The organism is Vibrio sp. YYF0003 (assembly GCF_036350715.1).
GTDB classification, from domain to species: domain Bacteria; phylum Pseudomonadota; class Gammaproteobacteria; order Enterobacterales; family Vibrionaceae; genus Vibrio; species Vibrio natriegens.
This window is the reverse complement of record NZ_JAZDWA010000002.1, coordinates 748,254-805,924: the sequence shown is the minus strand read 5'-3', so window position 1 is coordinate 805,924 and position 57,671 is coordinate 748,254. Positions and strand designations below refer to the sequence as shown.

At 44.2% G+C, this 57,671-nt stretch carries 50 protein-coding genes and 1 riboswitch (2 of these 51 cut by a window edge); of the genes, 23 read left to right on the top strand and 27 right to left on the bottom strand.

Features of this window, described 5'->3' with window-relative positions:
• The 9 genes from V1U08_RS10085 to V1U08_RS10045 all read right to left on the bottom strand — a co-directional run.
• Positions 1 to 265: the 5' end (the start) of a SpoVR family protein gene (locus tag V1U08_RS10085; protein WP_014231292.1), read on the bottom strand. 1,295 nt of this gene lie to the left of the window's left edge; 265 of the gene's 1,560 nt are visible here — the first part of the coding sequence; it begins with the start codon at positions 263 to 265; its stop codon lies off the left edge, out of view.
• Positions 266 to 276: 11 nt separating this feature from the next.
• Complete coding sequence (locus V1U08_RS10080) at positions 277 to 1,548, bottom strand: YeaH/YhbH family protein (protein WP_014231293.1); 1,272 nt, start codon at positions 1,546 to 1,548, stop codon at positions 277 to 279.
• Between the two features lie 49 nt (positions 1,549 to 1,597).
• Positions 1,598 to 3,532, bottom strand: coding sequence for a PrkA family serine protein kinase (locus tag V1U08_RS10075; RefSeq protein WP_014231294.1), 1,935 nt, complete (start codon positions 3,530 to 3,532; stop codon positions 1,598 to 1,600).
• Positions 3,533 to 4,020: 488 nt separating this feature from the next.
• Positions 4,021 to 4,521, bottom strand: a complete 501-nt coding sequence (locus V1U08_RS10070; RefSeq protein ID WP_065296586.1) for a YfbU family protein — start codon at positions 4,519 to 4,521, stop codon at positions 4,021 to 4,023.
• Positions 4,522 to 4,676: 155 nt separating this feature from the next.
• Positions 4,677 to 5,345 carry an energy-coupling factor ABC transporter permease gene (locus V1U08_RS10065; RefSeq protein ID WP_020332853.1) on the bottom strand — a complete coding sequence of 223 codons (669 nt, stop codon included), beginning with the start codon at positions 5,343 to 5,345 and terminating at the stop codon, positions 4,677 to 4,679.
• A gap of 151 nt (positions 5,346 to 5,496) precedes the next feature.
• The gene (pflA, locus tag V1U08_RS10060) at positions 5,497 to 6,237 is read right to left on the bottom strand and encodes a pyruvate formate lyase 1-activating protein (RefSeq protein ID WP_014231297.1); all 741 of its coding nucleotides are present in this window, start codon (positions 6,235 to 6,237) and stop codon (positions 5,497 to 5,499) included.
• Positions 6,238 to 6,379: 142 nt separating this feature from the next.
• Positions 6,380 to 7,357 (bottom strand): lipid A deacylase LpxR family protein, encoded by a 978-nt coding sequence (locus V1U08_RS10055; RefSeq protein ID WP_330470557.1) that lies wholly within the window; start codon positions 7,355 to 7,357, stop codon positions 6,380 to 6,382.
• A 152-nt stretch (positions 7,358 to 7,509) separates the two neighbouring features.
• Positions 7,510 to 9,786, bottom strand: a complete 2,277-nt coding sequence (gene pflB / locus V1U08_RS10050; protein ID WP_020332855.1) for a formate C-acetyltransferase — start codon at positions 9,784 to 9,786, stop codon at positions 7,510 to 7,512.
• 305 nt (positions 9,787 to 10,091) lie between these two features.
• The gene (locus V1U08_RS10045) at positions 10,092 to 11,639 is read right to left on the bottom strand and encodes a DUF3360 family protein (protein ID WP_020332856.1); all 1,548 of its coding nucleotides are present in this window, start codon (positions 11,637 to 11,639) and stop codon (positions 10,092 to 10,094) included.
• Between the two features lie 457 nt (positions 11,640 to 12,096).
• On the opposite strand from V1U08_RS10045, the gene V1U08_RS10040 reads away from it, so the two are divergent.
• From V1U08_RS10040 to V1U08_RS10020, 5 genes are all read left to right on the top strand, one after another.
• The gene (locus V1U08_RS10040; protein ID WP_330470529.1) at positions 12,097 to 13,548 is read left to right on the top strand and encodes a flagellar sheath protein A; all 1,452 of its coding nucleotides are present in this window, start codon (positions 12,097 to 12,099) and stop codon (positions 13,546 to 13,548) included.
• A 232-nt stretch (positions 13,549 to 13,780) separates the two neighbouring features.
• Entirely contained in the window at positions 13,781 to 14,551 is a 771-nt protein-coding gene (locus V1U08_RS10035; protein ID WP_014231302.1) for an ABC transporter ATP-binding protein, read from the top strand.
• Between the two features lie 84 nt (positions 14,552 to 14,635).
• Positions 14,636 to 15,406, top strand: a complete 771-nt coding sequence (locus V1U08_RS10030) for an ABC transporter substrate-binding protein (RefSeq protein ID WP_014231303.1) — start codon at positions 14,636 to 14,638, stop codon at positions 15,404 to 15,406.
• A gap of 81 nt (positions 15,407 to 15,487) precedes the next feature.
• Positions 15,488 to 16,228 carry an ABC transporter permease gene (locus V1U08_RS10025; protein WP_014231304.1) on the top strand — a complete coding sequence of 247 codons (741 nt, stop codon included), beginning with the start codon at positions 15,488 to 15,490 and terminating at the stop codon, positions 16,226 to 16,228.
• A gap of 3 nt (positions 16,229 to 16,231) precedes the next feature.
• Positions 16,232 to 16,912 carry an ABC transporter permease gene (locus tag V1U08_RS10020; RefSeq protein ID WP_014231305.1) on the top strand — a complete coding sequence of 227 codons (681 nt, stop codon included), beginning with the start codon at positions 16,232 to 16,234 and terminating at the stop codon, positions 16,910 to 16,912.
• 65 nt (positions 16,913 to 16,977) lie between these two features.
• On the opposite strand, the gene xthA is transcribed toward V1U08_RS10020, so the two are convergent.
• Positions 16,978 to 17,784: an exodeoxyribonuclease III gene (xthA, locus tag V1U08_RS10015; protein ID WP_330470528.1), complete on the bottom strand. Its 807-nt coding sequence runs from the start codon at positions 17,782 to 17,784 to the stop codon at positions 16,978 to 16,980.
• 284 nt (positions 17,785 to 18,068) lie between these two features.
• Entirely contained in the window at positions 18,069 to 18,956 is an 888-nt protein-coding gene (locus tag V1U08_RS10010; RefSeq protein ID WP_014231308.1) for a LysR family transcriptional regulator, read from the bottom strand.
• Positions 18,957 to 19,082: 126 nt separating this feature from the next.
• Between V1U08_RS10010 and V1U08_RS10005 the strand changes: the two genes are divergently transcribed.
• A complete protein-coding gene (locus V1U08_RS10005; protein WP_065296591.1) occupies positions 19,083 to 19,511 on the top strand; it encodes a CidA/LrgA family protein in 429 nt (142 codons plus the stop codon).
• A gap of 2 nt (positions 19,512 to 19,513) precedes the next feature.
• Positions 19,514 to 20,209 (top strand): LrgB family protein, encoded by a 696-nt coding sequence (locus tag V1U08_RS10000; RefSeq protein WP_020332862.1) that lies wholly within the window; start codon positions 19,514 to 19,516, stop codon positions 20,207 to 20,209.
• 281 nt (positions 20,210 to 20,490) lie between these two features.
• On the opposite strand, the gene rsmS is transcribed toward V1U08_RS10000, so the two are convergent.
• The 4 genes from rsmS to dinG are packed head-to-tail and all read right to left on the bottom strand — an operon-like array spanning position 20,491 to position 24,075.
• Positions 20,491 to 20,658: a pleiotropic regulatory protein RsmS gene (gene rsmS, locus V1U08_RS09995; protein WP_014231311.1), complete on the bottom strand. Its 168-nt coding sequence runs from the start codon at positions 20,656 to 20,658 to the stop codon at positions 20,491 to 20,493.
• Positions 20,658 to 21,203, bottom strand: coding sequence for a primosomal replication protein (locus tag V1U08_RS09990; protein ID WP_014231312.1), 546 nt, complete (start codon positions 21,201 to 21,203; stop codon positions 20,658 to 20,660). Before V1U08_RS09990 ends, rsmS begins: the two co-directional genes overlap by 1 nt.
• Complete coding sequence (locus V1U08_RS09985; protein WP_020332864.1) at positions 21,200 to 21,985, bottom strand: sulfite exporter TauE/SafE family protein; 786 nt, start codon at positions 21,983 to 21,985, stop codon at positions 21,200 to 21,202. Before V1U08_RS09985 ends, V1U08_RS09990 begins: the two co-directional genes overlap by 4 nt.
• Positions 21,986 to 21,999: 14 nt before the next feature.
• Entirely contained in the window at positions 22,000 to 24,075 is a 2,076-nt protein-coding gene (dinG, locus tag V1U08_RS09980; RefSeq protein ID WP_330470527.1) for an ATP-dependent DNA helicase DinG, read from the bottom strand.
• Between the two features lie 516 nt (positions 24,076 to 24,591).
• On the opposite strand from dinG, the gene V1U08_RS09975 reads away from it, so the two are divergent.
• Positions 24,592 to 25,590, top strand: coding sequence for a porin (locus tag V1U08_RS09975; protein WP_330470526.1), 999 nt, complete (start codon positions 24,592 to 24,594; stop codon positions 25,588 to 25,590).
• Positions 25,591 to 25,763: 173 nt separating this feature from the next.
• Positions 25,764 to 26,426, top strand: coding sequence for a DUF2057 family protein (locus V1U08_RS09970; RefSeq protein ID WP_020332866.1), 663 nt, complete (start codon positions 25,764 to 25,766; stop codon positions 26,424 to 26,426).
• A gap of 75 nt (positions 26,427 to 26,501) precedes the next feature.
• On the opposite strand, the gene V1U08_RS09965 is transcribed toward V1U08_RS09970, so the two are convergent.
• Positions 26,502 to 27,203 carry a pseudouridine synthase gene (locus V1U08_RS09965; protein WP_020332867.1) on the bottom strand — a complete coding sequence of 234 codons (702 nt, stop codon included), beginning with the start codon at positions 27,201 to 27,203 and terminating at the stop codon, positions 26,502 to 26,504.
• Positions 27,204 to 27,513: 310 nt separating this feature from the next.
• Here V1U08_RS09965 and V1U08_RS09960 point away from each other — a divergent pair, with 310 nt between their 5' ends.
• Positions 27,514 to 29,739: an NADP-dependent isocitrate dehydrogenase gene (locus V1U08_RS09960; RefSeq protein WP_330470525.1), complete on the top strand. Its 2,226-nt coding sequence runs from the start codon at positions 27,514 to 27,516 to the stop codon at positions 29,737 to 29,739.
• A gap of 144 nt (positions 29,740 to 29,883) precedes the next feature.
• Here the strand turns inward: V1U08_RS09960 and cspD are convergent, their stop codons facing one another.
• Entirely contained in the window at positions 29,884 to 30,102 is a 219-nt protein-coding gene (gene cspD, locus V1U08_RS09955) for a cold shock domain-containing protein CspD (RefSeq protein ID WP_014231319.1), read from the bottom strand.
• A gap of 739 nt (positions 30,103 to 30,841) precedes the next feature.
• Here cspD and clpS point away from each other — a divergent pair.
• Positions 30,842 to 31,162 (top strand): ATP-dependent Clp protease adapter ClpS, encoded by a 321-nt coding sequence (clpS, locus tag V1U08_RS09950; protein WP_014231320.1) that lies wholly within the window; start codon positions 30,842 to 30,844, stop codon positions 31,160 to 31,162.
• 48 nt (positions 31,163 to 31,210) lie between these two features.
• Positions 31,211 to 33,481 carry an ATP-dependent Clp protease ATP-binding subunit ClpA gene (gene clpA, locus V1U08_RS09945; RefSeq protein WP_014231321.1) on the top strand — a complete coding sequence of 757 codons (2,271 nt, stop codon included), beginning with the start codon at positions 31,211 to 31,213 and terminating at the stop codon, positions 33,479 to 33,481.
• A 164-nt stretch (positions 33,482 to 33,645) separates the two neighbouring features.
• Here the strand turns inward: clpA and infA are convergent, their stop codons facing one another.
• From infA to aat, 3 genes are all read right to left on the bottom strand, one after another.
• A complete protein-coding gene (infA, locus tag V1U08_RS09940) occupies positions 33,646 to 33,864 on the bottom strand; it encodes a translation initiation factor IF-1 (RefSeq protein WP_006075347.1) in 219 nt (72 codons plus the stop codon).
• A gap of 82 nt (positions 33,865 to 33,946) precedes the next feature.
• Entirely contained in the window at positions 33,947 to 34,648 is a 702-nt protein-coding gene (locus V1U08_RS09935) for an arginyltransferase (protein WP_330470524.1), read from the bottom strand.
• Complete coding sequence (gene aat, locus V1U08_RS09930; protein WP_065299386.1) at positions 34,645 to 35,355, bottom strand: leucyl/phenylalanyl-tRNA--protein transferase; 711 nt, start codon at positions 35,353 to 35,355, stop codon at positions 34,645 to 34,647. Before aat ends, V1U08_RS09935 begins: the two co-directional genes overlap by 4 nt.
• Before the next feature lie 39 nt (positions 35,356 to 35,394).
• On the opposite strand from aat, the gene V1U08_RS09925 reads away from it, so the two are divergent.
• Both V1U08_RS09925 and aroA read left to right on the top strand, forming a co-directional pair.
• On the top strand, positions 35,395 to 35,871 hold the full coding sequence (locus V1U08_RS09925; protein ID WP_330470556.1) for a glycine zipper 2TM domain-containing protein: 477 nt from the start codon (positions 35,395 to 35,397) through the stop codon (positions 35,869 to 35,871).
• 160 nt (positions 35,872 to 36,031) lie between these two features.
• Positions 36,032 to 37,312 carry a 3-phosphoshikimate 1-carboxyvinyltransferase gene (gene aroA / locus V1U08_RS09920; protein ID WP_065299388.1) on the top strand — a complete coding sequence of 427 codons (1,281 nt, stop codon included), beginning with the start codon at positions 36,032 to 36,034 and terminating at the stop codon, positions 37,310 to 37,312.
• Positions 37,313 to 37,391: 79 nt separating this feature from the next.
• On the opposite strand, the gene V1U08_RS09915 is transcribed toward aroA, so the two are convergent.
• Positions 37,392 to 37,640 carry a YciN family protein gene (locus V1U08_RS09915; protein WP_014231326.1) on the bottom strand — a complete coding sequence of 83 codons (249 nt, stop codon included), beginning with the start codon at positions 37,638 to 37,640 and terminating at the stop codon, positions 37,392 to 37,394.
• 423 nt (positions 37,641 to 38,063) lie between these two features.
• On the opposite strand from V1U08_RS09915, the gene topA reads away from it, so the two are divergent.
• From topA to V1U08_RS09895, 4 genes are all read left to right on the top strand, one after another.
• Positions 38,064 to 40,691 (top strand): type I DNA topoisomerase, encoded by a 2,628-nt coding sequence (topA, locus tag V1U08_RS09910; RefSeq protein ID WP_014231327.1) that lies wholly within the window; start codon positions 38,064 to 38,066, stop codon positions 40,689 to 40,691.
• Positions 40,692 to 41,596: 905 nt separating this feature from the next.
• Positions 41,597 to 42,814 (top strand): glucose-1-phosphate adenylyltransferase, encoded by a 1,218-nt coding sequence (glgC, locus tag V1U08_RS09905; RefSeq protein ID WP_014231328.1) that lies wholly within the window; start codon positions 41,597 to 41,599, stop codon positions 42,812 to 42,814.
• On the top strand, positions 42,804 to 44,276 hold the full coding sequence (glgA, locus tag V1U08_RS09900; RefSeq protein WP_239949002.1) for a glycogen synthase GlgA: 1,473 nt from the start codon (positions 42,804 to 42,806) through the stop codon (positions 44,274 to 44,276). Before glgC ends, glgA begins: the two co-directional genes overlap by 11 nt.
• 106 nt (positions 44,277 to 44,382) lie before the next feature.
• Positions 44,383 to 45,186, top strand: a complete 804-nt coding sequence (locus V1U08_RS09895; protein WP_014231330.1) for an alpha/beta fold hydrolase — start codon at positions 44,383 to 44,385, stop codon at positions 45,184 to 45,186.
• Positions 45,187 to 45,214: 28 nt separating this feature from the next.
• Here V1U08_RS09895 and V1U08_RS09890 read toward each other — a convergent pair whose 3' ends face one another.
• The 5 genes from V1U08_RS09890 to torD form a co-directional block, all read right to left on the bottom strand.
• A complete protein-coding gene (locus tag V1U08_RS09890) occupies positions 45,215 to 45,529 on the bottom strand; it encodes a hypothetical protein (protein ID WP_014231331.1) in 315 nt (104 codons plus the stop codon).
• The gene (locus tag V1U08_RS09885; RefSeq protein WP_065296601.1) at positions 45,529 to 46,221 is read right to left on the bottom strand and encodes a TVP38/TMEM64 family protein; all 693 of its coding nucleotides are present in this window, start codon (positions 46,219 to 46,221) and stop codon (positions 45,529 to 45,531) included. Before V1U08_RS09885 ends, V1U08_RS09890 begins: the two co-directional genes overlap by 1 nt.
• Positions 46,222 to 46,405: 184 nt before the next feature.
• A complete protein-coding gene (locus tag V1U08_RS09880) occupies positions 46,406 to 46,996 on the bottom strand; it encodes a TfoX/Sxy family DNA transformation protein (RefSeq protein WP_020332876.1) in 591 nt (196 codons plus the stop codon).
• Between the two features lie 116 nt (positions 46,997 to 47,112).
• A riboswitch (cyclic di-GMP riboswitch) is annotated at positions 47,113 to 47,201 on the bottom strand.
• Positions 47,202 to 47,468: 267 nt separating this feature from the next.
• A complete protein-coding gene (purR, locus tag V1U08_RS09875; RefSeq protein WP_014231334.1) occupies positions 47,469 to 48,473 on the bottom strand; it encodes an HTH-type transcriptional repressor PurR in 1,005 nt (334 codons plus the stop codon).
• A 433-nt stretch (positions 48,474 to 48,906) separates the two neighbouring features.
• Complete coding sequence (gene torD, locus V1U08_RS09870) at positions 48,907 to 49,554, bottom strand: molecular chaperone TorD (protein WP_330470523.1); 648 nt, start codon at positions 49,552 to 49,554, stop codon at positions 48,907 to 48,909.
• Positions 49,555 to 49,819: 265 nt separating this feature from the next.
• Between torD and torR the strand changes: the two genes are divergently transcribed.
• Positions 49,820 to 50,530 (top strand): two-component system response regulator TorR, encoded by a 711-nt coding sequence (gene torR / locus V1U08_RS09865; protein WP_020332877.1) that lies wholly within the window; start codon positions 49,820 to 49,822, stop codon positions 50,528 to 50,530.
• 97 nt (positions 50,531 to 50,627) lie between these two features.
• On the opposite strand, the gene elyC is transcribed toward torR, so the two are convergent.
• Positions 50,628 to 51,413 (bottom strand): envelope biogenesis factor ElyC, encoded by a 786-nt coding sequence (gene elyC, locus V1U08_RS09860; RefSeq protein ID WP_020332878.1) that lies wholly within the window; start codon positions 51,411 to 51,413, stop codon positions 50,628 to 50,630.
• 114 nt (positions 51,414 to 51,527) lie between these two features.
• On the opposite strand from elyC, the gene cmoM reads away from it, so the two are divergent.
• The 4 genes in view from cmoM to mukB are tightly spaced (at most 2 nt apart) and all read left to right on the top strand, a layout consistent with a single transcriptional unit that may run on beyond the window.
• On the top strand, positions 51,528 to 52,319 hold the full coding sequence (gene cmoM, locus V1U08_RS09855; protein ID WP_014231338.1) for a tRNA uridine 5-oxyacetic acid(34) methyltransferase CmoM: 792 nt from the start codon (positions 51,528 to 51,530) through the stop codon (positions 52,317 to 52,319).
• A 2-nt stretch (positions 52,320 to 52,321) separates the two neighbouring features.
• Entirely contained in the window at positions 52,322 to 53,659 is a 1,338-nt protein-coding gene (gene mukF / locus V1U08_RS09850) for a chromosome partition protein MukF (protein WP_330470522.1), read from the top strand.
• Complete coding sequence (gene mukE / locus V1U08_RS09845; RefSeq protein WP_014231340.1) at positions 53,640 to 54,365, top strand: chromosome partition protein MukE; 726 nt, start codon at positions 53,640 to 53,642, stop codon at positions 54,363 to 54,365. Before mukF ends, mukE begins: the two co-directional genes overlap by 20 nt.
• 2 nt (positions 54,366 to 54,367) lie before the next feature.
• Positions 54,368 to 57,671, top strand: partial view of a chromosome partition protein MukB gene (gene mukB, locus V1U08_RS09840; protein ID WP_330470555.1) — the 5' portion only. The gene runs 1,160 nt beyond the window's last position; the window shows 3,304 of its 4,464 coding nt (coding positions 1–3,304); its start codon is at positions 54,368 to 54,370; its stop codon lies off the right edge, out of view.

Genomic DNA, 57,671 nt, shown 5'->3' with positions numbered 1-57,671 from the left:
CTGTCTGAATGAATTTCTTACCGAACGACCAGTGGTTGTAGTTGATCGGCATCCCAATACTTGAGTATGCATCCATCATTTGTTCTGACGTGATGACCTCAATTTGGTTTGGGTAAGTGTCGAGGCGATAGTGCTCAGCGACACGTTTTATCTCTTTGTGGTATCGCTCCAGCAATTCAAAGGTCCAGTCTGGACCATCAGGTAGCAACTTGCTACTGCGCTTTTTTGGAGCTTTACCAGAGAGGTTTTTCGTTGCGGTACTCATCGCTAGCCTCCTTACGCCGTTTCTTTGTGGAATAGTTCACGGAAGACAGGGAAGATATCCTCAACAGAGCGAATATTTTTCATTGCAAAGTTAGGAAACTCTTCGGTGAGTTTTTCATACTCATGCCACAAAGTTTGGTGAGAACGACGTGTGATCTCAATATATGAGTAGTACTGACAGTTAGGCAGTAACTTATCCACTAATAAGTCACGGCATCTCGGTGAGTCATCCGCCCAGTTGTCACCATCGGATGCTTGGGCTGCATAAATGTTCCACTGTCCGACAGGGTAACGAGCTTTGATTATCTCATCCATGAGTTTTAGAGCGCTGGATACGATCGTACCCCCCGTTTCCTGAGAGTAGAAAAACTCGTGCTCATCCACTTCTTTTGCCTGTGTGTGGTGGCGAATAAACACCACTTCCACGTTTTCATAGGTACGAGTCAGGAATAGGTAAAGCAGTACGTAGAATCGTTTTGCAATATCCTTGGTTGCTTGATCCATTGAGCCTGACACGTCCATTAAGCAGAACATGACGGCCTGGCTGGATGGAACAGGGCGTTTCTCGTAGTTTTTGAAACGTAAGTCGAATGTATCAATGAACGGAACACTGTCGATTTTCTTACGCAGTTCGGTTATTTCCCTCTTCAAACGAGTCTCTTCAAACGGTTGAGCAGGCTCCATATTTTTAATACGTGATAACTCATCCTCAAGTTCTTTGAGAAGTCGCTTTTTACCTGCTGTCATGGCCGTTCTTCGAGCCAGAGATTGTTGGAGTGAACGCACAACGGCAATGTTAGAGGGGATACCCGCAGTCTGGAAGCCAGCACGATGTGTTTTCCACTCGGTAATTTTTGCGATTTGGTTTTTCTCTAAATTCGGCAGCTCGAGATCTTCGAAAAGAATATCTAGGTATTCGTCTTTCGAAATTTGGAATACAAACTCATCCTGACCTTCGCCGTCTGGACTTGCATTACCTTCGCCAGAGCCACTGCCTTGGCCTCCTGATTTTGGACGCTCGATTTTGTCACCAGTAATGAACTGATCGTTACCTGGATGGACACGCTCACGCAGCCCACCTTGACCTTGATGAAAAATCGGTTCGGTTATGTCTTTATGCGGTATCGATACGTCTTCGCCCGTTTCCGTATTCGTGATCGAGCGTCGATTCACTGCGTCTGCCACCGACTCCTTGATTTGCTCTCTATGGCGCTTCAAGAAGCGCTGTCTGTTAACAGCGCTCTTGTTCTTGCCATTGAGCCTTCGGTCTATAAATTGCGCCATGAAATAGCCCTCTTCATGTTTCACACAAGCGACCTAACTCAACACTTGGTTAGGATGACTTACGTACTCGTAGGTACCACTCAGAAAGTAGGCGAACCTGTTTCTCGGTATAGCCTTTTTCCATCATGCGAGCGACAAAGTCGTCATGCTTCCTCTGATCTTCAGAAGAGGTTTTCGCATTAAATGAGATAACCGGAAGAAGTTCTTCAGTGTTAGAGAACATTTTCTTCTCGATAACTGTGCGCAATTTTTCGTAGCTGGTCCAAACCGGGTTCTGACCATTGTTAGTGGCTTTCGCACGAAGCACAAAGTTGACGATTTCGTTTCGGAAATCTTTAGGGTTAGAAATACCGGCTGTTTTCTCGATCTTCTCTAGCTCTAAGTTGAGTGAAGCACGATCAAATAGCTGGCCGGTTTCTGGATCGCGGTACTCTTGGTCCTGAATCCAGAAGTCTGCATAAGTCACGTAACGGTCAAAGATGTTCTGACCATACTCAGAGTATGACTCTAGGTACGCGGTCTGAATTTCTTTACCAATGAACTCGACGTAGCGAGGTACGAGGTATCCTTTCAAGAACTCAAGGTATTTTTCTGCCGTTTCTGTTGGGAACTGTTCACGTTCAACTTGCTGTTCAATGACGTAGAACAGATGAACTGGGTTCGCGGCTACTTCGGTTTGGTCGAAGTTAAATACACGCGACAGAATCTTGAACGCGAAACGAGTAGACAGGCCGTTCATGCCTTCATCAACCCCGGCGTAGTCACGATACTCCTGATAGCTTTTCGCTTTCGGATCGGTGTCTTTCAGGGTTTCACCGTCGTATACCCGCATTTTAGAGAAGATGGACGAGTTTTCAGGCTCTTTCAGGCGTGAAAGAATACTGAATTGCGCCAACGTTTCTAATGTGCTTGGTGAACATGGTGCTTGAGACAGTTCACTGTTTTCGAGAAGTTTTTGGTAAATTTTCACTTCTTCAGAAACACGTAGACAGTACGGCACTTTCACAATGTACACACGGTCAAGGAAAGCTTCGTTGTTTTTGTTGTTACGGAACGTTTGCCATTCTGATTCGTTCGAGTGCGCCAAGATCATGCCATCGAATGGAATCGCAGACAGGCCTTCCGTACCGTTAAAGTTACCTTCCTGAGTCGCAGTTAGTAGCGGGTGAAGTACTTTAATCGGTGCTTTGAACATCTCAACGAATTCCATCAAGCCTTGGTTTGCTTTACATAGCGCACCAGAGTAGCTGTAGGCATCTGGATCGTCTTGAGAGTAATGTTCAAGTTTACGAATATCGACTTTACCTACGAGTGATGAAATGTCTTGGTTGTTTTCATCGCCTGGTTCGGTTTTCGCTACCCCGATTTGGTCGAGGATCGAAGGGCGGACTTTGACGACTTTAAATTTGGTGATATCGCCACCAAACTCATGCAGACGTTTGGCTGCCCAAGGAGACATAATGGAGCGTAGGTAACGCTGTTCAATACCGTATTCTTTTTTAAGAATTTCGCCATCTTCGGAAGCTTTAAAGAGGCAGAAAGGATGGTCATTGACCGGACTGCGCTGACCATTCGCGGTAAGCACATAAATTGGCATTTGTTCCATCAATGCTTTCAGTTTTTCTGCAAGTGATGATTTACCACCACCTACTGGACCGAGTAGGTAAAGAATCTGTTTGCGTTCTTCTAAACCTTGAGCAGCATGTTTTAGATATGAAACAATTTGTTCTATCGCATCTTCCATGCCATAGAAATCTTTAAATGTTGAGTAACGCGCTATAACGCGGTTTGAGAAGATCCGGCTTAGACGTGGATCTTTGGCTGTATCGATTACTTCTGGCTCACCGATGGCCATCAGTAGGCGCTCTGCTGCATTAGCGTATGCGCTTTTGTCATCCTTACACAGGGCTAGAAACTCCTGTAACGACATCTCTTCATCTTTAGAAGCTTCATATCTGGATTGATAGTGGTCGAAAATACTCATGTCGCTTTCCCCTTTAATAGTCAGTCTACCGACGAACGTTGATGAAGGCTTACTCACCTGTTGTCATGCTCTTGGTTGTCTGAATGTATACGTACTGACCTCTGATTTGGTTTGTACAGGACGTAAGTTATGCGACACCAAAGACTTTGCTTTAAGTACAGATTTATCATCACAACGGTGAGCGGTGGATTTGAATCATTCAATCACAGCCTTTCTCTACTTAAGCCTAGTCGGGGATTTGCAATTTTGCTTAACAATTATGAATTTATTGTAAAAGTGGCATATTTATCACTCTTGCATAAATGGCAGGATTGTGTGGTGTGTTCAGTATTGATAAATCAAATGTTTGGCATCAGGTGGCCAATGTTAGTGATTCATCGTTAGCCCTGAAGAAAGATTGAGAAAATTGCTCTGACATGAAAAAGATAATGGGCGATAAGGCAAATAAAAAGGAGAGCCGCAGCTCTCCTATTCAATTGTTTGTATAACTAGGCACTGAAGATTTGTGCCAGCTCGTTAGGACATAGGTGGTATTGACGAGGACAGTTACGCCATGTTTGCAGCATACGACGGTATTTCTCTAGCATTGGCATTTGGCTGTTGAAATGGTGATCTGCTTTGTCAAATTGTGGGTAAAGGCCTTCAGAGTCAACTAGAAAGCGTACGTAATGTACTTGTTGCGCTTCCGAAGCGATATCGAATCCCAAGAACTGTAGGCGACGTTGGTCGACTTTGCTTTTCTCGTCACTGTCGAGCAGGTTGTTAGACTCTTGCATCGCGTGATACATCTCCATAATGTCGATGATTTCACGACATTCTGCTTCTGTAATACGGCCAAAGTCTTTGTTTAATTCGCACATTTGTAGTTCATAACCACGCTCGACGATTGTCTGTAAGCGCTTGTATTTGGACGCATTACTTGGATCGAGTTGAGACATTAGGTTGTACTGGTTTGATAGAATCAAACGTTGAGCGTTTGACATTTCCATGATGACCTCACTAAATAATCTAATACATTTTTAATGTGCTTAGGTTAACGCTTCAGACACGTGTGAAACATGATCTCAACACATATTTAATATGAAAAAATGACAACAAATTCTCAATTTATCTAGCTTTCAGCACCATATCTATCAAGCGGGCTCTATTTTTTGTGATAGTGGTTGTATATGTAATCTCTATCGGAGAAAACTCTCAACCATTCCGGTTTAAACACGGTCAGCACAGCGAGAGACATACCATTGAGCAAGCCCTCGGGAAAGGCCAGGAGAGGAACAAATATAAAGTAGTTGTGCTGAATCGTTTCCCAGTCGTAATGACCGACAGACAAGTGATAGAACGAATTGATCAGCAGATGCAAGCTGCCGGTAATTGCCCCGTTGAAGAAACCCGCAACGAAAATAAAGACAAAGATATTACGAGGCAAATAGTGGTAACTGAGCAGAAATACCAAGTAACTGATCAGAATAGGGAATAGGGCGGAAAGTACCAGTGAGCTTGGCAGCAAAATGAGCGAGGTACCTTGTATCCAGTGATTAACAATCATTGCAGGAATACTGAGCAAAAACGCCATTCGCCACCCATACATCATGGTTAACGTCGTCAAAGCGAGAAAGTGTATTTTCAGTCCTTCCTTCACACCTGCTTGCGCAGACCACAAAATAGTTAACAGAAAAAGAGTGGCAAAAACAATGTGCTGAAATGACTTTTCTTGCTCTAGCTTAGGCCAAACGGCCTTTCTCCAGTCGGGAATGCAAAAAGCAATAACGACCCAAGCGATAACGATTAATGATCCTAAGTTAAACCAATCCATGACTCATTTCCTACAACGTTCTTTTGTTTTATACGTTCGTCAGCGAGCGCTATTCTACATGGACGGATGAGGTATTTAACCTATTTGATTTAACAGAATAAAAAAATACCAGCGCTTGGCTGGTATTTTTAATCAGAGAAAATGGACCACTCTAGTATTTTACATTTGGATGGTACTGAGAAAGAATGGACTGGATTTCATCCATCGTCTCTTTAGACGGAGGATTTACACCTTCAAGAGGGTACTCAAGGCCCAGCGCTTCCCATTTGTGTGCACCAAGTTTGTGGTAAGGAAGCAGCTCGACTTTCTCGATGTTGTCCATATCTTTGATAAACTCACCAAGCATGTGTGCTGCTTCTGGATCATCTGTGTAACCAGGAACTACAACGTAGCGAATCCAGGTCGTCTGACCAATTTTATGCAGATAGCGAGCAAAGTCGAGAGTACGCTTGTTTGACACGCCGATTAAGTCCTGATGAACTTCATCTTTCATGTGCTTGATGTCCAACATCACGAGATCTGTGGCATCGAGAACTTCGTCAATCACATCGGTGTGTTTACGGACATAGCCATTGGTATCAAGGCAGGTATGAATACCTTCGGCTTTAGCCGCTCGGAAAAAGTCACGAACAAACTCCGGTTGAAGCATAGCCTCACCGCCTGAACAAGTGATACCACCGCCAGACGCTTTCATGAAGTGACGGTATGATTTCGCCTCTGCAATGATTTCTTCTACGGTAACTTCTTTACCGTCATGCGTATCCCAAGTATCGCGGTTATGGCAATACTTACAACGCATCAAACAACCTTGCAAGAAGACGATAAAACGAATACCAGGTCCGTCTACGGTACCACATGACTCAAACGAGTGAATTCGACCAGTTGCTGACATCTTTTGCTCTCATGACTTAAATAAGAATGCTGTTATTTTATTACAAAAAGCAGGGTTAAAACAGTCTTGTAGCAAGGAAGGTGAGGGAATACGGTTAATCAAATGGTCAATGAGTTGTTTATTGACCATTTGAGCTTTCTATTTAAAAGAAGGCGAAGACAGAAAACGATCCGGTACCATAAATATCGGTTGGAGACTCTTTATATTCTGGAGTTTTCACCGTAAAGGTTATGCTCGCTCCATAGCTTTGATTATACCAAGTTGCTCCAGCAACGGCGGTTGTTTGCCAGTGTTCCAGTGTCACGTCATAAGGCTTAGATGGTTCTGGAATGCCGGAACGATCACCTTCGAGTGTGATGTCATTGAAACGGTAACGACCTTCAAACCCGGTAAACAAGAACCAGCTGCTGGCGTGGTTGGATAACATGCTTGCTGAGAAGGGGCTTTCCACACTGATGTTGGCTGCACCGATGCTATTGCCTAAGTTGGTTCCCCAACGAAACATGACACCCTGAGACACATCACTGCGGAAGTTGCCGGCATTAATGTCATTGACGTTGGTAATCTCCCATTGTGTGCTTTTCCCTTCACTGCGCATTAACTTATTGAACGCGCGGTATCCAACACTGAACGCCAGATAGTCGTCAATTTGGTAATCCCAACCTTGAGGGTCTGGAGAGCCAGTAATGCTGTGAACCAGAGATTGTGCTTTCTCTGACAGAGCGCTTTCGCCCGTTGCGCCGATGGTAAAGTTATAACGAACGGCTTTATCTTCAGTTAGTGAAAGGTAATTGATTTCTGTGTGCAGATAACCAGCGTATGGGCGATCATTCGCCAGAGGGTAGTCGACTTCAATATCACTCGGCGTCCACATCTTATGGCCAAGCACCAGCTCTATTTTATCGACATTCCTGTCGGGGGCGTTGTTTAGGCTTAGCCAGCTCCATTCACTTTCTTTTCTTAATTGTCCGGTCGCGTAAGAGAGAAATATGCCGTTGGTGTAATCATGGTCAACACCGAAAATACCGTCATTATCAAGCGTAAAGGAAACCGTGGATTTGTTGGATGCCAAAGCAACTGGCGACAAAAGAGTAAGAATAAATAATTTATTAAATTTCATATAATGCATTGAATATTTTTCTTTGCATCATACGTAAGAAAGGCAACTAAATCTTTTGAAATATCACAAGATTGGCGGTGGAAATGAAAAAAAGCCGATGCTTTTCAGCACCGGCTCTTGTTGTATTACTATAACGTTATTTCGCGACAGTCTTATAGTGATTCAGTGAATGTACGAGCGATAACGTCAGCTTGCTGTTCAGCAGTCAGAGAGTTGAAACGTACAGCGTAACCCGATACACGGATAGTTAGCTGAGGGTATTTCTCTGGGTGTTTAACTGCGTCTTCTAGAGTTTCGCGGTTAAGCACGTTCACGTTTAGGTGTTGGCCACCTTCGATGCCAGCTTCGTGGTGGAAGTAACCATCCATTAGGCCTGCAAGGTTAGCACGTTGGCTAGTCTCTTCTTTACCTAGTGCATTTGGCACGATAGAGAATGTGTAAGAGATACCATCTTGAGCGTCAGCAAACGGTAGTTTCGCTACTGAAGTCAATGATGCTACTGCACCTTTCTCATCACGGCCGTGCATTGGGTTTGCACCTGGCGCAAATGGAGTACCAGCACGACGACCATCAGGCGTGTTACCAGTCTTCTTACCGTATACCACGTTTGAAGTGATAGTCAGGATAGACTGAGTAGGGATAGCATCACGGTAAGTCTTAAGCTCACGGATCTTGTTCATAAATACAGAAACAAGTTCACAAGCGATGTCATCTACGCGAGCGTCGTTGTTACCGAATTTAGGGTAATCGCCTTCGATTTCAAAGTCGATTGCTAGACCATCTTCGTCACGAACTGGTTTAACTTTCGCGTATTTGATTGCTGATAGAGAGTCAGCAGCAACAGATAGACCAGCGATACCACAAGCCATTGTACGTTTAACGTCACGGTCATGTAGAGCCATTAGAGACGCTTCGTAGCTGTACTTGTCGTGCATGAAGTGGATGCTGTTTAGTGCAGTCACGTACTGCTTAGCTAACCAATCCATGAAGTGATCCATTTTTTCCCATAGCTCGTTGTAATCTAGGTATTCACCTTCGATCTTGTCCATCTTAGGACCAACTTGGATCTTCAGCTTCTCATCGATACCGCCGTTGATGGTGTAAAGCATAGTTTTAGCAAGGTTCGCACGAGCACCGAAGAACTGCATTTGCTTACCAACAACCATTGGAGATACACAACAAGCGATAGCGTAATCGTCTGATTCCATGTCTGGACGCATCAGATCGTCGTTTTCGTACTGGATAGAAGAAGTATCGATAGATACTTTTGCACAGAAACGTTTGAAACCATCTGGAAGTGCTTCAGACCAAAGAACAGTGATGTTTGGCTCTGGAGAAGGACCCATAGTGTATAGGCTGTTTAGGAAACGGAAGTTAGAACGCGTTACTAGCGTACGACCGTCAAGACCCATACCACCCATTGATTCTGTTGCCCAAATTGGGTCGCCAGAGAATAGCTCATCGTACTCAGGAGTACGTAGGAAACGAACCATACGTAGTTTCATTACGAAGTGGTCGATCATTTCTTGAGCTTGGTCTTCAGTGATCTTACCTGCAGCGATATCACGCTCGATGTACACGTCTAGGAATGTAGAAGTACGACCTAGAGACATTGCAGCACCGTTTTGAGACTTAACAGCAGCTAGGTAGCCGAAGTAAGTCCATTGGATAGCTTCTTGTGCAGTTTCAGCAGGGCGAGAAATATCGAAACCGTATTTCGCAGCCATTTGTTTGATTTGACCTAGAGCGCGGTGTTGCTCTGCAATTTCTTCACGAAGTTGCATAGTCATGTGAAGGTCTTCGCCGTTCTCGAATTTCTCTTGAAGAGAAGTGAACTGAGCTAGTTTGTCCTTCATTAGGAAGTCGATACCGTAAAGCGCAACGCGACGGTAGTCACCGATGATACGACCACGGCCGTATGCGTCAGGAAGACCAGTTAGTACACCAGACTTACGACATGCAAGGATATCAGGAGTGTAGATATCGAAAACACCAGCGTTGTGTGTTTTACGGTATTCTGTGAAGATTTTCTTAACTTGTGGGTCTAGTTCGCGGTCATATGCTTTGCATGAACCTTCAACCATGCGAATACCACCGTTAGGGATGATCGCACGTTTTAGAGGCGCTTCAGTTTGTAGACCTACGATAGTTTCAAGATCTTTTTCGATGTAGCCTGCATCGTGAGCAGTGATGGTAGAGATAACAGATGTATCAAAATCAACAGGAGCGTGAGTCGCGTTCTCTTGTTTGATACCTTCCATTACTTTAGCCCAAAGCTTGTTTGTTGCTTCAGTACCTTCAGAAACTAGGAAAGATTCGTCGCCTTCGTACGGAGTGTAGTTCTTTTGAATGAAATCACGAACGTTTACTTCGTTTTGCCAATCACCTGCAGCAAAACCTTCCCAAGCTTTAGCAAATTGCTCTGCCATGACATACCTACCTTTTTAGTAGAAAAAAATACGTACTGCTTCGCCGTTGAGCCAGCTATCCCCAGAAATAAAGGGGAACAGTACACTCTTATGAATAACAATATTTATAGTCTTAAAATCACTTTTTAGGGTTACAAAACCATAAATATTGTCACTGCTTTAAACGTCTACCTTTTGAAACAACAATTGCAGGTTAAACTAAAATTTTTTTGCAAACCTTAAACTAAATCAATAAATGCTCAACTTTTCGGATAAAAATGGGGTAGCGACAAGCGCTACCCACACATTTTTTTAAGCGTTAAGCATTATAGCCAAGCTTTTAATCCATATTGAGCTTCTAGCATACCAACTGCTAGCATAGCAACCAAACAGATAATAAACACAGTCACAGGGATAATAATCTTATCCATGAATGACAAGCGTGATGCACGCTCTTTATCACCGATCAGACCGTTGTTATCTAAGAACATAGTTAATGCCCAAGCTAATACTGGGTTAGCAACAATCGATGCAAAGATACAGATACCTGCTGCTTGTGAATCTTTCGTGTCACGAACCATTTGCATACCGGCTTCAAGTAGAGGAAGAGATACACCAACTAGCAGAGCAACGCGCATTACAGGTGGCCATACCGCCACATCCATTGGGAAGCCAAGAATCGCTACCGTCATAACGATTAGACCAAGAAGAATAGCACCAGCTGGAATCGGACGTTTCGCGATAGCTGCCGGGATCATGTAAGTACCCCAAGATGAAGTGATGTTACCACCACCGACTGCAGTACCAACCATTTGACGGAAAGAACACATGGTCATAGTGTCATCCACGTCCATCAGTACTTTTTCTGTCTTACGAGGGTAGTTCATTTCCTGGAAGATACGGTGACCAAGGAAGTCTGGTGACCACATTGCAACAGCAAGAATAGCGAATGGCAGAGAAGCGATGAAGTGTTCTGCATTTGGCAGACCTAGCATCCAACCTTCTTCCGTGCTACCCCACCAGTAAACAGGGTTTAGGTTAGGCAGGCCCATCTCTGTTTCGAATTTAATATCGAAGCCAGCACCAAGAACCAAAGCAATTGCCAGACCTGTAAACGCACAAACAGGGATTGCTAACCAGCGTTTATTGATTTTTGCAAGGTAAGCATAAATCGCAACAGTGATACCAAGCACGACAAAGCCAACGTAGCCCATGCTGCCAGCAGCTACATCCGCTGACTGTAAGCCAGTCGCCCATGCTTGAATCGAGTTAATTTGGCTAATCGTACCCGTCAAGCCTAAGAAAATAAGCAATCCACCGGCTGTGCCTTCAGAAGTGAGGTTGACGAGTTTTGAGCCGCCTTTAAAAAAGGAAAGTAGAAGGCCAAAGATACCGATTAAGATAGCGAGTGCGAGAGGGTGTGCACCTGCAAGCGCAATAGTACCGATCAATGGAATCATCGGACCATGGTTACCAGCAAGGTTAGCTTTAGGGTTAAAGACGCCTGAAGCCAAGACACAGAATAGGAGTGCAGGGATAAGCATTTCTACACGAGCGACTTCGATAGCAAACTCTTTTGTTAAATGCACATGATCCCAGGCTTGGGTTAAACCTTCAGCCCAAGACATCATTACCGCAGAGTACATTGCAATAATGCCGATAGTACCCGCAATCGCAGGAACAAAATCTTCAAGCTCGAAACGGAAATCACGACCCGGCAAGTTTAAGCCAAAACGACGTGGCTTCATGATTTGCAGTTCGTGGTCTAGATAGTCTGAACGGCTGTCGAATTCAGATGCTGGACGATGAAGCTCACGGTAGCTTTTGGTCTCGATATCTGAATCAGAGTGCACTTTATTCACTGCGTCTGACATAGATTCCTCATATATTTAAAAGTTATGAATTCTTAACTAAGTTGCGCTGTCCCGCGTAATACGGTGCGCCCTATGCTAGCTATTATTAGATTTGTTGCACGTTAACCTTGCGCCTAAGCATAGCTAATAACTTGTTGTGTTGAGGCACAAAATTTTCCTCAAATGGTGGCTGGAGTCTAACAAGATAGCCATTTTGGGTGATTGATTTAGATCACTTTAAATAATCGATGTGAAATAAAACTACAAAATGTGTCAGTTCCACGAATGATAGGGCCAAATAGGACGTAATTTCATTACACAAGTTGCATAAAACTAGAAATTACTGAGACGATATAACACTAGTGGCACGTGAAATGTAGTTATCGATCAAATGCATATAAAGCTGGCTTCAATCTTGCTTAAACCCGAAAAGACAACTTTTTTGGCTAATCATTGCCGCTCAGTTTAGGAAGAAAACATGAAACAGCTTAAAATAATGCCGTTAGTGGCAATCATTTCGGGATTAATGGTCGGTTGTGGAGGCGGCGGTGGCGGCAGTAGCACACCCAAAACGCTGTATAAGTTCACTTTTGTGACTCCTGAAACTCAAGCGTTAAGCAGTAATGGCTCTTGTACTATTTACGACAGGTTTACGACTAATGGTATAGAACAAGTCCTCAATTATCATGCAATAGGTGGTGTGATCGACAACCAGCTAACGGCTTACTATTCAGATGCATCGGGTGAGCGTGTCGGAGATGTAGTGACGGCAAGCAATGATCTGTTGACGATCACTCTGCAAGACATTCCAGATGAGGGTAGCGTGACGATCCAAGAAGCGAACGGCTTGATAATTAACGCGCTGACATTTTCAAAACAGTTGTTAGAGTCTGATTCTTCATTACGCAATGTCTACCTTTCTGCGCAAGCTAATGTAAGCAACACGACGTGTTTGACGGGCAGTAACGATAAAATCGCTAGCAAGGCCAGCCTGGACTACAAAGTTGCTGAAGACGCGGCGGGTAACCCATATTCAACCTTCTACTTTGATTCTCAGTATGAAACCGTCACAGCAAACGAATCACGCTTCACGAAAGGTGAAACATTGTCAGCCGTAAGTACTGAAAAAACGATGATTTCGCAGTATCGAACCTCTTCCCGTTCTGCTCTTTATCAATACGGCTTTGAGGACTGGACGGATGGCCGAATGGTATTTGCAGGATCGTCATCTACGCCATCCGTGAGTAGCTCTGGTATTGATTTTACAACCATTGATATTGACACGATTTATAAGAACTTCTCATATCGCTTAGCGGAAGTGTCGAGAACAAGCGCGTTTTATCACCCTGACGAACTAAATGGCGATGTTTGGACATTCAGTGTAGATGGAACCATTGTGACTTCTGGGTGGGAAGCGCAATACACGGACGTAGTAGGCGACGATTGGACTATTGATGTTGATGACACCTCACTTTTTGCCGTAAGCAACACACAAGATACCAAACCTGGTGTTTCTAACCGTACGGTCTATTTAAGTGACAGTATTGGCTTGGGCACTGAAAATGGTTTGCAGCGAGTGAGTTACGAAGAGGGTGCGAAGGTAGGTACGACGCCATACGTTGTACGTCACTCTATTTATTCATACATCAATGATAGAGTTGTTGTACCTGAGCTTGATTATTCAAGTGTGCCGTCTGATGCAGCCAATGAGCTTGTGATTTCAGATGACTCTTTAATCACACAAAGCTATGTTTTCACGGAACAAAGTGGTGATGTTCAAGTTGCTGATTTTCTAGCGGCTTATGCTAATGGTGAGGGCTTAGATACCACAGAAGATGTACTTGGTATCGTGAAGAATGAACAAGAAGTAAGAGCAATTAGTAACCGCGTTGCTCAGACCAAAACACTGTTGTTAGAGAGAACTAACTAACACTTTTATAATATATTTAGCCCCTCACTGTAGGGGCTTTTTTATACATAATATTCAAGTAATAAAGCATATAGTGCTAAATATTGCATATTAACTTGATTATCCTATCTAACTATTCGGTTTATTTAGGTTAATCATTTGTTGCAACTTTCAAGCCGGGGTGCTAATTTGTTCCGAAATAGATAGGGCGGAGTCCCTTACAGCAGTGAAAAAAACACAGGGAGTAAAGCGCATGACTGATGTACCAGCGCTAGATATAAAAGACCTGCACAAAACGTTTGGACAAAACGAAGTACTTAAGGGGATTTCTCTTTCCGCACACAAAGGGGATGTTATCTCTATCATTGGCTCTTCCGGTTCCGGTAAGAGTACTTTTCTCAGATGTATCAACTTATTAGAGACACCAACCGCTGGTGAGATTTGGGTTAACGGTGAGCTTATTCAAATGAAGAATAACCGAGCTGGTGAATCTGTTCCCGCGAATGAAAAGCAAGTTCAGCGAATTCGTTCTCGTCTAGCGATGGTATTCCAGGGTTTTAACCTATGGTCTCATCTTACTGTTCTAGAAAATGTCATTGAAGCACCCGTTCACGTATTGGGTGTGCCTAAAGCTCAAGCTATTGAAAACGCAGAGGTACTGCTTAAGAAAGTAGGTCTGTATGAGCGTAAGGATTACTACCCAGGACATTTATCTGGTGGTCAGCAGCAACGTGCCGCGATTGCTCGTGCCCTAGCCGTTGATCCAGAAGTCATGTTGTTTGATGAGCCGACATCAGCGCTTGACCCAGAATTAGTAGGCGAAGTGTTAGGGGTAATGAGAGATTTGGCAGAAGAAGGTCGTACGATGTTGGTAGTGACGCACGAAATGGCGTTTGCTCGTGATGTATCGAACCACGTCATGTTCCTTCACCAAGGACTGGTTGAAGAGCAGGGTGATCCTGCCAAGTTGTTTACCAATCCAGATTCACCTCGCTTACAACAGTTTATCTCATCGATTTATTAAGAGATCTTTGGGAGGCAGTTTTTTGCCTCCTATGTAAACACAACATACAAAATTAAATAAAATGGAAATCACAGGAGTACGGAAATGAAAAAGTGGTTATTAGCAGCAACGCTTGCTGCAACGGCTGTATCTGGCGCCGTTCAAGCGAAAGAATGGAAAACCGTTCGCTTTGGTGTTGAAGGTGCATACCCTCCGTTTAGCTGGACTGAAACTGATGGCTCTCTAAAAGGCTTTGACGTTGACATGGCAAATGCACTTTGTGAAGAAATGCAAGTGAAGTGTCAAATCGTTGCTCAAGACTGGGATGGCATCATTCCTTCTCTACTGGCGCGCAAATACGACGCAATCATTGCGGCAATGTCGATTACAGAAGAGCGCAAGAAGAAAGTTGATTTCACTGGCAAATACGCACTTATTCCAAACAAATTTATTGCGAAGAAAGGCGCTGATCTAGACTTTGACAAACTAGACGGTAAGAAAATCGCGGTACAGCGTGCAACTACACACGATAAATACCTGACTGACAACTACGGTGACAAAGTTGAGATCGTCCGTTACGGCTCATTTGATGAAGCTTATCTTGATCTTGCTAACGGTCGTGTAGCTGCTGTTCTAGGTGACGCTTCTGCTCTAGAAGAAGGCGTTCTTAACAAAGCTGGTGGCGATGCGTATGAGTTTGTTGGCCCATCTTTAACTGATCCTAAATGGTTTGGTGAAGGCTTTGGTATCGCGGTTCGCAAGCAAGACAAAGATTTAACGCAAAAACTAGACGCAGCGATTCTGTCACTACGTGAGAAAGGTGTTTACCAACAACTTGCTGGTAAATACTTCAACTACGATGTGTACGGCGAATAAGTCGTAATTAAGCGACCGTTGGCCTGTTCCTAGAAGTAGTCAACGGTCGATTTTTTGAGTTTAGGGATTAGGAACTCACCTATGCTGGATTTACAAGGATACGAAGCTTCCATCTTTACAGGAGCTTTAGTAACTATTGAAGTTGCAGTGCTTTCTCTGCTGCTTGCAGTGATATTGGGCATGCTTGGTGCTTTAGCCAAGTTATCACCTTACAAATGGGCAAGAGCGATTGCCACTCTCTACACCACCATTATTCGTGGTATCCCAGATCTGGTTCTGATGATGCTGATTTTCTTTGGTGGACAAATACTTTTGAATAACAGCCTTTATTCTATCAATGAAACGCTAAATGAGTGGTTTGCATCGAGTGATCCTAACCATGAGTGGACGGCATATCTGCCAGATTACATCGACGTGAGCCCATTTATTGCTGGTGTACTGACCATTGGCTTTATCTTTGGCGCATACATGGCAGAAACGTTCCGTGGTGCGATTATGGCCGTAGACAGAGGTGAGCTAGAGGCGGCGAAAGCTTATGGTATGAACGCTGTTTTATCATTCAGAAGAATTCTTTTGCCTCAGATGATTCGCCATGCTTTACCTGGCTTTGGTAATAACTGGTTGGTTCTGCTTAAAACTACGGCGCTGGTCTCTATCATCGGTCTGGATGATATGGTGAGAATGAGTTCTTTAGCCGCTGGCTCGACGAAAATGCCATTTACGTTTTACATGGCCGTTGCGATCATCTTTCTATTCTTTACCAGTGTTTCTACAGGTTTGCTTAAACTTGTTGAACGCAAGTTCAGTATTCACGCGAGGTAAGTTATGGACTTTTCACTGATTATTGAAAGCTTCCCGATTTATCTAAGTGGACTTTGGACAACGGTATGGCTGGTGGGTATTTCGCTTATCATTGGGCTGAGTGTGTCTATCCCAATGGCGATAGCAAGAAACAGTAAAAACTACGCGTTAAGCATGCCAGCATGGGCGTTTATCTACTTTTTCCGTGGGACACCGTTACTGGTTCAGCTATACCTCATTTATTATGGTATGGACCAGTTCTTCCCGGTAAAAGATACCCTTTGGGAAAACGCTTGGTTTTGTGCACTGGTTGCGTTTGTATTGAATACTTCAGCTTACACGGCAGAGATTATCCGAGGCGCAATTAATGGCTTACCAAAAGGCGAAGTAGAAGCGGCTAAAGCGTATGGAATGAGTAAATTTAAGACTTACCGTCGTATCATTTTACCGAGTGCATTACGAAGAGCTTTACCAGTATATTCAAACGAGGTGATCTTCATGCTGCACGGTAGTGCGGTAGCGGGCATTGTAACCATAATGGATCTAACCGGCGCAGCTCGTTTGGTTAACTCACGTTACTACGCTCCATTTGAATCGTTCTTAACGGCGGGTTTATTCTATATGTCGCTGACGTTTATCATCCTGTGGTGTTTTAAACAGGCAGAAAAGCGATTGCTAGCCTATTCTCGACCACTAAGCCAATAAGACCAATGGCAGCAACAAATAAAAAGAGCGCATCAATGCGCTCTTTTTATTTAGGTGAGAAAGGACTACTTGAACGTTGACCAGATAGGGGCGTGGTCAGATGGTTTTTCAATCCCACGCAGTTCATAGTCGATACCTGATTCGATACATTTCTGTGCTAGTGAAGGCGTCGCTAAAATCACATCGATTCGTAGACCACGGTTGTCATCAAAACCGCGAGAACGGTAATCAAACCACGAAAAACGGTCATTCACTTCTGGGTACAGTTTACGGAAAGTATCTTCAAAGCCCCAGTCTAATAAAATTTTCAGCCATTCACGCTCTTCTGGTTGGAACGAACATTTGCCCGTTTTTAGCCAGCGTTTGCGATTTGGCTCGCCAATGCCGATGTCGTCATCAATTGGACTGATGTTGATGTCGCCCATAACAATTAATTGTTCATCGTTACTATGATGATCATTCAAATATGTCATTAGATCTCTGTAGAACTGGCGCTTATACGGAAATTTGGTTTCGTGGCTGATATTGTCCCCTTGAGGGAAGTAGCCGTTAAGTACCGTTATCTTTTCACCATTTTCGTCTTCAAAGGTCGCCATGATCATGCGCTTTTGATGTTCTTCGTTATCGGTCGGAAAACCTTTCTGCACACTGATAGGTTCTTGCTTACAAAGCATCGCAACACCGTAGTGCGCTTTTTGACCATGAAAATACACTTTGTAACCCATGGCTTCGACATCTGCTATTGGAAACGCTTCATCGTGGACTTTGATTTCCTGAAGCCCAATAACGTCAGGCTGGTGTTTGTCGATGAGCGCCTGGAGCTGATGCAGTCTTGCACGGAGTCCATTGATGTTAAAGCTGATTACTTTCATATACTTTTGAACCTATTGTTATCCCTTGTAATGCCTTTTGGCTAAAGGGTTTTTGAAAACTAATAAAGTGTATTTTGATGGATGATGGCGAGGTTTGTTGAGTAACGCCGCCACTTTGTCGCCATTTTTATCGCTATACTTTGAGGCCGCTGATCGGGTTGAAATTGACTACCGACGAAAGGTGATCTGGCGTAAACCATCGTTTGTTCAATTTTGACATGACCTAGTGCCGCTTTCAAATCGAGGATATTACCGCCATTACGCATGAAAGCCCTTGCTTTAGGCTATGCATGGCTCCTTCCACTTTCCTGACAAAGTTTAATCCATGCCTCTGCAGCTTTAGAGATATATCTCTCTTGATTCCAAACCACGCCAAGTTGCCAGTTGATGGAGGGCTGAATAGGTATTATCAGCAGATCTTCGTCAAGAATACGATTACATAAAGGTTGGGGAAGAAAGGTCACACCAACTCCACTTTTCACGAGAGCAACGAGAAAGTCCCACTGGCTACTACGGGCTGAAATTTGCGGAGAATACCCTGCTTGTTGGCATTGGCTCAGAATGTAATCACTCAAAGTAAATTCTTCTGTGTAGATATAGAAAGGTTCCTCTTTTAGCTCTTCCCATGAGATCGAGCTTTTTTCTGACCAAGAAGTTGTGTCAGGTAAAATGGCATGAATGGGATATTCATCAAGGACAAGGTTTGTTAAGCAATCTCTATTCTGAGTCGCTAACATGGTGATTGCAACATCAAGATCGCCTTCGATAAGTGCCTGCTCAATCCTCCTGCCTCCGTATTCGACGATCGTTAGTTCTACATTCGGGTAGAGTTGTTTATATTGGCGAATTAATCCAGCGTACAGGGGACCAACCATAGGTGGGATGCCTAAGCGAAGATGACCTCGTTCTAATTTGTTGAGATCAATGAGTTCGGAGTTTAATTGTGCCATTGTCTCTAATATTTGTTTTGCCCGAAGATATACGATTTCTCCTGCATCAGTTAGCCAGAACTTTCTCCCCTCACGATGTATCAGTGGTTGTGCAACAGACTGTTCGAGACTTTGTATCATTTTGCTGATTGTTGGCTGGGTCACGTATAAATTTTCTGAAGCCCGGGTGAAACTTTTTTGATCAATGAGTTCGACAAAATAACGAAGTGATTTAATGTCCATGCTTTGCTCAATTTAGCTATTACAAACTATTCCATTTTGGCATGCTTTTGATAATAAAAATTCACTATATGACTATTTTTGTTCTGGATATAATGTGATCAAAATCTCAGAATGGAGTGAGAAGTCATGAAGGTATTTACTGGTGGATTGCTTACCTTGCTGCAAATTGGCTTGTTATCTGCGATATGGTTGATTGCCGAGTATTTGGTTAAACAGTTTAATTTTCCGGTGCCAGCTAATTTGGCTGGGATGTTGATATTACTGTTGTGTCTGTTTCTTGGTGTGATCAAAGCAAGCTGGTTACGTAAAGGTGCAACTTGGCTGTTAGCTGAAATGCTATTGTTCTTTGTGCCAGCTGTAGTTGCCGTGGTGAAATACCAATCACTGATGGAAACGGAAGGATTACGAATATTTGTTGTATTACTGATTAGTACAGTTTTAGTTTTGGGAATTACGGCTGCGGTTGTTGATCGTGTTTATCGTTTTGAGTTGCAGTTGTCCCGGAGAAAAAGCAACAGACACTACCAAAAACTGACAAAACATACGGAGCACTAACTATGTTCGAAACAGATTTTGGATTGGGTATATTGTGTTTATTGATGACGGTTGTTTTTTATTATTTGAGCAAAATACTTTATCAGCGTAAAAAAACGATTTTTTTGATGCCTTTGTTGCTGGCGCCCTTGTTGCTGATTGTGGTCGTGTTCGCTTTTCATATTCCTTATCAATCTTATATGTCAGAGTCTCATTGGCTGTTGTGGATGCTTGGCCCTGCCACTGTTGCTTTTGCTATTCCCGTGTATGACAACCGTCGTCTTATTCAACGGCATTGGTTATCCATGTCAATTGGTGTTCTTACGTCCATTTTTGTAGCCATAGGAAGCTCTGTTTTGTTGGCCAAAATCTTTGGTCTGTCAGCGATTTTGCAGAAAAGCTTAGCAATGCGTTCTATTACGACGCCTTTTGCGGTTGAAGCGAGTAAATTGATAGGTGGTCAAGAAGATTTAACGGCATTATTTGTCGTGATGACTGGTGTCATCGGAATGGCTGTTGGAGAAGTAATTCTTACCGTTTTATCCATTCGTTCTCGCTTGGGCAAGGGGTCAAGTCTGGGAGCTTCTGCTCACGGAGCGGGTACTGCAAAAGCCTATCAACTGGGAAGTTCTGAAGGGGTCATATCCAGCGTTGCGATGATGCTCGCTGGTATGATTACTGTGTTATTGGCACCAGTTATTGGCCATCTTTTATGGTAAACAAGGTTTTTCAGTTGGAACCTAATCATGTCATAAACCTCATTTACTAATCCCAGTTGGCATTTATTAATGTATTTTCATAATCCATGCCCTGGGTCTGTTGACCTAACTGATAAGCCGATAACGCAGTATAAAGGTGCCCCTACTAAAAGCGTTTTACTCTTTGTTGAGAGGTGTTTTACTTAGAATGGCTAGGCTGCAAACAACTAGCCGTCCGCCTCTCGCCGCGATTAAAAAGCTTTTGTCTCGAACAAAATGTAGTGGCAATTGCTAAAGCCAGCTTACTGTTTAGATTTTAATTTGTTCTCTAAATCTATTTGCACTATTTTCAAAGCACTTAACGCAACTTCAGGGTCAACTTCGTTTGATTCGAGTAAGTAGATGAGGTCGACGGCCAGTTTTACATCATCTGGTGCATCGTCAAGAGGAGAGGTTGGTTGGTCAGACATTACTGATGTTTTTCCCTGTGAGTGATTTGGTTTTCGAGCTTAACTAACGCCGCTTCGCAGCGTTCCAGCCGTTGTTCTGTAGCGAGTAAAACCTTCTGCGCTTCTGCGCGCATGAAACTCGGAGCTGTTGCTACTGCTCTCTCTTTTTCAAGGACCATTTCTCGTAAACGACGAGCCCACTCTTGATGCTGAGCAAGCTCTTGATACAGAACATTGATAGGTTTTCGAAAATGGCTGCTGTGCTTGATTTCGTTTTTACGGATTTTGGTTGTTGAGATTTCTCGCTGGATGGCAGCAATCTGTGCGACCAAACGTTCAGTAAGATATTCAGCGCGCAGGGCGGTTAACTTGCCTTCGTTCTGCTCTCGAACGATGGCGCCCAGTGTTGACTTGGCTTCTTTGACACAAGGTGTGAGCAATCGAGAACGACAGCTAAACAGACGTTCATCAAAAAGAGGCACATGATGCTCTCCCCTTTGACGATCAAGCATGGCGGCTTGTTTTGCCATCTGCTCTAAATGTGCTGAAAGTTGATCGATGTTCATGTTAACCCTACAAACCAAGCATCATAAGCCAATTTTATAGCAAGTATACTCACCACGGTAACGAATACCGGGCGAATGAATTTAGCGCCAAAGTGAATCGCAGAATGAGCCCCGACAAAAGCACCTGCCATTAAGCATAGCCCCATCGTTAAGCCTAGCACCCAGTTGATATGCCCCAACACTGCAAAAGTAATGAGGGAAGTAAAGTTACTGGTAAAGTTCATTGCTTTTGCCAAGCCAGATGCAAGTAGGATATTCAGTCGGTAGAGTGCCATTGAGCTCACCGTCCAGAATGCCCCCGTGCCAGGACCTGCTAGCCCATCGTAGAAGCCAAGTGAAAAGCCTTGTGCATATTGTTTTTTATGTAGTCGAGGACACGGCTCTGGTATTGGACTTTGGTGTGTCGTTTTCGGCGTTTTATGGAAAACGGTATATAGAGCAGCTGCCAAGATGATCAGCGGCAATACTTTCTCTAACCACTCGGTACTTATAGCGTCGACAAACAGCGTACCAACGGTTGCTCCTATTAGCGTGGCAACGAAGGCTCTCCCCCAGCATCTTGGGCGGAATAAGCGCTTTTTGTAGTAAGTGAAAGCCGCCGTCGAAGAGGCAAACGTCGCGGCGAGTTTGTTTGTTCCCAGAGCGATGTGGGGAGGAAGCCCCAAAGATAACAACGTTGGGACGGTTAGCATACCACCACCACCAGCAACGGCATCGATGAATCCAGCAACAAAAGCGACAAGCGCCAACACCAGCAACATGCCTGGCTCAATCATTTCCATAAATGGTTTTTCTTCTAATATTCTATTTTACGTTTAAATGGCGGCAGCGAGTCGATTAACGCTTGCCCATATCTCTTTGTGACAAGGCGTCTATCTAGAATGGTTACTCTACCAGAATCGCGCTCTTTTCGCAGTAACCGACCAACGCCTTGGATCAGCTTTTTACTCGCATCTGGTACAGTGATCTGCATAAATGGATTTCCGCCTTTCTTTTCGATGTATTCGGAATGAGCCTGTTCTACAGGCGAAGTCGGAACACCAAATGGTATCTTGGTAATGACCAGGTTTTCGAGAAGCTCACCTGGTAAATCAAGTCCTTCAGAAAAGCTTCCGGTACCAAATAGAACACTGGTTTTATTTGTTTCTATTAGCTTTTTATGTTTTTTTAGAATTTCTTGGCGCGAGCTTTCACCTTGTACTTGCAACGCCCAGCCTCGCTTAACAAAGTCTGTAGACAAGGCCTCGGCGACTTGGTTCATTTGCCAGTAAGAAGAGAATAATACTAAGTTGGCTTTATTGTCTTCTAAGTACTTAGGCAATATCTCAATAAGATATTCAGTAAACTGAGGTGCAGGCGGTTCATATTTCATCGCTGGAATAAGTAACTCAGCCTGGTTCTGATAATCAAATGGTGAAGCCAACGCTAAAAACTGAGTGCCAGACTCTGGTTTACCATCAATGCCAGCTTGATGACAAAAGTAATGGAACGAATTTAGTGCTCTAATCGTTGCCGATACTAATACCGCACCAATACAGCGACTCCAAATTTGTTGGTCAAGCTGCCAGCCGATTTCCAACGGGGAAACGCTGACGATGAAGTCGCCTTCACGCTCTGGATGTTTTTGTAACCATCTCGCCAGAGGAGCGCCTTTTTCACGTGTCGGTTCAGCCATCAGATGCCAGACTTGGGCGAGGTTTTCCAAACGTTGGATATAAAACCCCAGCTCCGCAAGCGCAGGTTCGGCTAATCTGGTCGAAAGTTCCCCATCTTTTACACGCTCAGCGATAAGATCGGCGATTTTTGCGACACTTTGATTCGCTTTCTTACTCGCTTGTTTGAGATCTTTTGATTGATTCTCCAACCAGGTCGGCAGCTCTCCGTGTTCAAAGCGATAAATGTCTTGGTCAAAGTGGGCAGGGTCAAACTGCTTTGCCAACTGGCTAAGCTCAGGTATCAAGGTTTGCACGGATTCCTGTAAATCATTGCGGAATCGAGATACGCGTTTTTCATCCGCTAGCGAGGAAAACTTGCTGATTGATTGATTGAGCTTTTCTAACCACGCGGCAGCACCCTTCAAACTCGCTGATGCAGACGCATGATCGCGCGCGACATGCGGTAAGTGATGCGCTTCGTCGAAGACATAAATGGTGTTTTCGGGCTCTGGCAAAATCACGCCACCACCTAAGTCGGCATCAGCCATTACTAGAGAATGGTTTGCAATGATGACGTCGTTTTTATCTAACTCTGAGCGAGCCTTTTGAAAAGGACAACCACGATGTCCTGGCAAACTGTTATTGCAACTGTGCTTATCACTGACAATAAGCTGCCACAGCTGGTCATCAATAGGTTTTGGCCACGAGTCACGATCCCCGTCCCATTTGCCTTGAGCTAGAGAGCGATACATCGTCTCCAACAGCTCAATATCTTTTTTCTTAGGCTTGGTTTCGAACATTGCTAATTGGCCGCCATCGACCCCGCTCGCCGTAGCAAGTTTTTCTGCACAGCAATAACGTTGCCTACCTTTTGCCAGAATAAAAGAAAACTCTTTATCCGTTAGACGGCGGTATAAAGGTAAATCCTTGTTAATAAGCTGCTCTTGTAGCGCGACAGTGGCAGTAGATATCACCACTTTGCGATTGTTGTGAACGGCGACTGGAATGGCTGCCATCAAGTAGGAGAGTGACTTACCTATACCAGTCCCTGCTTCTGCGACCAGCATGCGGTTAGATTTATGATATTGGCCACAAAGTGTTCTTGCTATTTCAGCAACGAGATAGTTTTGCGCTCTTCTAGGAACAAAGTTATCAAGCTGAGCTTGTAAGTTCTGGTAGCTATGGCGAATCGATTTTTGAATGTTACTGGTCAGCATACGGGCCTCAAATGCGTTGGAGGCGAATAGTAGCACACATCACTAGCTGTAAAGTAGTTCACAAAATGGAATGCTTTTGTTCGGAATATGGATCTTCTTCACAAAAAAAGATTGAACCTAATCTAAATGAAATCGAGTTCATTAGTATTTATATATAAAATTCTTTATTTAATAAAAATTAAAGAATAAAAATCCAATTTAGTGGTTGGTTTTTAATCCAAACGTGGTGTTTATATTTGTAATTAATGGTTGTGTAATTGTGAAAAAATCAAGTTTATTGTTTAGATGTTAATCTAAAAAATGATATGTAAAATATCAACTTGTTGTTAAATAAGATCTTTTTTGTTTTTTTACATTCGAGTTTAGAAAATTTGACAGGCAGAACAATCTTTTGCACTCTAGGTTCAGATTTTGGGAAAGCATTGCGTAACAACCAGTTAACGCTAGCGCTCAAAAAAATAAAAAAAGGGAATTCGGAAAGGATATCCCAAACTAAGAAAAGGCAGTGGATTAATTATGAAAAAGACTCTTTTAGCATTAGCAGTTGCAACTGTATCTACTTCTGCACTTGCTGCAGGCAACATCTACGACGACGGTACTACAGCGTTCAACGTAAAAGGTGAAATCGATACTTACCTAAGTGCTGCTGAAACAACAGTAACTAGCGCTGGTGCAGCTACTGAATCTGACTCTGATCTTGACGTAGACCTATGGGCTAAAATCCAGATCGATGCAACACACAAGCTAAATGACAGCGTAACTGCATTCGGTTCTTTCGAAATCGAAAACGGCAACGGTTTCAACGGTTGGGAAGGCAAGTTGGATGATGATCATTCAATGAAAACTGACGACCTTTACTTCGGCTTCAGCGTTGGTGAAAACTTCGGTATCGCTGCTGGTGAAGTTGGTGACTTCGGTGATTCTCTAGACGCAATCACAATCGATAACACTAACGAAGGTTTCGGTTACATGGATGACTTCGTTAGCTCTCTAGAGTCTGCTGGCCATGCAGTTTCACTTAAGTACACAACTGGCGGTCTTAAGTTAATTGCTGACTCTTACCTATCTTCTAACGAAGATGAAGATGTAGCATACGGTGTATCTGCTCAGTACGCATTTAACGAAATGTTCACTGTAGGCGCTACTTACCAAGATCAAGGTAACCGTGGCCATGGTGATGATCACCAAATCATGGGTGTAGCAGCACGTATGAGCATCGCTAACTTCGGCGCGGCAGTGAACTACGTGTCTGAAGACATCGATGGCGCTACTGACCTAGAAACAATTTCTGCTGCTCTAGACTACCAAATCGAAAAAGCACGTCTTTACACTTCATTCGGTTTCACTGAAGGTGACAACGACGAAGAAATCAACTACTACACTGTTGGTGCAGACTACGCAGTTTCTAGCAACATCGCAGCATTCGTAGAATACTCTGATTACGAAAACAAAACAGACAGCAACAACAAAACAGAAGCTGATGGTGCTGTAGCTGGTATGTACTACACATTCTAATAACTTGATATCAAGTTGAATGTAATCCAAAGGTCGCATTTATGCGGCCTTTTTGGTTATATAGGGATTGATTATATAGGTAAGCGTTATACCCAACTGAGCTTATAGGCATGGTGATATCAGGCTTCGAGATTATTTGGGTATAAAACTTAATGATAAAAAAGGGTTAAATCATGAAACGTACAATTTGGACTTCGATTTTAATGGCGCTTTCAGCGCTGAGTGTCCCTAATGCGTATGCGAATACCAGTTCATTGACGGAACTAGATGCGGCTCAAGGAGTTGAAGTGCTATTTATCAATAGCCAAGATGCAAAACAGATGGATGAACCATTTATGCTTGCGACGGGGTCGAATCAAATCGTATTGCGTATGAATACGATGTTAGGTCGAGGTGAAAAGCGTGGTAACTTCACTTCAGCGCCTTATATTCTTACTCTGGATGTTAATGGTGGCGAATTGGAAATCGATGGTCCGCAACTGAACGAGCTAACTCAAGCCAAAAGAGTGTTTGAAGGCGATAAGATTGATTGGAATGTCAGCCTTAATGACAGCGATATAAACTACGACCAAGTCAAAATGGTGGGAAAAAAGGGCACGTTCCCTTATTCAAACCTTGATGAGCAACTTGCTATTTATAACGCAGCCAACGGCATTAGTTTTGCGGGCAGTGCAATCGCACCCGCTGCCAGCGCGAGTATAGTAAACGGTACGCAGCAGGCAGCGACGTCTGCTGGCCCAGATAGCCTGGAAATGCAAAAAGCGAAAATGACGTATTTGAAATTGTCTCCAAACGAGCGTAAAGCCTTCCGCAAGTGGTTGGTTGACCAACAGTAATCGCAATCGCTCAACATAGATGACTGCTTTTAGAGAGCCAGTAGCTGATGCTACTGGCTTTTTTCATTAGAGTGGCTAGAGCTCTATTTCTTTCCACTCCCCCGGCTGTAGATCGCCTAACTCGATATTCCCCATTGAAAAACGTACTAAACGTAGAGTTGGGAAGCCGATATGAGCGGTCATGCGTCGCACTTGGCGATTCCTTCCCTCGATGATGGTTATCGCTAACCAGGTAGTAGGAATATTGGCACGGAAGCGCACGGCTGGCGTTCTTTCCCAGATCTCGGGCGCATCCATCACTTCAACTTTCGCTGGTAGCGTCATCCCGTCCTTAAGTTCTACCCCTTTACGCAGTTTATCAAGATCGGCTTCTTCTGGCGCGCCATCGACTTGTACCCAATACGTTTTAGGGGATTTAGATTTAGGCTGTGTTAGTTTTGCCTGCAAAATACCGTCGTTTGTGAGCACCATCAGGCCTTCACTGTCACGATCTAATCGTCCTGCGGCGTAGACATCTTTTACCGGAATGTAGTCAGCGAGTGTTTTACGTCCATCACCATCAGTAAATTGGCTAAGCGTGTCATAAGGTTTATTAAACACAACCACTTTGCGGTCCTGTGGGTTGATGCGGGGCTTTTGACTTTGTGCTGCTCGGGTAGAGCGGCGCTTATTACTCGTTGTGGTACGGGGACGGTCAGACTTTTCAGAACGTTTAAAATGCCCCTCTTTAGATTGATGACTACGACGACCTTTTTCATAACCTGTACGAGATGACATGTTAACTACCCTACAAAAATGTAAATGAACTGTGTTTGAAAGTTTCAACTTTTCTTATGATCGGATATCATTTGCGCGCCTAAATTTAATAAACGCGCACAGAATGATAGACTATTTCGTGTTAATTGTTTAATTATATCAGTGCACTCATGGATTCAGAGCCCAGCGCTTCAAACTATAACAAAGGGTGCACACCGCATGTTGCGTTATCGAGTTGAATCGTACTTCTCATAAGCGCAGTGCGTCAAAGAAACCAACTCAGAAATTGAGTTGATCAACCAACAAGTTGATTAAAATATAGGGAAATTTCATGCCTACAGAAAAGCCTACAATTATCTACACCATCACTGATGAAGCACCGGCGCTAGCAACTTATTCACTACTACCAATTATCCAATCGTTTACTGCATCGTCTGGCATCAATGTAGATACTCGTGATATTTCACTAGCAGGTCGAATTATCGCTAACTTCCCAGAGCATTTGAAAGAAGAACAACGTATTGGCGATGCGTTGACAGAGCTTGGTAATCTAGCTCAAACTCCAGAAGCGAACATCATTAAGCTGCCAAACATTTCTGCATCTATCCCACAGCTACGAGCGGCGATTAAAGAGCTTCAAAGCAAAGGATACGATCTACCAAATTACCCAGATGAGCCAGCGACTTACGAAGAAGAAGCGATTAAAGCGGCTTACGACAAAATTAAGGGTAGTGCAGTAAACCCAGTTCTGCGTGAAGGTAACTCAGACCGTCGTGCTCCGCTTTCTGTTAAGAACTATGCGAAGAAAAACCCTCATTCAATGGGTGCATGGTCTGCGGATTCAAAATCACATGTCGCTAGCATGTCTGGAAATGACTTCTTTGGCAGTGAAAAATCGACTACCGTTTCAGATGCGACAGACGTAAAAATCGAGTTTGTTGGTGCTGACGGTTCGGTTAAAGAACTTAAAGCAGCATTCCCGCTATTAGACAAAGAAGTAATCGATTCCTCAGTAATGAAGAAGAAAGCACTGGTTGAGTTCTTCGAAAAAGAAATTGCTGAAGCAAAAGCACAAGACGTATTGCTGTCTCTACACATGAAAGCGACCATGATGAAGGTTTCTGACCCTGTTATCTTCGGTCACGCTGTAAAAGTGTACTACAAAGACGTATTTGCTAAATACGGTAAGCTATTCGAAGAGCTTGGCGTTGATGTAAATAATGGTCTTGGTGACGTTTACGCAAAAATCGAATCACTACCAGCAGCACAAAAAGAAGAGATTGAAGCGGCAATTCAAGCGGTTTACCAAACTCAGCCTGAACTAGCGATGGTTGATTCTGACCGTGGTATCACCAACCTTCACGTACCAAGCGACATCATCGTTGACGCGTCTATGCCAGCAATGCTTCGCTCTTCAGGTCAAATGTGGGGTCCTGACGGCAAGCAAAAAGATACGAAAGCACTGATTCCAGATCGTTGCTACGCAGGTATTTACCAAGCAGTAATTGATTTCTGTAAAGAGCATGGTGCATTTGATCCAACAACAATGGGCAGCGTTCCAAACGTTGGTCTAATGGCTCAAAAAGCAGAAGAGTACGGTTCTCACGATAAGACGTTTATCCTAGATGCAGCAGGTACAGTGCGTGTTGTTGATACAGCGGGTCAGGTTCTACTTGAGCAAGCTGTAGAAGAAGGCGACATCTTCCGTATGTGTCAGGTGAAAGATGCTCCAATCCAAGACTGGGTTAAGCTAGCGGTGACTCGTGCTCGCGCAACAGGCGTTCCTGCAGTGTTCTGGCTAGATGAAAACCGTGCACACGATGCAGAGCTTATCAAGAAGGTTAACGCATACCTACCTGATCACGATACTGACGGTTTAGAAATTAAGATTCTGTCACCAGTAGACGCATGTCTGTACTCACTAGAGCGTATCAAAGCAGGTCTGGACACAATTTCTGTTACAGGTAACGTACTACGCGACTACCTAACTGACTTGTTCCCAATTCTTGAGCTTGGTACGTCAGCTAAGATGCTATCAATCGTTCCACTGATGAATGGTGGTGGTCTGTTTGAAACTGGTGCTGGTGGTTCTGCTCCAAAGCACGTTCAGCAAGTTGAAAAAGAAAACCACCTTCGTTGGGACTCTCTTGGTGAGTTCCTAGCGCTAGCTGCATCTTTAGAGCACCTAAGCGTAGCTACAGGCAATGCGAAAGCACAAGTTCTGGCAGATACACTGGATAAAGCGACAGGTGAATTCCTGGATAACAACAAGTCACCATCACGTAAAGTGGGTGAGCTGGATAACCGCGGTAGTCACTACTACCTAGCATCATACTGGGCAAAAGCGTTGGCTGAGCAAACTGCGGATGCTGATCTGGCCGCTGAATTTGCACCGATTGCAAAAGCACTATCAGAGCAAGAAGAAGCGATTGTTGCCGAGTTGAACAACGCACAAGGCGTGAAAGGCGAGCTAGGTGGTTACTACCTACTTGATGACTCATTAACGTCTAAACTAATGCGTCCAAGTGCAATCCTGAACTCAATTATCGATAAGTAATGTGAATCTGACACACCGTGCGCGGTGTGTCGTTCAGATAATAATAAACCCGCTGACTTGGCGGGTTTATTTTTCTCTGCGTAACGATAAACAGTGTTTTAATCTATGTTACGAGAGCAATGGTTTGTTTCTACAGCGCTCTAATTATTTCGCTTGGTCTTCAATCGGTACTACGCTGCTTGCGTGACAACCTTTTGGACCTTTTTCTATCTCGTATGAGACTTGTTGGCCTGCTTTCAGTGTACGATAACCGTCCATCTGGATAGTTGAGTAGTGGGCAAAGATATCTCCTTCTTCTTCGTCAGAACAGATAAACCCAAATCCTTTGGCATTGTTAAACCACTTTACTGTACCTGTAGCCATGCTTTTACATCCCTCATGCATTTTTTACTGATGTTGTTACTTTAATCAAGTTATACCTTTAACTTGAAACTACTATTAACTTTTAACGACTGCTAACAGAAGAATTTCTGTTCGTCCATCGCGTCAATGTGAACCCTCGACTATGCGAGCCTTCGAAATAAAAAAGCTCCGCGCAGATGATGATTTATGCATCAACACTTTCCACTGTAGTCAATCAGTCCACACAGTCAATAGTGTTTCGCAACAAACAGAAACATTATTGAAAACAAATCACTTTTGAGATTAACAATTTTGCAAACACTTTCCTGGCTGTACGTTGATGTTCAGATGTTTTAGCTACTAAATGACAAGTTGAAAAATAGCCATACTATTTGTGTTTGTTATGTTAGTGAAATCCTCTGATTGAATAAAAAATGAAGATTTCGTGATAAATATCGCCTCAAAAATTGGGAAATGTGATCTAATACGGACTGTGCATTGGTATCGCAATCACAACGTATAAGTAAGAAATCTTAGGGTTGATAGCGGCAATATTTTAAGTAAAAGATCACAGCGTATCGATAAGCATCTTTTATTTGCACCCCCGCAAGAGGTGCATTAGTCTCTATATAGGTAGTAACTTTTATCTATCAAAGTTCTATTTCGGTGTCACTTCTCACTACACCGCGCAGCATGCTTGTGGTAGATTGTTTTTATAGGTCGAAAACATCAACCCTTTGATACGATATCTTTAATTGCCATGAGTAAAAATTTTGAGTGGGTCACTCCAGACTCTGATCTTCTGGAGCGAGAAAGTACAAAAATTCAGCCACCTAAGCTGTATAACGTTGTACTCAACAATGATGACTATACACCTATGGATTTCGTCATAGAGGTACTTGAGCGATTCTTTTCTCATGATATAGATAGAGCGACTCAAATAATGCTCAAGGTACACTATGAAGGAAAGGCAGTTTGTGGGACGTACAGCGCAGAAATTGCCGAGACAAAAGTAGCGCAAGTTACGATGTACGCAAGGGAAAATGAACATCCGTTGCTTTGCACTATGGAGCAAGCGTAAAAAGAAGACTTGCTCGAACAACCCCAGTTGTTTTTTCGGGAGGTACTTATGCTAAACAAAGAACTAGAGTCAAGCCTTAACAGTGCATTTGCTCGTGCGCGCGACAAACGTCACGAGTTTATGACTGTCGAACACCTCCTACTTGCATTGTTGGAAAATGATGCAGCTAAGGAAGCCCTTCTAGCCTGCAAAGCGGATTTAGATGCTTTGCGTAACGAACTCGATATATTCATCGATCAAACTACGCCTCTCATCCCAGAAAGCGATGAGACGCGTGAAACTCAGCCGACTTTGAGCTTCCAACGCGTCCTACAACGTGCAGTTTTTCATGTTCAGTCGTCGGGTCGAAATGAAGTGACAGGGGCGAACGTACTTGTTGCTATTTTCAGCGAGCAAGAATCTCATGCTGCTTACCTTCTTAAGAAAAATGATATCTCTCGCCTAGACATCGTCAATTTTATCTCCCACGGCATTACCAAAGCGTCTGGCGCGAGTGAAGATCCATCATCACCAGATTCCTTCAGTTCAGAAAGTACGGATGATTCGAACTCGGAAGAGCGCCTGGAGAGTTTTGCTACCAACTTAAACCAGGTGGCGAAAGCGGGGAATATTGATCCACTAATCGGTCGAGATAAAGAGCTCGAGCGTACTATTCAAGTGCTTTGTCGTCGCCGTAAAAACAACCCGTTGCTTGTCGGTGAAGCTGGCGTGGGTAAAACTGCGATTGCAGAAGGCCTGGCGTGGAGAATTGTTGAAGGGCAGGTTCCTGAAGTTATTGAAAACAGCGTAATCTACTCTTTGGACATTGGTTCTTTGCTTGCGGGTACTAAGTATCGCGGTGATTTTGAGAAACGTTTCAAAACCATTTTGAAACAGCTTGAGAAAGAAGAAGACGCCATTCTGTTTATCGATGAAATTCATACTATCATCGGTGCGGGCGCTGCGTCTGGCGGTCAAGTTGATGCGGCAAATTTAATTAAACCTCTGCTTAGCAGCGGCAAGCTTCGTTGTATCGGCTCAACAACGTACCAAGAGTACAGCAACATATTTGAGAAAGAGCGCGCACTCTCTCGTCGCTTCCAAAAAATCGATATTGTTGAGCCATCACTTGATGACACAACTAAGATTTTGATGGGTCTTAAGCCGAAGTACGAAGCGCACCACGAAGTTCGCTATACAAACAAAGCACTTCGTGCTGCTGTGGAATTATCGGCTAAGTACATTAATGAGCGTCATTTACCTGATAAAGCAATCGACGTTATTGATGAAGCTGGCGCATGTAGCCGCTTGGCTCCAGCAAGCCGACGTAAGAAAACCGTCGGTGTCGCAGACATTGAAGCGATGGTCGCGAAAATGGCTCGCATTCCAGAAAAATCGGTATCTTCTTCGGATAAAGATATTCTGAAGAATCTGGACCGCAAGATGAAAATGCTTGTGTTCGGACAAGACAATGCGATTGATGCATTATCAGAAGCCATCAAGCTTACCCGCGCAGGGTTGGGTGTAGACAATAAACCTGTCGGTTCATTCTTGTTTGCAGGCCCTACAGGTGTCGGTAAAACGGAAGTGACTGTTCAGCTATCTAAATTGCTTGGCATTGAGCTACTGCGTTTTGATATGTCTGAATACGGCGAACGTCATTCGGTGAGCCGTCTAATCGGTGCTCCACCAGGATATGTGGGTTACGACCAAGGTGGCTTGCTCACTGATGCGGTGATCAAACACCCGCACTCTGTGGTTCTGTTGGATGAGATCGAGAAAGCGCATCCAGATATCTTTAACTTGCTATTGCAAGTGATGGATAACGGCACCCTTACCGACAACAACGGTCGTAAAGCGGACTTCCGCAATGTGATTCTTGTCATGACGACCAACGCTGGTGTTGCGGAAACCGAGAAAAAATCGATAGGCTTGATTCAACAAGACAACAGCCATGACGCGATGGCGGAAATTAAGAAAGTATTTACTCCTGAATTCCGTAACCGCCTTGATAACATCATCTGGTTTAACAGCCTGGATGAGACGGTTATCCATCAAGTTGTCGATAAGTTTATCGTTGAGCTTCAAGTGCAGCTGGATGCTCGTGGTGTCTCGATGGAAGTCTCTCAAGACGCGCGCCACTGGTTGGCACACAAGGGTTACGACAAAGCGATGGGTGCTCGTCCAATGGGACGTGTTATTCAAGAGCAGCTTAAGAAACCTTTGGCGAACGAGCTTCTGTTCGGCTCTTTGGTTAACGGCGGCACAGTGAAAGTTTCACTCGTAAACGATGCTCTGGAATTTGAGTATTTGAGCGAGAAAGAAGCCGCAGTGCACTGATAAGCTCTCGGTTCTATGAAACAAAAAAGGATGCGTTAGCATCCTTTTTTAACGAAACTCGGGCAACATGAATCATGCGCGATAGCTCTGCTTGTGATTTATCGACCACAAATAAAAAACGGAGCGTCAGGCTCCGTTTTTTATTTGCATCCGAAAATCAGAGATTAACGAGCACGGAAGACGATGCGGCCTTTAGTTAGGTCGTATGGAGTCATCTCTACAGTTACTTTGTCACCCGTAAGGATACGGATGTAGTTCTTACGCATTTTACCAGAGATATGCGCAGTCACAACGTGACCGTTTTCAAGTTCAACACGGAACATAGTGTTTGGTAGAGTGTCAAGGACAGTGCCTTGCATCTCAATTACGTCTTCTTTAGCCATTTAATCCTCTTTAGAAATTAGGCAAATTTTAGCGGGCTTTATTTTGCCGCTAAATAGTAATTATGTAAAGTTGGAGCGTATTCTACCCTCGCCAACGCTGATTTACTAGCCTTTGGTGGCGTTGAAAGCGTGTTTTATAGTTCATTGCTGGACATTCATCTATCTGATAACCCAAGTATAGCCATTGCTGGTTGCTTTTTTGGCAGTACTCTATTTGAAACAACACCGCTAATGTACCAAGCGATAGAGGGTAATCAGGGTCAAAAAAGGTATAGAATGCACTCGAACAATGAGGCATGACGTCCGTTACGCCGATGGCAACCAGTTGTTCTGATTCATCGTAGACGTGCAAAAATAGTGTGGTAAGCCAGTTAGTTTGTGCAAAGCGAGCGAACTCATCACGTTTGGGTGGGTACATCGTACCGCTCTTATGACGTTTACAAATGTAGCGACTATAGAGCTCAAACCAGTCGGGATCCATCTGCGGTTTCATTTCCCAACGCAAACCTTGCCCTTTATTAAGCAGACGTTTCTGACTTTTTGAAGGGGTGAAGTCTTTTATCGCCACACGGATAGGCTGGCACGCGTTGCAATGCTCACAATGTGGTTTATATATCGTGTCACCACTGCGACGAAAGCCGTTAGCCATCAATAGCTGATAGTTGTTTTCTGTATGTAAATTGTCATCAAGTGCGACCGCAACACGCTCTTGTCGCTCAGGTAGATAGCTACAAGGGTGGTTGTTGGTCAATCCTATGCGAATATGTTGTAGATCCGTGCTCATGATGCTGAATTCCGCAGAACTTGTGGCTCAAAAGTGCCTGAAGCCATTTGCTTTTCTCTTAAAGATAGTAGCTTTTGCATGAACTCGTCCCGATCAAGTTCAAATGCGCCCAGTGAAGCTAAATGAGAGTTCATTACCTGGCAGTCAATCAACTGACCTTGATTTGATTTAAGGTGATGACACAAATACCACAAAGCCACTTTCGATGCGTTATCCTTTAAACTAAACATAGATTCACCGCAAAATACCTGACCGACACTTAACCCGTACAAGCCGCCAATCAGTTCATCTTCATGCCATACTTCTACTGAGTGGCAATGCCCAAGCTCAGCGAGTTCTATGTAAGCCGTTTGCATGTCTTCGTTGAGCCATGTTTCACTCTCAGGGCGAGTGGAGGAGCAGAGTTGAATCACATTTTGGGTTGCTTGATTTAGGGTGACTTGATAATTGTGTTTTCGCTGAAACTTTCTGAGACTTTTTGATGGTTTAAAAGTCAAAGGATCAAAGACCGCACGAGGAGAAGGGCTCCACCAAAGTATAGGCTCACCAGGCCCGTACCAAGGAAAAATTCCCTGATGATAGCCTTTAAGTATTCTCATCGGGTCCAAGTCGCCACCAAAAGCCAGGAGCCCATTAGGGTCGCTCAGTGCTTTATAGGGAGAGGGGAAGGTGAATGCCTTACCAAGTTCAGTTAAATAAATTGCCATAAAAAGTCATTACCAACATTTGAGCCAGAGGAGTTTATGATGACGCGAACACGAAATAGAGCGAAATTGTGGTTTTGGATCATACTGCTTTTACCATTTTTCGCCAATGCAGCTTACGAAAGAAATGTGGCAAAGCCCGTCAACGAAGTTGTCTATGGAAAAGTGGATTCTGTTCGTTATATCACGCAGCAAGAGGTTGTTAAATCAAAAAATAATGGCTGGAAAACGTTACTAGGTGCAACAATCGGTGGGTTGGTCGGAAACCAGTTTGGTGGCGGAACAGGTAAAGAAGTGGCGACCGCCGTTGGTGCGCTTACTGGTGCAGCTGTTGCACAAAATCAAAGTACTGAGCAATACACGGTTGAATCTCAGTTGGTTGAACTTTTGATAAAGGTTGATGGCGACAAACTTATCAATGTTATTCAAGACGTTGATAGAAATATGTTATTTGGCCGCGGCGACGAGGTTCGTATTTTGTATTTTGATGACGGTGTGCGGGTTGATATGGCCTATTAGGCCCTAGTTTTCAGGCAAATAGATACGCTGACTAATTATTCATAAATTAGCGTAGATTTGCTCTGGTTTTGTATTGATTTTTTGGTTAGTCTGAATCCACGAAGAATTGTTCAGCTCTCAAAAAACGTGAACTGAGAGCACAAAGGATTATCAACTTTCAATGGAAAGCCTAACGTTACAACCAATCAATAAAATCCAAGGGGAAGTTAATCTTCCAGGATCAAAAAGCGTCTCTAACCGAGCTCTTTTGCTAGCTGCTTTAGCAAAAGGCACGACTCGCCTGACCAACCTTCTAGATAGTGACGACATCCGTCATATGCTCAACGCCCTTAACACGCTTGGTGTTCAATATCAGTTGTCTGAAGACAAAACCGAGTGTGTTGTGGAAGGACTTGGCCAACCATTCTCAGTGTCAGAGCCTGTAGAGCTGTTTTTAGGCAATGCTGGCACGGCAATGCGCCCACTAGCGGCTGCGCTGTGTCTTGGTGAAGGTGAGTATGTTTTGACTGGTGAGCCTCGTATGAAAGAGCGCCCAATTGGTCACCTCGTTACTGCATTACAAGATGCTGGTGCAGATATCGAATACCTCGAAAATGAAAACTACCCGCCATTGAAAATTGTGGGAACGGGTTTGAAGTCAGGTACGGTATCGATTGATGGTTCCATTTCGAGTCAGTTTTTAACTGCTTTCCTTATGTCTGCGCCACTCGCTGAAGGCGAAGTGCGCATCAATATCGAAGGCGACCTGGTGTCTAAGCCGTACATCGATATCACGCTGCATATCATGAAGCAGTTTGGCGTTAATGTAATCAACAATGATTATCAGGAATTTGTGATACCTGCTGGTCAGCATTACGTTGCACCTGGTGATTTTCTCGTTGAAGGTGACGCCTCTTCAGCGTCTTACTTCCTGGCAGCAGCGGCGATCAAAGGTGGCGAAGTTAAAGTTACCGGTATTGGTAAAAACAGTATTCAGGGTGACATTCAATTTGCAGATGCGCTTGAAAAAATGGGCGCTGAAATTGAATGGGGCGATGACTATGTGATTGCTCGTGCGGGTAAACTGAAAGGTATTGATATGGATTATAACCATATCCCTGACGCGGCGATGACGATTGCAACCACGGCTCTGTTTGCAGAAGGCACGACAGCGATTCGCAATGTTTACAACTGGCGCGTAAAAGAAACCGACCGTTTGTCTGCGATGGCGACTGAACTTCGTAAAGTTGGCGCTGAAGTGGAAGAGGGTGAGGATTACATCATCGTTAAGCCAGTTCCTCAGCTCAAACATGCTGCGATCGACACCTATGATGACCACCGAATGGCGATGTGTTTTTCACTGGTTGCGTTGAGTGATACACCTGTGACCATCAACGATCCGAAATGTACATCGAAGACGTTCCCGGACTACTTCGACAAGCTTAAATCGCTTAGTTGCTAGTAAGTATTCCACATAAATAAACAGATAAAAAACCAGAGTCAATGTGGCTCTGGTTTTACTTTTTTAGGGGCTTGTTTGACTATTTTTTAAGCGTGAATTCTTTTGAAAGATGATGCGCTAGATACTTAAACATATTGAAAACGGCAGTCGTGTTTGCCGTTGGTAATCCTTTCTCATCAAGAAAGTATTCCCCTTTAAAGACTAAAACGTCGTCTTTTTCTTCTACGCTTGTCGCGCGCATACCCTCAATGTAATCATCGTGCTCTTGGATGATTTGGTTAGCGATTAAAAGAAGGTCAAATTCTTCAATAAATTTTCTATCAGACATAACGTTCCCGTCATTCATAACAATCTCAGAGCGAAGAAGTATACCTATTATTAACAGGGGATTATACCCAATGGAATGCAATTAAAGGTTACTCTCTAGCGACGGGTTTTCATCGTAGTCGCCTAAGGTTGCGGATAATAGACAAAAGTTATTTTGTGATGGGTAACAAAATTTCCTTAATTCGATTAGCAGTAGCAAACTTTGCCTGTTTAGATATGCCGACCAGACCTTTCAAAGCCCTGTCTGTTTGAAGTATAAAGACGATGAATTGTCAACCGATCGGATCTGAATTGCAAAAAAGCAGTTGATCTTCTTTTCATCTCGCACAATAGTAAAAAAAGAAGCAATGAAATAGAACATTATGCGGGTGACTTCCAAGTCAGGGGTTTACCCGCATTATTATGAAGGACGTTAGAGTCAGTTATGGGTAAATCACTCGTTATAGTGGAGTCACCAGCCAAGGCAAAGACAATAAATAAGTACCTTGGTAAAGACTTTGTTGTTAAGTCTAGTGTTGGTCATGTGCGTGATCTGCCTACGGCCGGCCAAAGCACTGGTGAGAAAGCAGCTGCCATTTCAACTAAAGGGATGAGTGCTGAAGAGAAAGCACGAGTCAAAAAAGAGAAAGATCGTAAAGCGCTGATCAAAAAAATGGGGATCAACCCATATCACGACTGGGAAGCGAATTATCAGATTCTTCCTGGCAAAGAAAAAGTAGTCAGCGAATTACAAAAATTAGCCAAAGATGCTGATTACGTCTATCTCGCAACCGATTTGGACCGCGAGGGGGAAGCAATCGCATGGCACCTTCGTGAGATCATCGGTGGCGATGAAGAGCGATACAAACGAGTTGTTTTTAACGAAATTACGAAAAATGCTATCCAGCAAGCTTTCCAGACGCCTGGTGAGCTAAATATGGATGGCGTAAACGCGCAGCAAGCTCGTCGATTCATGGACCGCGTGGTTGGCTTCATGGTGTCTCCATTACTATGGAAGAAAGTTGCTCGTGGCTTGTCTGCAGGCCGTGTTCAGTCGGTTGCGGTTAAGTTGCTGGTAGAGCGTGAGCGCGAAATCAACGCATTTGTGCCGGAAGAGTTCTGGGACATCCACGCAAACACCAAGACTAAAGACAAAGCGGATTTCAAACTGCTGGTTGCTCAGAAAGACGGCGTAGCGTTTAAGCCGGTTAACGAGGCAGAAACCAAAGCAGCGATGTCTGTGCTGGAAAAAGCCAGCTACGAAGTTTGCAAGCGTGAAGACCGACCAACGAAAAGTAAGCCATCAGCGCCTTATATCACTTCGACTTTGCAGCAAGCAGCAAGTACCCGTTTAGGCTATGGCGTTAAGAAGACCATGATGCTGGCTCAACGCTTGTATGAGGCGGGTTACATCACCTATATGCGTACTGACTCAACTAACTTGAGTGCAGAAGCTGTGGATGCTGTCCGTGACTTCATCGGTTCTGAGTTTGGTGACAAGTACCTTCCTGCTTCACCGTTAAAATACGGCAGCAAAGAAGGGGCTCAAGAGGCGCACGAAGCGATTCGACCGTCTAGCGTTGATGTGAAAGCGGAAGACCTGCAAGGTGTCGACGCAGACGCTCACAAGCTTTACGCATTAATTTGGAATCAGTTCGTTGCGTGTCAAATGACGCCAGCAGAATACGATTCCACAACCATCAGCGTCAAAGCTGAAGAGTTCACATTAAAAGCCAAAGGTCGCATCCTGAAGTTTGACGGTTGGACGCGCGTACAACGTCCAATGGGCAAAAACGAGGACACAATCCTTCCTGCGGTGCAGCTTGGCGATAAGCTGAACCTAGAGTCACTTGATCCGAAACAGCACTTTACCAAGCCGCCAGCACGCTTTACAGAAGCTGCACTGGTTAAAGAGCTTGAAAAGCGTGGTATTGGCCGTCCATCGACTTACGCGTCTATCATCTCGACGATTCAGGATCGTGGCTACGTGAAAGTCGACCAGCGTCGATTCTACGCAGAGAAAATGGGTGAGATCGTTACAGACCGTCTGGACGATAGCTTTAATGATTTGATGAACTACGACTTTACCGCGCGTATGGAACAAAAGCTGGACCAAATCGCAGAAGGTGAAGTCAATTGGAAATCAGTACTGGACAACTTCTTTACCGACTTCACCGGTGACCTTGAAAAAGCCGACTTGGATGAGTCTGAAGGTGGTATGAAGCTTAACCACATTGTTATGACAGACATCGAATGTCCGACATGTGGCCGCCCAATGGGTATTCGTACAGCATCCACCGGCGTATTCCTAGGTTGTTCTGGTTATGCACTGCCACCTAAAGAGCGTTGCAAAACCACCATCAACTTAGGCGATGAAGAAGGCATCATCAACGTCTTAGAAGAAGACGTAGAAACCGCAGCGCTACGTGCCAAGAAACGTTGTCCAATCTGTGAAACAGCGATGGACGCGTACCTAATCGACGATAAACGTAAGATGCATGTTTGTGGTAACAACCCAAACTGTGAAGGTTACATCGTTGAATACGGCGAGTTTAAAGTTAAAGGCTATGATGGACCGGTTGTTGAGTGTGACAAGTGTGGTTCTGACATGGTGCTTAAGAATGGTCGCTTCGGTAAATACATGGATTGCACGAGCGAGACATGCAAAAACACCCGTAAGATTCTAAAGAACGGTGAAGTCGCGCCGCCGAAAGAAGATCCAGTGCATTTCCCTGAACTGCCTTGTGAAAACTCGGATGCTTACTTTGTGTTGCGTGATGGGGCATCTGGTCTGTTTATGGCAGCCAGCAACTTCCCTAAATCACGCGAAACGCGAGCGCCACTTGTTTCAGAGCTTGCGCTTTACGAAGAACGCTTACCAGAGAAGTTCAAATATCTCGCGACAGCACCGCAGGAAGACCCTGATGGTCGTCCGGCAGTGGTTCGTTTTAGCCGTAAAACTAAAGAGAACTACGTTCGCTCTGAAGAGAACGGCAAGCCAAGCGGTTGGACTGCGCTTTATGTCGATGGTAAATGGGAAGTCACCGACAAACGTAAAAAAGCCAAAGCTTAAACGGTACACATAGTAAACAAAAAGGCAGCGAATTCGCTGCCTTTTTATTATTGGTTCCAAATTACCTTCTCTGATTCCGGCGATATTTCATCCTCACACCTTTAGCCTCACAATTCTTACAAATCTTTATCTTCATGTTTGCCTAATTCATTTTTTAGCAACATGTGTGTCGTAGCGTGAAGCTTACAATCGTATGATATTTACAAACGTTCGATACAGCGCGAATAAACCGTGCATATTTACGTCGCTGACTATGTAGTGTTTTCGTTCGTAAATTGTTTTCAGAGTGTAATCTATTACATTTTCTAATGTGATCTGAATATCGTATCGAGTAAGTCGTGCTTACCTTATACACAGAATGACGTATTTTAAATTGTAATTAAGGTTCAAATTAGATAGTTTATTACAAAACAAATGCAACAAAATGCATTTAAATCGGTGTCGACAGATAAGAATATTTTAGGGTGTGTTGTTTCGTGATGATATCGGTATCTCGATATTAGGCATTAATACAAATAATGTCGTGGATTTGTCATTTTTTAATTGAGAAGCAAATCACGATTTAGAGTTGCCAAATATCGATAGCTCAATGGATGTGGGCTAGGTACCTATACTAAAAAAGTGCTGACTCTTTGTTGAAAAGAAAATGGAATAGAGCCCCCTTAAACCCTCTTTTTCGCGTTTAAAACTAAAACGAATTTTTGAACTGAGATAAAACGCAAACGCGCTCCACGAAAAGTTAACACACCCTGTAATTTGGCAGAGCAATGCCGAAACTTTTTAATCCACATGATAGGTGCTCAGAGAAGTACTGGATGTGGCTGACAATGTGTTCACTTGATTCCCCACAATACGTTCAATTAAGTGAGCATCCATTCCAAGCTATAACGATACGGAGAACAACAATGGCTGGTGTTTTGGGAATGATTCTTGCTGGCGGTGAAGGCTCACGTTTGAGACCTTTAACTGAATCTCGCAGTAAACCTGCAGTACCTTTTGGTGGCAGCTATCGTCTAATTGACTTTGCACTCAACAACTTCGTCAATGCGGATTTAATGCGCATTTACGTGCTGACCCAATTTAAATCGCAATCCCTGTTTTATCATTTAAAAAAAGGATGGAACATCAACGGAATCACTGATCGTTTCATCGACCCGATTCCTGCTCAGATGCGTACCGGCAAGCGTTGGTATGAGGGCACGGCAGATGCCATTTATCAGAACCTTCGTTTTATGGAAATGGAAGAGCCTGACCAAGTTTGTATTTTTGGTTCTGACCATATCTACAAAATGGACATTAAGCAGATGCTGGATTTCCATATCAGCAAGCAAGCTTCATTGACCGTATCGGCTCTGCGTATGCCACTAAAAGAAGCTTCTCAGTTCGGTGTTATCGAAGTTGATAGCGAAGGGCGCATGATTGGCTTTGAAGAAAAGCCAGAAAATCCTAAGTCGATTCCTGGCGAGCCTGACTACGCGCTAGTCTCAATGGGGAATTATGTCTTTGAAGCGAAAGAACTGTTTTCTGAGTTGATCGAAGATGCGAGCAACGAAGAGTCTTCCCATGACTTCGGTAAAGACATTATTCCTAAAATGTTCCCACGTGGGGATGTGTTTGTTTATGACTTTAGCACCAACAAGATCAATGGTGAGAAAGAGCAAGTTTATTGGCGAGATGTCGGTACGATTGATGCCTACTGGCAAGCACATATGGACTTGCTAGAAAAAGATGCACCATTTTCGCTATATAACCGTAAATGGCCACTGCATACCTATTACCCGCCTTTACCACCTGCGACGTTCACGGACTCAGACAACGGTCGTGTCCAAATTATCGATAGTCTGGTGTGTAATGGCAGCTACATTCGAGGCTCCCGTATAGAAAAATCTGTACTTGGTTTCAGAAGTAATATTGCATCTGCATGCGATATCAGCGAATGTATACTCCTTGGTGACGTTAAAATCGGTGAAGGCTGTGTTTTACGTCGAGTAATAGTGGACAAGAACGCTGATATTGCACCTGGCACACAGATTGGAGTGAACCTTCAGGAAGACAAGAAGTACTTCCACGTGTCGGATGACGGTATTGTTGTTATTCCTAAAGGAGCACGAGTTGGCTACTAACAACTTATCTATTCTGTTTGTAGCGTCTGAAGTCGAAGGATTGATTAAAAGTGGTGGCTTGGCTGATGTAGCCAAGGCACTGCCTGAAGCGCTCCACGGACTTCAGCAAGATGTACGTATTACCATTCCCGCATACAATGGTATTGAAAGGCTTTCTGAAGCGGAGGTGTTGTTAGAAACGCAGCTAACCTCGTGGCCGCATACAGAATATCGAGTATTAAGGCTGTATCTCGGTGATACGCCAGTTTATTTGATTGATTGCCAGCCGTATTTCAACCGCCCATCAATGTACGCTGAGAACAACGAAGCGTATTCAGATAATGGTGAGCGATTCGCCTTTTTCAGCGCAGCTTGCTTAGACATGCTACCTAAGCTGGATTTCCGACCTGACATCGTACATGCCAATGACTGGCACACTGGCCTTGTGCCATTTTTGTTGAAGCATCGATACGGATCTGACCCATTTTATGCAAATATTCGCAGCGTGATCTCGATTCACAACGCAGTATTTAAAGGGGTATTTAGCTATGATGAGGTGCAATGTCTGCCAGAGTTTCAGAGCAGAAATGTACCCGATGCAGCCGTTAGTTCAACGCACATTGCGATGCTTAAGGCAGGCGTGCTAAACGCTGACAAAATCAACGCGGTAAGCCCTACTTATGCTGAAGAGTTACAGACAGAGCTTGGTAGTCATGGCATGGCGTGGGAGTTCCAACAACGAGCTAAAGATTTAGTTGGTATACTCAATGGCTGTGATTACAGCGCCTGGAATCCTAAAACCGATGCTTATTTGCCGTTGAACTACGAACCTAATCACCAAAGCATGGTTGAAGGCAAAAATGCGTGTAAAAAAGCGCTACAGCAACGTCTGAACTTAGTCGAGAAAGACTGTGCGATGTTTGGCATGGTTTGTCGCCTGACAATGCAGAAAGGACTGCATTATTTACTGCCAGCGTTGACGGACTTCCTCAAGCACGACGTGCAATTAGTTGTTGTCGGAACCGGTGATCCAGTTCTTGCTACGCATTTAGAAGAAGTCGCTGAACAGTTCCCAGATAAGTTTGTCTTTGTTGACGCCTATGACAATGAGCTTGCTCATTTGGTTGAGGCTGGATCTGATTTCTTTTTGATGCCGTCTGAGTTTGAGCCATGTGGACTTAATCAGATTTACAGCATGGCTTATGGCACGTTACCGATTGTGCGAGGCGTAGGCGGCCTAAAAGACAGCGTGAACGATTATGATGTTGACTCGTCTGATGCAACGGGTTTTGTGTTTTATGATCCAACACCGCAAGCCTTGTTGTTAACCATGCTTAGGGCACTGTTGCTGTATACGCAAAATAATGCCGAAGTAAAACGAGTTCAACTGCATGCAATGCAACAGGACTTTTGCTGGCGCAAAGCAGCGGAAGAATATTTGGAACTCTACCATTCTGCGTTAAAGTCAATTAGCCTTGCCTAAAATTGTAACAAATGGCACCTAATTCGGTGCCTTTGTTATCGTGAGCAATCCTAGTGTGATAGGATTGCTTCCTCTAAATTAATAACAATACTATTATTACTGGTATATGACTGAGCCACTACTTTTCCATAAAACCTACTTGCACCCCACCAGTAATGAGTGGGTTGTTTTCGTGCATGGTGCTGGTGGCAGTTCTTCGATTTGGTTTAAGCAAATTAAAGCCTATAAGCAGCACTTTAATTTAGTGCTCATTGATCTAAGAGGGCATGGGAAGTCAAATCAGTTACTAAAAGAACTCATTACCAGCCGCTATACCTTTACTGAAGTTACACAAGATATTTTGAAAGTGTTGGATCACTTAAAAATCCAATCCGCGCATTTTGTCGGCATGTCATTAGGGACGATCATTGTTCGAAACATTGCGGAATTGGCGTCTGAACGTGTGAATTCAATGGTGTTAGGTGGAGCGGTGACTCGTCTCAATACACGCTCACAAATCCTCGTCAAGCTGGGCAACTTTGGCAAACATATCTTGCCTTATATGTGGCTGTACAAACTGTTCGCTTATATCGTGATGCCACAGCGCAATCAACGAGAATCTCGCCACCTGTTTATCAGGGAAGCCAAAAAGCTCTGCCAAAAAGAGTTTAAGCGCTGGTTTATCTTGGCGGCGGATGTGAATCCGTTAATGAAGTACTTTAAAGACAGAGAATTAGCGATTCCCACTCTCTACTTAATGGGTGACAGAGATTATATGTTCATCCAACCGGTTAAAGAGATGGTTGCGGCACATAAACTGAGTGTGCTCCGTGAGATCCCAAACTGTGGCCATGTTTGTAATGTAGAACGTCCGGAAGACTTTAATCAGTACTCGATTGAGTTTATCAAACAGCAAACATTAGTTGCTTAACGTTTCTAGGTGACTGGCGCCATTACGCTTACTCAATGTGGTGGCCACAACGCCAGCACGCGCCAAATTGCCCTTCATTGATTTCCGAACATTGAGGGCATTTCCAATCTTGATAGGTGTTTGGCTGTGCCTGTTTTTGATAGGCGTCAATAATAGCCAAGGATCTCATCTTCTGTTCTGGATTCAATAACCACACGTACGGGTCGGTATCGTCCCCGAATGGTAGTTCCCCCTTCAATCCGAAAAGACCTTCACCGCGAACTTCACAAAGAATTTGCTCGGTTTTCAGCAACTCACAAACGATATGCGCTTCTGCCGGATTTCTCGCTATAAATATCTTCATCAAGAGTTTCCATTTGGCTGCACTTGAGTGGGTCTGAATTTATTCATCAGCCACTTAGCAATGATAGGAAAAAGCCCAAGCAACGCAAATGAAGCTAACACGCTCGGTGAGACGATATCCGAGAGGCTTTCAATCGTTGCCAGTTGAGTACCGGCATTGAGATAAACAGCGGTGCCTGGAAGCATTCCTATTTGGCTGGTCAAATAAAAGCGGCCAACAGACATCGGGGTTAATCCCATCAATAGGTTGATTAGAAAGAAAGGGAACACAGGGATCAATCTTAATGAGAGTAGGTAGGATGAGCCGTCTTTTTTGACGCCGTCGTTAATCGCGGTAAGCTTTGAACCAAATTTGCCTTGTACCCAATCTCGTAACAAGTAACGGCTACTCAGAAAAGCCAACGTAGCCCCGATGGTGCTGGCGAATGAGACTAAAAGTAAGCTAGTCCAAAAGCCGAATAGAGCTGCGGCTAACAGAGTGACGACCGCTGCGCCGGGAATAGAAAACGCAGTGATAGCCACATAGGCCGCAAAATAAACCGTAACCGCCAAGATAAATCTCTGGTCGATATAGGCGTTAAGAGCCTCTTGCTGCGCTTTGGCGTTCTCTAAAGTGAGGTACTGACTAAAGTTAACGGCTAATAAAATGATCGTTAACAGCAGTATTAACCCAAAAACCAGTTTTTTATTCATTGTCGTACTCCAGAAGGACAGCCTTGTTCTAAAAGGTTAACAGATACCATTGATGAAATATGTTACTTGATATTATTTGATTGATATATGGAGTAATAGACAGGTTGAGCCTGGAAAAAATTTCAAAAAAAAACCGCAGTCAAAGCTGCGGTTTTTATACGTACGATAGGTTTATACCTACATATTAAGAAAGCGCATTTTCCAGCTCTTCTCTGCGAGATTGAGGAACGACGCTCCAGTGCGTGCCGTTTATCGCTCCTTCTAAAGCCCAGAGTAGCTCAATACTTACTTTTGCGGAGTGAGAGTCACGTATCGCTTTGTAAGCATTCAATGCACCTTTCTCTTCAAGTTGTTCAACTGATTTTATACCAGCTTTCTTAAGCATTCGTTCAGTCGCTAGTCGTAAGTTAGGCAGGTCTTTCAACCTGTCGGGCTTACTACTTGCCTGTTGCTTTTTTTCCAAATTGGCTTGTTCTAACGACTTTTTCGCTACTTCTATCAAGCGTTCACTCGATTCCCACAAGTCGTCGGAAATCGCGTAGTACTTAGTAACGACTGGAAAACCACGCTTTTTATAAACGTACGGTTTTAGCCCTTGCTTCTCGAAGTTAGATGAAGTTTGCTGGTCTGCTCGTATGTGAAGTTGATCATTCACAACCAGTGCAAACATCGTTTCATCAGCGAAAAGTCCGAAGCCACCAAACATTGAGCGCGACTTGATCGTACCAAGTGCCTCAAATAGCTTCATAGAATCTTTGAGTATCGGTTTATCCATGATGTGTTATCTCGGTGTAATTATTATTACGCCACCAAAAGTCAGGTCCGAGAGATTAGCAAATACATGCAAGCCCAATGTCATTAAAGGGTAAACTCATCATATGCATATTTGCCATCGGTAACCCCGCTACCTTCCATTTATAAAATGGTTAAGGCCGGAAGCTTTGCGTCCCACCCTTTCGGATGGTTTGCCCTGTGCGTGACATGTTGAGAATACTTTTTATCTTGAATTAACATCACAATCTAGAGATCAAAGTGTGATATTGCTTCAGTAAAACGCAGTGCTTTTATGGTGTTTGTTTCATATTTAAGATTGGAGTTTGAGTGCGAGTGGCTAGGTTATGTGAGATGGGTTGTGTTTATACAAAACAGTAACTTATAAAACGTTTACTGACTGTAGTGAACAAAGAGTGCGATAAAAGTTAATTTTCGGATAAAAAATAAGCGCTCCGGAGAGCGCTTGTTAGTAACTACTTGAGTTTTTTCACAGTATTTCGAACGACCAACTCTGGCTGCATTTCAAAAATACGTTTTTCGTGTTCTTTGTCTTTAATACGTTCAAGAAGAATCTCGAAAGCATTTTTACCGACACGGCGTTTTGGCTGGTGAATCGTTGTAAGCGGCGGAGAGAAGTACTCTGCCAATTCGATATTGTCGTAACCAATAACAGAGACGTCGTCAGGAATCTTAATACCGTTCTGTTGTAGACGGCTCATCAAGCCCAACGCCATCGTGTCATTGAAACAGAATACCGCTGTAGGGCGTTTCTCCATCGCGGTAATTTTGTCTGCGACCAAAACTGCGGTATCACATTCAAAGTTACCTTCCAGAATCCAGTCTTCATTTACAGGAATGTTGGCTTCTGCCATCGCTCGACGGTAGCCAGCAATACGCTCTTGGCAAGCGAGTTTTTCAAAGTGACCACTCAAGCAAGCAATATCGGTATGTCCGTTATCAATCAGGTATTTGGTCGCGATATAACCGCCTTCTTCCGAGTTATCCATAATTTTGTCTGCTTGCGAGCTTTCTGGGCCCCAGTCCATGACAACTTTCGGGATATCTGCATGACGGTCAAGCATTTGCTTCAGCTCTTCTGTCAGGTCAGAACACATCACCAGTATGCCATCTACACGCTTTTCAGCGAGCATGCGGATGTAATCTCTTTGCTTTTCATAGATACCACCAGTGTTACACAGGATAAGCGTGTAGCCTTGGCGGTAGCAGTAACTCTCTACACCATCAATGACTTCAGAGAAGAATAGGTTGGTAGATTGTGTCACCAACATGCCGATGGTGCGAGTTGAATTACATTTCAAGCTACGAGCAACCGCACTTGGTGCATAGTTAAGCTCATCAACGGCTTTCATTACTTTTTCTTGTGTTGCTTCTGCAACAAAACGCGTCTTGTTGATAACGTGCGAAACTGTAGTTGTAGAAACGCCGGCTAATCTAGCAACGTCTTTTATAGTGGCCATACATGGTGTCCTGTTTCGAGCTACGAATATACCGCGGAGGATAAACCTTTTTGCTGTTCGTCTTTTGTAAACTTAGCGCAACAAAAACAATGGCGCTGAGTATGTTTAGCAGTGGTTACTCCGAAGTCGGTAGAGGGTATGTAGCGACAGCGGTTGATAAAGCTCATTACTTCCATCGAATGAAGAATCGTTATCAACCTATTAAGAAAACACAAAAACCGCTTTATTTCAGCGGTTTACATTAAAATCATATTTAATCGTTTGCGTTCACATTTTAGCCCTATGCGGGCAAGCTGGCAATAATTTAAGCAATGGTTTTGTGCCTAATAAGTCACATTTTGATTGCTAAAAAGCGAGCGATTGGAACGATTTATATAGTTAACGAATAAAAGATAGGGAACCTAAAAGACAGGCTCCCTAAAATAGGCGGCAATTATTCACCAAGAAGGTAAGCGCTGTCCAGTTTACAAAATGCAATTAATAGTTGCGCGACGCTGGCGTAGAAGCCAAAGTCATCCAGTTTCTGACACTTGTGAGCGAACTTCGGTAACCAGGACATGAGTTGGCTTTCGATGAATTCATTTTGTTTAACAAAGGCTTCTTCCATGTGTTTTTCTTGCTCAAACTCATTAGAGCGAATGATCATGTTACCCAGGAAGTCCAGTTCTACCGCTAAGTGGTCGGCTGGTTCTTTTAGACGGTCGTCTACTTGGACACCAAACTCAGCCATCAACTTTTCCATCTCTTCGGCGGGTTTGTCGTTGAGTAAACCAGATTCACCAATGTACATGGAAGCGTAGGGAAGCGCGCCGTACTTTTCTGTCTTCAAGAATAATTCACAAAAGTCAGCAGCAAGCTCTAGCTGAGCATCTTCGCGGTCTTGCAGGCGATTTAGTGCGTCAACGAGGCTATCAATGGAAGGTTTGAGAGATTCATTTTCACCTAAGCCCGCCAAAAAGCTGCGAATTTCAACACTGTGATAAGCCTCCAGCTCTTTGTCTGTCAGTTCTTTGGCGAATAAGCTAGAAAACCACCAATAAATTTCGGCGCGTTTTTCGTTAAAAGCTTTCACTTCTTGCATTTTAGGCTCCTGAATGATGCCTTCTTTCTGGCATCACAAAATCAAATTCAGATGTCCTTTAAGTGTAATCAATTAAAATGAACAGCAGTAACTATAACTATGATGTTTTATGGCGAAATATGTCCATTTATTAACAGGGTTCGCTAAGCTTGTCTTGAATCAACAAAATCACTAAATCTTGCTTTTTAGTCAGCCAATGACTAGAAATGTTAATAGTTATGAATAGAATACATCTCGAATAATAAAATGACAGAAAGTGGTGTAAATGAGCTATCACGTATTAGTCGTAGAAGATGATGTTGTAACGCGTAGTAAGCTAGCGGGTTATTTCCAAAATGAAGGTTATACAGTCAGTGAAGCAGAGAGCGGCACGCAAATGCGTGAAGTGCTGCAAGCTGGTGATGTTGATCTTGTCATGCTGGATATTAACTTGCCGGGTGAAGACGGCCTGATGCTTACGCGTGAATTACGTAGCCAATCGGATATTGGTATCATATTAGTTACAGGACGCACGGATAGCATCGACAAAATTGTTGGCCTGGAAATGGGGGCAGATGATTATGTCACCAAACCTTTTGAACTGCGCGAGTTATTAGTTCGTGTCAAAAATCTGCTGTGGCGCATTTCGATCGCTCGCGATGGATCAAGTAAGGCAAACGAAACCAACGAGCAACATATTGTTCGTTTTGGCGAGTGGACGTTTGATATCCAGCGTCGAGCGCTGAGTCGTAATGGTGAGCCAGTAAAACTAACCAAAGCCGAATACGAGCTTTTGGTGGCGTTATCGTCTTACCCGAATCAAGTACTAAGCCGCGAACGTATTTTGAATATGATCAGCCATCGTGTTGATGCACCGAATGACCGTACGATAGATGTCTTGATTCGTCGTATGCGTGCGAAGATGGAGTTTGACCCTAAAAACCCGCAAATTTTTGTTACGGTTCATGGCGAGGGCTACATGTTTGCTGGTGATTAATCACCACCACGGGACAAGATAAGAACGAAAAAGGAGAGCGCTTGCTCTCCTTTTTTGTCTGTGCAAATTGCATTGAGTAATGGCGTTAACTCATTAACTACTGTGGCTCGACCATAGGTGTTTCGCCGACGACATCACGTAAGCGTTGCCAAATGCTGCCAAGGTACTCATGCCAGAAAAGCTCCGTTTGTTCTAAGTAACGTGCTTTTGGCGAGTATTTATTCCAAGCTTGATTGACATTCTCAATCGCCAAGTAGTTTGTCGGCGCCGGGATTGGTTTTATGCCTGCTGCATTAAATTCATACAGCGCTCGGCTCATATGGCTCGCCGAGGTAACTAAAACAATTTCCTTTTGCTGGACGAACGCCGCAGCCTGACGTGCCTCTTCCCACGTGTCTTTGGCGTCTTCCAATAAAATAATATCGGATTTCGCTACACCGAGCGCCAGAGCCACGTTTGCCATCATACGCGCATGGCTGATTTCAGAACCGCCGTCATAGCCGGACAGAATCAATTTGGCGCCAGGATACATGCGCAAAATTCGGATTCCCTCGGTCAAACGCATTAGCGCGGCACGACTTAACTGAGAAGTGGGTGGAATTTCGTCATCGATAACATGACCATTGCCGAGTACCATCACGTAGTCGATGGTCCCTGAAACGGGTAGAAACGCTTTGTGTTCACGTTCCAATGGCATAAGAAGCTTGCTTGAAACAGGCTGGAAGGCAACAAGGAAAATGCCAACAAATGAGAATAAAACAACGAAGCAGCCGGTTTTACGCTTAGTGGTAAAACTAATGAGAGCCAGGCCCAATAATCCTATCAGCAGCAATGCTGGTAGGGGCATGAGCAAAGCTGACACTACTTTTTTCAGCTCAAACATACATAAATAGTCCGAAAAAACATCAATTGAAAATAAAAATGAGGGTATTCCTCTTTATTCCTGCTTTCCTTGTGCCAGAATAGCGACACAATCCGATATGATAACTCAGCAGAAGTGACAGAAGACCGCAATTTCGACGATATCGCCCACAAATTTGCAAAAAATATTTACGGCTCCGATAAAGGGGAGATCCGCCAAATCATTGTGTGGGAAGATTTTCTACAGATTCTAAGTGAATTAGAGGCAGACCAGCAACCCCTAGAAGTTTTAGATGCAGGTGGTGGTTTAGCACAAATGTCTCAAAAGCTTGCTAAGCTCGGACATCGTGTCGCTTTATGTGATCTATCTTCGGAAATGCTGCAACTAGCCAAACAGGATATTGAAAATAATGGTTTGCTTGAGCAGTATCGCCTGATTCATTCACCTGTCCAGTCCATTGGCGAGCACATGGACAGCCAGGTGGATCTTGTCATGTTTCATGCTGTGATGGAGTGGCTGGTCGATCCTAAGACGGCGCTCGAAACGGTACTGGAACAAGTCAAACCGGGGGGCATTGCATCGATAATGTTCTATAACCACCATGGTTTAGTCTACAAAAATGTGGTTTGTGGCAACATTCCTCATATTTTGGACGGCATGCCCCACCGAAAAAGATTTAAACTACAGCCGCAAAAAGGTCTGAAACCAGAAGAAGTTTACCAATGGATAGAAGACTCCGGGTTCAGTATTTGTGGTAAATCTGGTATTCGCTCATTCAGTGATTACATAGGAAATATGCAATACATGGGTGATTACGAGTTTGAAGATGTGTTGGCGCTAGAAAAACAACTTTGTCGACAAGAGCCATACCTCTCATTAGGTCGCTACATTCACGTGTGGGCCAAAAAGAAAGAAAAACAGGAATAACAATGAGTGAGATGACTCTCGATGCTGCAGAACAACCTATTGATGAATTGGTTGGCTGGGTTAAGCAGCAAGATTTCTCGTTGAACCTGACCACAGAGCGCTTGGCATTTTTGATTGCCATCGCAGTACTAAGTAATGAAAGGTTTGACGATGAATTGGGTGAAGGTGAACTGCACGATGCGTTCGCTATCGTTACTCGATTATTTGATGAAACGGGGGAAGCCTCTGCTTTCAGAGCAAACAATGCCATCAATGAGATGGTTAAGCAGCGTTTGATCAGTCGCTTTGTCAGCGAGGTGACGGATGGGGCGAGTATTTACCGTTTGTCGCCACTGGCGATAGGCATCACGGACTATTACGTCCGTCATCGTGAGTTTTCAAAACTTCGCCTTTCTATTCAGCTGTCTATGGTTGCGGATGAAATGGCGAAAGCAATTGAAGCAGCCCAAAAAGGTGGCACACCGGGTCACTGGAAGAAAAAGGTGTATGGAGTACTTAAATATTCCGTAGGCGAGATCTTCGATCAAATCGATCTTAACCAGCGTGTTATGGACGAGCAGCAACAATCTGTAAAACAGCAGATTGCTGACCTGCTGAATAAAGATTGGCGCGAAGCGATTAATAACTGTGAAGCGTTATTGTCAGAAACGTCGAGCACGCTGCGTGAACTTCAAGATACCTTGCAGGCAGCAAGTGATGAGCTGCAAACTCAGATCCTCGATATTCAGGAGCTTGTTTATGGCGATCCTGAGCTTGAGTTTATTGAAGAAGCCCTGTTTGGTCTGCAAATGAAGCTGGACCGAATCACCAGTTGGGGCCAGCAAGCGATCGATCTCTGGATTGGCTACGACCGACACGTACACAAGTTTATCCGTACCGCTATCGATATGGATAAGAACCGTGCGTTCAGTTCTCGATTGCGTCAATCGATTAAAGATTACTTTGATATGCCTTGGTATCTGACTTATGCAGATGCTGAGCGATTATCCGACCTGCGTGACGAAGCTCTGGTACTGCGTGATGACGAGGTAACAGGCCAAGTTCCGATGGAAGTGGAATACGAAGAATTTCAACAAGTCAATGATGAGTTATCAGAGCGTATTGGTGACATGCTAAAAGCCCATAAAGATCAGGGCACACCAATCGACTTGAGCGTAGTACTGCGAGATTACCTTGCACAACACCCATTTACTCATCACTTTGATTTAGCCCGAATTATTGTTGATCAGGCCGTTCGTCTGGGCTATTCAGAATCGGATTATCAAGCCATTCAGCCAGACTGGAAATCAATCAACGAATTTGGGGCAAAGGTACAAGCGAATGTCATCGACCGATACTAATGAATACATGTCAGATAAACTGGCAAAAGCAATTTCTAACCCTCTGTTCCCAGCATTAGACAGCATGCTACGAGCGGGGCGTCATATCTCAAGTGAAGATTTGGACAACCACGCATTGTTGTCGGATTTTGAACTTGAGTTGTCTTCTTTCTACCAGCGTTACAACACTGAGTTGGTGAAAGCACCGGAAGGTTTCTTCTACCTTCGTCCACGCTCTACGTCTTTGATTGGCCGTAGCGTCCTGTCTGAACTGGATATGCTGGTGGGTAAGGTGTTGTGTTTCCTTTACCTGAGCCCGGAGCGTCTGGCTCATGAAGGCATCTTTACCAATCAGGAACTCTACGACGAGATGCTGGCGCTGGCGGATGAAAACAAGTTGATGAAGCTGGTGACCAACCGCGCGACGGGTTCAGACCTTGATAAAGAGAAGCTGTTTGAAAAAGTGCGCACTTCACTGCGTCGTCTGCGTCGTCTAGGTATGATCATCAATATCGGTGAAACCGGTAAATTCAGTATCAGTGAAGCAGTATTCCGTTTTGGTGCCGACGTTCGTGTTGGTGACGATATGCGTGAAGCTCAACTGCGTCTGATCCGTGACGGTGAAGCCGTGGTTCATACCAAAGAACCAAGCCAAGGCAGTCTGTTGTCTGAAGACGATCAAGAAGAACAAGCCCAAGAAGAAATGACAGAAGAGGGTGAAGCATGAGCATGATTGAACGCGGTAAATATCAATCGCTGACCATGGTCAACTGGAACGGTTTCTTTGCCCGTACTTTTGATATCGATGGTCTGGTTACGACGCTTTCTGGTGGTAACGGTGCAGGTAAATCAACCACGATGGCGGCGTTTATCACCGCTTTGATTCCTGACCAAACATTACTTCATTTCCGTAACACCACAGAAGCGGGCAGTAGCCAATCGTCTCGCGATAAAGGTTTGTACGGTAAGTTGCAACCAGGCGCGTGTTATGCGGCGCTGGATGTGGTTAACTCACGTAACCAACGTTTACTATTTGCAGTAAAGCTGCAGCAAGTCGCGGGTCGTGATAAGAAAGTAGACATCAAACCGTTTGTTATTCAAGGCCTTCCTAGCCATGTGAAACCGACGGATGTTCTTGTTGAGAGCGTTTCTGCCACACAAGCTCGTGTGCGTCAGATCAACGAAGTTAAAGACGTAATCTCAGAGTTTGAAGGCGTTCAATTTAAAGCCTTTTCATCTATCGTCGATTACCATGCGCAAATGTTTGAGTTCGGTGTGATTCCGAAGAAGCTGCGCAACTCAGGTGACCGCTCAAAATTCTACCGTCTGATTGAAGCATCACTTTACGGTGGTATTTCGAGTGCGATTACTCGCTCGCTGCGTGACTACCTTCTGCCACAAAACGGTGGCGTGAAGAAAGCCTTCCAAGATATGGAATCCGCGCTGCGCGAAAACCGCATGACGTTAGAAGCGATCAAAACCACGCAGGCTGACCGTGACTTATTCAAACATTTGATCACCGAGTCTACCAACTACGTGGCTGCAGACTACATGCGTCACGCCAACGATCGTCGCAACAAGCTAGAACAAACGTTGTCTCTGCGTTCTGAGCTATTTGGCTCTCGCGAGACCTTGATTGAGCAAAATAATTTGCTTAACCGCGTGCAAGAAGAGCTTGAGCTGCTGATTGACTCAGAGTCGGCGCTAGAGCAAGACTACCAAGCCGCGTCGGATCACTTGCAACTGGTGCAAAATGCACTGCGTCAGCAAGAGAAGATCGAACGTTACCAGGAAGATCTGGAAGAGCTCAGCGAACGTCTTGAAGAACAGATGATGGTCGTTGAAGAAGCTCAAGAACGCGTGATGAACGCTGAAGAGCAAGCGACCGTTTCTGAAGAAGAAGTCGATAGTCTTAAAACGCAACTTGCCGATTACCAGCAAGCGCTGGACGTTCAGCAAACACGTGCTCTTCAATACCAGCAAGCGGTTCAGGCACTGGATAAAGCGAAGCAGTTACTGGGTGATGACAGCCTAACTGCTGAGTCAGCGCAAGCGTTAGTGGCTGAACTTAAGAACAAAGAAACAGAAAGCACCAATGCGGTACTGTCTGTTAAGCACAAGCTGGACATGTCATCGGCAGCTGCGGAGCAGTTCGAAACGGCGCTGAAGCTAGTACAAAGCATCGTTGGCCAAGTTGAGCGTAAAGATGCGTCTGAACAGGCGAAAAAAGTCATCGCTAAAGCGCGTGACTCACAGCAAATCGCACAGAATGAGCAACAGTGGCGAGCACAACATCGCGATCTTGAGCGCAGCTTAAATCAGCAGCGTCAGGCAAATGAGTTGGTGTCCGATTACAAGAAGCAATTCCATGTTGAACTGACCGACGAAATCACCTTCGAGCAGGAGCGTGAGCGTCACGCGATGCAAATTGAATCGCTGGAATTGACGCAAGAAGACGTGCGTGAACAACGCAGCGAACAGCGTCGACTAGAACAGGATTCTGCAGCAGAAATCAAAAAACTTGAAGCCATTGCACCAACGTGGATTGCAGCCAATGATGCATTGGAGAAGCTGCGTGAGCAAAGCGGTGTTGAGCTAGAAGAACGTCATGCAGTAATGAGCCATATGCAGGTGGTTCTTGAGCAAGAGAAAGAACAGTCTCTGGCAAAAGACAAACTGGCTGAACGTCGTTCTCAACTAGAAAATGAAATCGAACGTCTTGCATCACCGGGTGGTTCTAATGATCCCCGCCTTAAAGGTCTGGCTGACACGCTGGGTGGTGTATTACTTTCGGAAATCTATGACGACATTACCATCGATGACGCGCCTTACTTCAGTGCGATGTATGGCCCAGCGCGCCACGCCATTGTGGTTTCAGATTTGTCCGGCATCGAAGAGAAATTGGTTGAGCTGGACGACTGTCCGGAAGATTTGTACATCATTGAAGGCGACATTGATGCCTTTGATGACAGCTCATTCGACGCAGAAGAGCTAGAAGGCGCAGTATGCGTTCGTATGAACGATCGTCAAATGCGTTACTCACGCTTCCCGGAAATCCCACTGTTTGGCCGTGCGGCACGCGAGCAACGTTTAGAGCTGCTGCGTAACCAACGTGAAGAAGTGGTTGAGAAGCATGCCAAGGCGGCATTCGACTCGCAGAAAATGCAGCGTTTGTACCAAGCGTTCAACCAGTTTGTGGCTCATCACATTCAGGTTGCGTTTGAAGCTGATCCTGAACAAGCATTGGCAAAGGTACGTGAAAAGCGTAACCAAATCGCACGTGTACTGGCTGATTTGGAAGCAAAAGAACAACAGCAACGTTCTCAGCTTCAAACCAGCAAGCAAGCTCTGTCTTCACTGGACAAACTTGCACCAAACATGGCACTGATTGAAGACGACACACTTCAAGCCCGTTTTGATGAGCTGGAAGAGAAAATCTCGCAACTGTCAGAAGCAAAATCGTTCCTCAACCAACACGCGAAAGCCGTGACTGAGCTTGAGAAAGTTGTTTCAGCTCTGGATGCAGACCCAGAGCAGTTTGATGCGCTTGAGGCCGAATACAAGGCGGCTGACGAGCAGCTTCAGGAATTGAAGAAACAAATTTTCGCGTTGTCCGATTTAGTTGAACGTCGTCACTACTTTGCGTACTCAGATTCGGTCGATCTGCTGAACAAGAGCAGCGAGTTGAGCGAGCAGCTAAAAGCGAAGCTGGTTCAGGCTGAGCAAATGCGTACTCGTTCTCGTGAAGCGCTGAAACAAGCGCAAGGTCAGATGAACCAGTACAACCAAGTATTGGCTTCGCTGAAAAGCTCGCACCAAGCGAAACTGGAAACCGTTCAGGAATTCAAACAGGAGCTGCAAGAGTTTGGTGTTAATGCGGATGAAGGCGCAGAAGAGCGTGCAATGCGTCGTCGTGACGAGCTGCACGAGCGTTTACACTCATCACGCAGCCGTAAGAGTGAATACGAGCGCACCATCACTTCGACTGAACTAGAGATGAAAGGTCTGGCGAAGCGTCTGAAGAAAGTTCAGA

Bases quoted from the DNA above. Each gene is read 5' to 3' on its own strand.
- infA (WP_006075347.1), bottom strand. From the start codon at position 33,864: ATGGCTAAAGAAGACGTAATTGAGATGCAAGGCACTGTCCTTGACACT.
- V1U08_RS09890 (WP_014231331.1), bottom strand. From the start codon at position 45,529: ATGAAGATATTTATAGCGAGAAATCCGGCAGAAGCGCATATCGTTTGT.
- pflA (WP_014231297.1), bottom strand. From the start codon at position 6,237: ATGTCAGCAACTGGTCGAATTCACTCGTTTGAGTCATGTGGTACCGTA.
- V1U08_RS09975 (WP_330470526.1), top strand. From the start codon at position 24,592: ATGAAAAAGACTCTTTTAGCATTAGCAGTTGCAACTGTATCTACTTCT.
- xthA (WP_330470528.1), bottom strand. From the start codon at position 17,784: ATGAAAGTAATCAGCTTTAACATCAATGGACTCCGTGCAAGACTGCAT.
- V1U08_RS09970 (WP_020332866.1), top strand. From the start codon at position 25,764: ATGAAACGTACAATTTGGACTTCGATTTTAATGGCGCTTTCAGCGCTG.
- cspD (WP_014231319.1), bottom strand. From the start codon at position 30,102: ATGGCTACAGGTACAGTAAAGTGGTTTAACAATGCCAAAGGATTTGGG.
- V1U08_RS10005 (WP_065296591.1), top strand. From the start codon at position 19,083: ATGAAGGTATTTACTGGTGGATTGCTTACCTTGCTGCAAATTGGCTTG.
- V1U08_RS10010 (WP_014231308.1), bottom strand. From the start codon at position 18,956: ATGGACATTAAATCACTTCGTTATTTTGTCGAACTCATTGATCAAAAA.
- glgC (WP_014231328.1), top strand. From the start codon at position 41,597: ATGGCTGGTGTTTTGGGAATGATTCTTGCTGGCGGTGAAGGCTCACGT.
- clpS (WP_014231320.1), top strand. From the start codon at position 30,842: ATGAGTAAAAATTTTGAGTGGGTCACTCCAGACTCTGATCTTCTGGAG.
- V1U08_RS10025 (WP_014231304.1), top strand. From the start codon at position 15,488: ATGCTGGATTTACAAGGATACGAAGCTTCCATCTTTACAGGAGCTTTA.
- V1U08_RS10065 (WP_020332853.1), bottom strand. From the start codon at position 5,345: ATGGATTGGTTTAACTTAGGATCATTAATCGTTATCGCTTGGGTCGTT.
- V1U08_RS09925 (WP_330470556.1), top strand. From the start codon at position 35,395: ATGACGCGAACACGAAATAGAGCGAAATTGTGGTTTTGGATCATACTG.
- mukE (WP_014231340.1), top strand. From the start codon at position 53,640: ATGTCATCGACCGATACTAATGAATACATGTCAGATAAACTGGCAAAA.
- aroA (WP_065299388.1), top strand. From the start codon at position 36,032: ATGGAAAGCCTAACGTTACAACCAATCAATAAAATCCAAGGGGAAGTT.
- V1U08_RS09985 (WP_020332864.1), bottom strand. From the start codon at position 21,985: ATGGAAATGATTGAGCCAGGCATGTTGCTGGTGTTGGCGCTTGTCGCT.
- V1U08_RS09880 (WP_020332876.1), bottom strand. From the start codon at position 46,996: ATGGATAAACCGATACTCAAAGATTCTATGAAGCTATTTGAGGCACTT.
- V1U08_RS10070 (WP_065296586.1), bottom strand. From the start codon at position 4,521: ATGGAAATGTCAAACGCTCAACGTTTGATTCTATCAAACCAGTACAAC.
- V1U08_RS10075 (WP_014231294.1), bottom strand. From the start codon at position 3,532: ATGAGTATTTTCGACCACTATCAATCCAGATATGAAGCTTCTAAAGAT.
- pflB (WP_020332855.1), bottom strand. From the start codon at position 9,786: ATGGCAGAGCAATTTGCTAAAGCTTGGGAAGGTTTTGCTGCAGGTGAT.
- V1U08_RS10045 (WP_020332856.1), bottom strand. From the start codon at position 11,639: ATGTCAGACGCAGTGAATAAAGTGCACTCTGATTCAGATATCGAGACC.
- topA (WP_014231327.1), top strand. From the start codon at position 38,064: ATGGGTAAATCACTCGTTATAGTGGAGTCACCAGCCAAGGCAAAGACA.
- V1U08_RS10020 (WP_014231305.1), top strand. From the start codon at position 16,232: ATGGACTTTTCACTGATTATTGAAAGCTTCCCGATTTATCTAAGTGGA.
- V1U08_RS09885 (WP_065296601.1), bottom strand. From the start codon at position 46,221: ATGAATAAAAAACTGGTTTTTGGGTTAATACTGCTGTTAACGATCATT.
- torR (WP_020332877.1), top strand. From the start codon at position 49,820: ATGAGCTATCACGTATTAGTCGTAGAAGATGATGTTGTAACGCGTAGT.
- V1U08_RS09965 (WP_020332867.1), bottom strand. From the start codon at position 27,203: ATGTCATCTCGTACAGGTTATGAAAAAGGTCGTCGTAGTCATCAATCT.
- V1U08_RS09895 (WP_014231330.1), top strand. From the start codon at position 44,383: ATGACTGAGCCACTACTTTTCCATAAAACCTACTTGCACCCCACCAGT.
- aat (WP_065299386.1), bottom strand. From the start codon at position 35,355: ATGGCAATTTATTTAACTGAACTTGGTAAGGCATTCACCTTCCCCTCT.
- V1U08_RS10000 (WP_020332862.1), top strand. From the start codon at position 19,514: ATGTTCGAAACAGATTTTGGATTGGGTATATTGTGTTTATTGATGACG.
- purR (WP_014231334.1), bottom strand. From the start codon at position 48,473: ATGGCCACTATAAAAGACGTTGCTAGATTAGCCGGCGTTTCTACAACT.
- clpA (WP_014231321.1), top strand. From the start codon at position 31,211: ATGCTAAACAAAGAACTAGAGTCAAGCCTTAACAGTGCATTTGCTCGT.
- V1U08_RS10030 (WP_014231303.1), top strand. From the start codon at position 14,636: ATGAAAAAGTGGTTATTAGCAGCAACGCTTGCTGCAACGGCTGTATCT.
- V1U08_RS10040 (WP_330470529.1), top strand. From the start codon at position 12,097: ATGAAACAGCTTAAAATAATGCCGTTAGTGGCAATCATTTCGGGATTA.
- dinG (WP_330470527.1), bottom strand. From the start codon at position 24,075: ATGCTGACCAGTAACATTCAAAAATCGATTCGCCATAGCTACCAGAAC.
- V1U08_RS09990 (WP_014231312.1), bottom strand. From the start codon at position 21,203: ATGAACATCGATCAACTTTCAGCACATTTAGAGCAGATGGCAAAACAA.
- mukF (WP_330470522.1), top strand. From the start codon at position 52,322: ATGAGTGAGATGACTCTCGATGCTGCAGAACAACCTATTGATGAATTG.
- V1U08_RS09915 (WP_014231326.1), bottom strand. From the start codon at position 37,640: ATGTCTGATAGAAAATTTATTGAAGAATTTGACCTTCTTTTAATCGCT.
- V1U08_RS10055 (WP_330470557.1), bottom strand. From the start codon at position 7,357: ATGAAATTTAATAAATTATTTATTCTTACTCTTTTGTCGCCAGTTGCT.
- rsmS (WP_014231311.1), bottom strand. From the start codon at position 20,658: ATGTCTGACCAACCAACCTCTCCTCTTGACGATGCACCAGATGATGTA.
- elyC (WP_020332878.1), bottom strand. From the start codon at position 51,413: ATGTTTGAGCTGAAAAAAGTAGTGTCAGCTTTGCTCATGCCCCTACCA.
- V1U08_RS09935 (WP_330470524.1), bottom strand. From the start codon at position 34,648: ATGAGCACGGATCTACAACATATTCGCATAGGATTGACCAACAACCAC.
- V1U08_RS09960 (WP_330470525.1), top strand. From the start codon at position 27,514: ATGCCTACAGAAAAGCCTACAATTATCTACACCATCACTGATGAAGCA.
- torD (WP_330470523.1), bottom strand. From the start codon at position 49,554: ATGCAAGAAGTGAAAGCTTTTAACGAAAAACGCGCCGAAATTTATTGG.
- V1U08_RS10080 (WP_014231293.1), bottom strand. From the start codon at position 1,548: ATGGCGCAATTTATAGACCGAAGGCTCAATGGCAAGAACAAGAGCGCT.
- V1U08_RS10035 (WP_014231302.1), top strand. From the start codon at position 13,781: ATGACTGATGTACCAGCGCTAGATATAAAAGACCTGCACAAAACGTTT.